Source organism: Pantoea sp. S-LA4, assembly GCF_054482835.1.
In genome coordinates this window covers 115343-171493 of record NZ_JBTLRC010000004.1, presented here as the reverse complement: position 1 = coordinate 171493, position 56151 = coordinate 115343, and the positions used below count along the sequence as shown (strand labels likewise).

General features: G+C 54.4%; 56 protein-coding genes and 2 pseudogenes. 36 read left to right on the top strand and 22 right to left on the bottom strand.

Annotated elements, in window-relative coordinates:
• The first annotated feature begins 28 nt into the window (after positions 1–28).
• Positions 29–403, top strand: a complete 375-nt coding sequence (locus ACX3P5_RS21395; protein WP_336756342.1) for a hypothetical protein — start codon at positions 29–31, stop codon at positions 401–403.
• A gap of 14 nt (positions 404–417) precedes the next feature.
• Here ACX3P5_RS21395 and ACX3P5_RS21390 read toward each other — a convergent pair whose 3' ends face one another.
• On the bottom strand, positions 418–1344 hold the full coding sequence (locus ACX3P5_RS21390) for an AraC family transcriptional regulator (protein WP_458969338.1): 927 nt from the start codon (positions 1342–1344) through the stop codon (positions 418–420).
• 369 nt (positions 1345–1713) lie between these two features.
• Between ACX3P5_RS21390 and ACX3P5_RS21385 the strand changes: the two genes are divergently transcribed.
• The 3 genes from ACX3P5_RS21385 to ACX3P5_RS21375 all read left to right on the top strand — a co-directional run bounded on the left by ACX3P5_RS21385 (position 1714) and on the right by ACX3P5_RS21375 (position 4246).
• A complete protein-coding gene (locus ACX3P5_RS21385) occupies positions 1714–2748 on the top strand; it encodes an alpha/beta hydrolase (protein ID WP_458969337.1) in 1035 nt (344 codons plus the stop codon).
• Between the two features lie 193 nt (positions 2749–2941).
• A complete protein-coding gene (locus ACX3P5_RS21380) occupies positions 2942–3685 on the top strand; it encodes an SDR family oxidoreductase (RefSeq protein ID WP_233988369.1) in 744 nt (247 codons plus the stop codon).
• 108 nt (positions 3686–3793) lie between these two features.
• Positions 3794–4246 carry a cyclophilin-like fold protein gene (locus ACX3P5_RS21375; protein ID WP_458969336.1) on the top strand — a complete coding sequence of 151 codons (453 nt, stop codon included), beginning with the start codon at positions 3794–3796 and terminating at the stop codon, positions 4244–4246.
• Positions 4247–4301: 55 nt separating this feature from the next.
• On the opposite strand, the gene ACX3P5_RS21370 is transcribed toward ACX3P5_RS21375, so the two are convergent.
• From ACX3P5_RS21370 to ACX3P5_RS21360, 3 genes are all read right to left on the bottom strand, one after another.
• Positions 4302–5054 (bottom strand): carboxymuconolactone decarboxylase family protein, encoded by a 753-nt coding sequence (locus ACX3P5_RS21370; RefSeq protein WP_262287713.1) that lies wholly within the window; start codon positions 5052–5054, stop codon positions 4302–4304.
• A gap of 8 nt (positions 5055–5062) precedes the next feature.
• Positions 5063–5548, bottom strand: a complete 486-nt coding sequence (locus tag ACX3P5_RS21365) for a (R)-mandelonitrile lyase (RefSeq protein ID WP_458969335.1) — start codon at positions 5546–5548, stop codon at positions 5063–5065.
• A gap of 153 nt (positions 5549–5701) precedes the next feature.
• Positions 5702–6916 carry an MFS transporter gene (locus ACX3P5_RS21360; protein WP_458969334.1) on the bottom strand — a complete coding sequence of 405 codons (1215 nt, stop codon included), beginning with the start codon at positions 6914–6916 and terminating at the stop codon, positions 5702–5704.
• A 515-nt stretch (positions 6917–7431) separates the two neighbouring features.
• On the opposite strand from ACX3P5_RS21360, the gene ACX3P5_RS21355 reads away from it, so the two are divergent.
• Positions 7432–8316 carry a LysR family transcriptional regulator gene (locus ACX3P5_RS21355; protein WP_233988373.1) on the top strand — a complete coding sequence of 295 codons (885 nt, stop codon included), beginning with the start codon at positions 7432–7434 and terminating at the stop codon, positions 8314–8316.
• A 242-nt stretch (positions 8317–8558) separates the two neighbouring features.
• Here ACX3P5_RS21355 and ACX3P5_RS21350 read toward each other — a convergent pair whose 3' ends face one another.
• From ACX3P5_RS21350 to ACX3P5_RS21340, 3 genes are all read right to left on the bottom strand, one after another.
• Positions 8559–8753 carry a biofilm development regulator YmgB/AriR family protein gene (locus ACX3P5_RS21350; protein WP_458969475.1) on the bottom strand — a complete coding sequence of 65 codons (195 nt, stop codon included), beginning with the start codon at positions 8751–8753 and terminating at the stop codon, positions 8559–8561.
• A 195-nt stretch (positions 8754–8948) separates the two neighbouring features.
• Positions 8949–9137 (bottom strand): con-10 family general stress protein, encoded by a 189-nt coding sequence (locus ACX3P5_RS21345; protein ID WP_233988374.1) that lies wholly within the window; start codon positions 9135–9137, stop codon positions 8949–8951.
• Positions 9138–9992: 855 nt separating this feature from the next.
• The gene (locus ACX3P5_RS21340) at positions 9993–10568 is read right to left on the bottom strand and encodes a TetR/AcrR family transcriptional regulator (protein WP_233988375.1); all 576 of its coding nucleotides are present in this window, start codon (positions 10566–10568) and stop codon (positions 9993–9995) included.
• A gap of 115 nt (positions 10569–10683) precedes the next feature.
• Here ACX3P5_RS21340 and ACX3P5_RS21335 point away from each other — a divergent pair, with 115 nt between their 5' ends.
• On the top strand, positions 10684–12114 hold the full coding sequence (locus tag ACX3P5_RS21335; RefSeq protein WP_458969333.1) for an amidase: 1431 nt from the start codon (positions 10684–10686) through the stop codon (positions 12112–12114).
• A gap of 114 nt (positions 12115–12228) precedes the next feature.
• On the opposite strand, the gene ACX3P5_RS21330 is transcribed toward ACX3P5_RS21335, so the two are convergent.
• From ACX3P5_RS21330 to ACX3P5_RS21320, 3 genes are all read right to left on the bottom strand, one after another.
• Positions 12229–12984 (bottom strand): alpha/beta hydrolase, encoded by a 756-nt coding sequence (locus ACX3P5_RS21330; protein ID WP_336756045.1) that lies wholly within the window; start codon positions 12982–12984, stop codon positions 12229–12231.
• Positions 12985–13160: 176 nt separating this feature from the next.
• Positions 13161–14576 (bottom strand): NAD-dependent succinate-semialdehyde dehydrogenase, encoded by a 1416-nt coding sequence (locus ACX3P5_RS21325; protein WP_458969332.1) that lies wholly within the window; start codon positions 14574–14576, stop codon positions 13161–13163.
• Positions 14577–14675: 99 nt separating this feature from the next.
• Positions 14676–15485 carry a helix-turn-helix transcriptional regulator gene (locus tag ACX3P5_RS21320; protein WP_233988379.1) on the bottom strand — a complete coding sequence of 270 codons (810 nt, stop codon included), beginning with the start codon at positions 15483–15485 and terminating at the stop codon, positions 14676–14678.
• A 226-nt stretch (positions 15486–15711) separates the two neighbouring features.
• On the opposite strand from ACX3P5_RS21320, the gene ACX3P5_RS21315 reads away from it, so the two are divergent.
• Genes ACX3P5_RS21315 through ACX3P5_RS21300 form a run of 4 tightly spaced genes read left to right on the top strand, consistent with a single transcriptional unit; the run spans position 15712 to position 17147 of the window.
• Positions 15712–16335, top strand: a complete 624-nt coding sequence (locus tag ACX3P5_RS21315) for a pyridoxamine 5'-phosphate oxidase family protein (protein WP_458969331.1) — start codon at positions 15712–15714, stop codon at positions 16333–16335.
• 58 nt (positions 16336–16393) lie between these two features.
• Positions 16394–16624 (top strand): IS110 family transposase, encoded by a 231-nt coding sequence (locus ACX3P5_RS21310; protein ID WP_458969330.1) that lies wholly within the window; start codon positions 16394–16396, stop codon positions 16622–16624.
• Positions 16625–16633: 9 nt separating this feature from the next.
• Positions 16634–16939 carry a hypothetical protein gene (locus tag ACX3P5_RS21305; RefSeq protein WP_458969329.1) on the top strand — a complete coding sequence of 102 codons (306 nt, stop codon included), beginning with the start codon at positions 16634–16636 and terminating at the stop codon, positions 16937–16939.
• On the top strand, positions 16920–17147 hold the full coding sequence (locus ACX3P5_RS21300; protein WP_458969474.1) for a transposase: 228 nt from the start codon (positions 16920–16922) through the stop codon (positions 17145–17147). The genes ACX3P5_RS21305 and ACX3P5_RS21300 overlap by 20 nt, the downstream gene beginning before the upstream one ends.
• 367 nt (positions 17148–17514) lie before the next feature.
• Here the strand turns inward: ACX3P5_RS21300 and ACX3P5_RS21295 are convergent, their stop codons facing one another.
• On the bottom strand, positions 17515–18150 hold the full coding sequence (locus ACX3P5_RS21295) for a glutathione S-transferase family protein (protein WP_458969328.1): 636 nt from the start codon (positions 18148–18150) through the stop codon (positions 17515–17517).
• A 353-nt stretch (positions 18151–18503) separates the two neighbouring features.
• Between ACX3P5_RS21295 and ACX3P5_RS21290 the strand changes: the two genes are divergently transcribed.
• Positions 18504–18845 carry an ArsR/SmtB family transcription factor gene (locus tag ACX3P5_RS21290; protein ID WP_458969327.1) on the top strand — a complete coding sequence of 114 codons (342 nt, stop codon included), beginning with the start codon at positions 18504–18506 and terminating at the stop codon, positions 18843–18845.
• Positions 18833–19555 (top strand): arsenical resistance protein ArsH, encoded by a 723-nt coding sequence (arsH, locus tag ACX3P5_RS21285; protein ID WP_458969326.1) that lies wholly within the window; start codon positions 18833–18835, stop codon positions 19553–19555. Before ACX3P5_RS21290 ends, arsH begins: the two co-directional genes overlap by 13 nt.
• A 56-nt stretch (positions 19556–19611) precedes the next feature.
• On the opposite strand, the gene arsC is transcribed toward arsH, so the two are convergent.
• From arsC to ACX3P5_RS21270, 3 genes are all read right to left on the bottom strand, one after another.
• Positions 19612–20040, bottom strand: coding sequence for a glutaredoxin-dependent arsenate reductase (gene arsC / locus ACX3P5_RS21280; RefSeq protein ID WP_458969325.1), 429 nt, complete (start codon positions 20038–20040; stop codon positions 19612–19614).
• A 49-nt stretch (positions 20041–20089) separates the two neighbouring features.
• The gene (locus ACX3P5_RS21275) at positions 20090–21373 is read right to left on the bottom strand and encodes an arsenic transporter (RefSeq protein ID WP_458969324.1); all 1284 of its coding nucleotides are present in this window, start codon (positions 21371–21373) and stop codon (positions 20090–20092) included.
• Between the two features lie 88 nt (positions 21374–21461).
• Positions 21462–21815 carry a metalloregulator ArsR/SmtB family transcription factor gene (locus ACX3P5_RS21270; protein ID WP_458969323.1) on the bottom strand — a complete coding sequence of 118 codons (354 nt, stop codon included), beginning with the start codon at positions 21813–21815 and terminating at the stop codon, positions 21462–21464.
• 309 nt (positions 21816–22124) lie between these two features.
• On the opposite strand from ACX3P5_RS21270, the pseudogene ACX3P5_RS21265 reads away from it, so the two are divergent.
• Positions 22125–22601: pseudogene (locus tag ACX3P5_RS21265) on the top strand (GNAT family N-acetyltransferase).
• Positions 22602–22821: 220 nt separating this feature from the next.
• Here ACX3P5_RS21265 and ACX3P5_RS21260 read toward each other — a convergent pair.
• Both ACX3P5_RS21260 and ACX3P5_RS21255 read right to left on the bottom strand, forming a co-directional pair.
• Complete coding sequence (locus tag ACX3P5_RS21260) at positions 22822–24165, bottom strand: MFS transporter (protein ID WP_458969322.1); 1344 nt, start codon at positions 24163–24165, stop codon at positions 22822–22824.
• A gap of 403 nt (positions 24166–24568) precedes the next feature.
• Positions 24569–25732 (bottom strand): mandelate racemase/muconate lactonizing enzyme family protein, encoded by a 1164-nt coding sequence (locus tag ACX3P5_RS21255; RefSeq protein WP_233988387.1) that lies wholly within the window; start codon positions 25730–25732, stop codon positions 24569–24571.
• A 181-nt stretch (positions 25733–25913) separates the two neighbouring features.
• Here ACX3P5_RS21255 and ACX3P5_RS21250 point away from each other — a divergent pair, with 181 nt between their 5' ends.
• Complete coding sequence (locus ACX3P5_RS21250; RefSeq protein ID WP_233988389.1) at positions 25914–26840, top strand: LysR family transcriptional regulator; 927 nt, start codon at positions 25914–25916, stop codon at positions 26838–26840.
• Positions 26841–27236: 396 nt separating this feature from the next.
• Here the strand turns inward: ACX3P5_RS21250 and yajD are convergent, their stop codons facing one another.
• Positions 27237–27584 carry an HNH nuclease YajD gene (gene yajD, locus ACX3P5_RS21245; RefSeq protein ID WP_233988390.1) on the bottom strand — a complete coding sequence of 116 codons (348 nt, stop codon included), beginning with the start codon at positions 27582–27584 and terminating at the stop codon, positions 27237–27239.
• A 195-nt stretch (positions 27585–27779) separates the two neighbouring features.
• Here yajD and ACX3P5_RS21240 point away from each other — a divergent pair, with 195 nt between their 5' ends.
• Positions 27780–28319: a GNAT family N-acetyltransferase gene (locus tag ACX3P5_RS21240; RefSeq protein WP_458969321.1), complete on the top strand. Its 540-nt coding sequence runs from the start codon at positions 27780–27782 to the stop codon at positions 28317–28319.
• A gap of 183 nt (positions 28320–28502) precedes the next feature.
• On the opposite strand, the gene ACX3P5_RS21235 is transcribed toward ACX3P5_RS21240, so the two are convergent.
• A complete protein-coding gene (locus ACX3P5_RS21235; protein WP_262287715.1) occupies positions 28503–29474 on the bottom strand; it encodes an NAD(P)H-dependent flavin oxidoreductase in 972 nt (323 codons plus the stop codon).
• A 102-nt stretch (positions 29475–29576) separates the two neighbouring features.
• On the opposite strand from ACX3P5_RS21235, the gene ACX3P5_RS21230 reads away from it, so the two are divergent.
• The 14 genes and pseudogenes from ACX3P5_RS21230 (at position 29577) to ACX3P5_RS21165 (ending at position 44944) form a co-directional block, all read left to right on the top strand.
• Positions 29577–30446, top strand: coding sequence for a LysR family transcriptional regulator (locus ACX3P5_RS21230; protein ID WP_233988393.1), 870 nt, complete (start codon positions 29577–29579; stop codon positions 30444–30446).
• A gap of 1159 nt (positions 30447–31605) precedes the next feature.
• Positions 31606–32787, top strand: a pseudogene (locus tag ACX3P5_RS21225) (OmpP1/FadL family transporter).
• A 107-nt stretch (positions 32788–32894) separates the two neighbouring features.
• Positions 32895–34478: an arylsulfatase gene (locus tag ACX3P5_RS21220; protein WP_233988397.1), complete on the top strand. Its 1584-nt coding sequence runs from the start codon at positions 32895–32897 to the stop codon at positions 34476–34478.
• A gap of 54 nt (positions 34479–34532) precedes the next feature.
• Entirely contained in the window at positions 34533–35825 is a 1293-nt protein-coding gene (locus tag ACX3P5_RS21215) for an anaerobic sulfatase maturase (RefSeq protein WP_336756035.1), read from the top strand.
• A complete protein-coding gene (locus tag ACX3P5_RS21210) occupies positions 35825–36823 on the top strand; it encodes an AAA family ATPase (RefSeq protein ID WP_233988399.1) in 999 nt (332 codons plus the stop codon). Before ACX3P5_RS21215 ends, ACX3P5_RS21210 begins: the two co-directional genes overlap by 1 nt.
• Positions 36823–37749 carry a DUF58 domain-containing protein gene (locus ACX3P5_RS21205; protein WP_458969320.1) on the top strand — a complete coding sequence of 309 codons (927 nt, stop codon included), beginning with the start codon at positions 36823–36825 and terminating at the stop codon, positions 37747–37749. Before ACX3P5_RS21210 ends, ACX3P5_RS21205 begins: the two co-directional genes overlap by 1 nt.
• A complete protein-coding gene (locus tag ACX3P5_RS21200; protein ID WP_458969319.1) occupies positions 37730–38167 on the top strand; it encodes a DUF4381 family protein in 438 nt (145 codons plus the stop codon). Before ACX3P5_RS21205 ends, ACX3P5_RS21200 begins: the two co-directional genes overlap by 20 nt.
• Positions 38160–39140, top strand: a complete 981-nt coding sequence (locus ACX3P5_RS21195) for a VWA domain-containing protein (protein ID WP_458969318.1) — start codon at positions 38160–38162, stop codon at positions 39138–39140. The genes ACX3P5_RS21200 and ACX3P5_RS21195 overlap by 8 nt, the downstream gene beginning before the upstream one ends.
• Positions 39137–40663 carry a vWA domain-containing protein gene (locus ACX3P5_RS21190; protein WP_458969317.1) on the top strand — a complete coding sequence of 509 codons (1527 nt, stop codon included), beginning with the start codon at positions 39137–39139 and terminating at the stop codon, positions 40661–40663. The genes ACX3P5_RS21195 and ACX3P5_RS21190 overlap by 4 nt, the downstream gene beginning before the upstream one ends.
• Positions 40660–41676 carry an oxygen tolerance domain protein gene (locus ACX3P5_RS21185; protein WP_458969316.1) on the top strand — a complete coding sequence of 339 codons (1017 nt, stop codon included), beginning with the start codon at positions 40660–40662 and terminating at the stop codon, positions 41674–41676. The genes ACX3P5_RS21190 and ACX3P5_RS21185 overlap by 4 nt, the downstream gene beginning before the upstream one ends.
• Positions 41676–42689, top strand: coding sequence for an HAD family hydrolase (locus ACX3P5_RS21180; protein WP_233988405.1), 1014 nt, complete (start codon positions 41676–41678; stop codon positions 42687–42689). The genes ACX3P5_RS21185 and ACX3P5_RS21180 overlap by 1 nt, the downstream gene beginning before the upstream one ends.
• Positions 42690–42734: 45 nt before the next feature.
• The gene (locus ACX3P5_RS21175; protein ID WP_336756027.1) at positions 42735–43007 is read left to right on the top strand and encodes a YicS family protein; all 273 of its coding nucleotides are present in this window, start codon (positions 42735–42737) and stop codon (positions 43005–43007) included.
• A 57-nt stretch (positions 43008–43064) separates the two neighbouring features.
• Entirely contained in the window at positions 43065–43274 is a 210-nt protein-coding gene (locus ACX3P5_RS21170) for a hypothetical protein (protein ID WP_233988407.1), read from the top strand.
• 65 nt (positions 43275–43339) lie between these two features.
• Positions 43340–44944, top strand: a complete 1605-nt coding sequence (locus ACX3P5_RS21165) for a mechanosensitive ion channel family protein (RefSeq protein ID WP_458969315.1) — start codon at positions 43340–43342, stop codon at positions 44942–44944.
• Between the two features lie 222 nt (positions 44945–45166).
• On the opposite strand, the gene ACX3P5_RS21160 is transcribed toward ACX3P5_RS21165, so the two are convergent.
• The 4 genes from ACX3P5_RS21160 to ACX3P5_RS21145 form a co-directional block, all read right to left on the bottom strand.
• Positions 45167–46198, bottom strand: a complete 1032-nt coding sequence (locus tag ACX3P5_RS21160) for a methionine synthase (RefSeq protein WP_233988408.1) — start codon at positions 46196–46198, stop codon at positions 45167–45169.
• Between the two features lie 26 nt (positions 46199–46224).
• Entirely contained in the window at positions 46225–47208 is a 984-nt protein-coding gene (locus ACX3P5_RS21155) for a DUF1852 domain-containing protein (RefSeq protein ID WP_458969314.1), read from the bottom strand.
• 364 nt (positions 47209–47572) lie between these two features.
• Positions 47573–48325, bottom strand: coding sequence for an NAD-dependent epimerase/dehydratase family protein (locus ACX3P5_RS21150; RefSeq protein WP_458969313.1), 753 nt, complete (start codon positions 48323–48325; stop codon positions 47573–47575).
• A 250-nt stretch (positions 48326–48575) separates the two neighbouring features.
• A complete protein-coding gene (locus tag ACX3P5_RS21145; RefSeq protein WP_233988410.1) occupies positions 48576–49337 on the bottom strand; it encodes a FadR/GntR family transcriptional regulator in 762 nt (253 codons plus the stop codon).
• 221 nt (positions 49338–49558) lie between these two features.
• Here ACX3P5_RS21145 and ACX3P5_RS21140 point away from each other — a divergent pair, with 221 nt between their 5' ends.
• From ACX3P5_RS21140 to fucP, 7 genes are all read left to right on the top strand, one after another.
• On the top strand, positions 49559–50299 hold the full coding sequence (locus tag ACX3P5_RS21140) for an SDR family oxidoreductase (protein ID WP_262287718.1): 741 nt from the start codon (positions 49559–49561) through the stop codon (positions 50297–50299).
• A 50-nt stretch (positions 50300–50349) separates the two neighbouring features.
• Positions 50350–51192, top strand: a complete 843-nt coding sequence (locus ACX3P5_RS21135) for a fumarylacetoacetate hydrolase family protein (RefSeq protein ID WP_458969312.1) — start codon at positions 50350–50352, stop codon at positions 51190–51192.
• Positions 51193–51218: 26 nt separating this feature from the next.
• Positions 51219–52496: an L-fuconate dehydratase gene (locus ACX3P5_RS21130; protein ID WP_458969311.1), complete on the top strand. Its 1278-nt coding sequence runs from the start codon at positions 51219–51221 to the stop codon at positions 52494–52496.
• 19 nt (positions 52497–52515) lie between these two features.
• Entirely contained in the window at positions 52516–53376 is an 861-nt protein-coding gene (locus tag ACX3P5_RS21125) for an amidohydrolase family protein (RefSeq protein WP_458969310.1), read from the top strand.
• A complete protein-coding gene (locus tag ACX3P5_RS21120) occupies positions 53354–54130 on the top strand; it encodes an L-fucose dehydrogenase (protein WP_233988415.1) in 777 nt (258 codons plus the stop codon). Before ACX3P5_RS21125 ends, ACX3P5_RS21120 begins: the two co-directional genes overlap by 23 nt.
• On the top strand, positions 54127–54471 hold the full coding sequence (locus ACX3P5_RS21115) for an L-rhamnose mutarotase (RefSeq protein ID WP_458969309.1): 345 nt from the start codon (positions 54127–54129) through the stop codon (positions 54469–54471). Before ACX3P5_RS21120 ends, ACX3P5_RS21115 begins: the two co-directional genes overlap by 4 nt.
• 115 nt (positions 54472–54586) lie before the next feature.
• Entirely contained in the window at positions 54587–55825 is a 1239-nt protein-coding gene (fucP, locus tag ACX3P5_RS21110; RefSeq protein ID WP_336756020.1) for an L-fucose:H+ symporter permease, read from the top strand.
• Positions 55826–56151: the final 326 nt, after the last annotated feature.

Sequence of the window (56151 nt, the reverse complement as noted above, 5' to 3'; positions counted from 1 at the left end):
CACTGCGCGTTTTCGTCTGCTGGCGTGGATGATGGTGATCAGCGCGCTGACCTGTAGCGTAACGCCTGCTCACGCCATCAGCCGCGCTTATCGCGCTCAGCTGGAGCGTAGCGGATGTACCCAGATGAGCGACGCCGCCGGTACCTGCGACATCAGAAAAACCAAAGCGCAGAATCAGGCAAACAGCGTCAATGCCCCGGCCTCCCGCCTGAAGATAGAGCAGCTGATCGGCAAATCGATTGATGTCGCCTCCGGTCAGCTGATTGCTGACGGCTGGAAAGCGAATGGAGGACGCTGGTATCACGATAATCGTGTTCTGACGCTGACCGTCGCCGATAACCTTATCACCGCGGTATCCCTGAAGAATGTCGGTCACGCCTCACTCACCCTGAGCAAAGAGTAAAGCAGAGAAGCGGATTACCCTGCCTGCACCCGATGGCTGGCGATATCCCGTCTGGGCGGATTGCCAAACAAGCGACTGTATTCGCGACTGAACTGAGAAGGACTCTCATAGCCGACGCGAAATGCAGCGCTGGCGACATCCAGATACTCACTTAACATCAGTCGCCTGGCTTCATTTAAGCGAAGCCATTTCTGATATTGCAGCGGGCTCATGCCGGAGAGCTGACGAAAATGCTGATGAAAGGTCGGTACGCTCATCTGCACCCGGCTTGCCAGCTCTTCAACGCGCAACGGTGATGGATAGTTCTGTTTCAGCCAGTCGATAGCTTTTGAAATCCGATATCCATGCCCATCCACCGCGGCAATCTGCCGCAAAATTGCGGCCTGATCGCTGAGCAACAAACGATAATGGATCTCACGCTGAATCAGCGGTGCCAGCACCGGAATGGCCTCTGGCTCGGTCAGTAACTCTGCCAGCCGACAAAATGGGGCCAGAATGGCCGCCGTCGCGCTGCCCAGCCCAACGCCCGTTCTGGCCCGCTGTGCCGGTGGCGGCGGTAAATTCCCCTGGGATATCAGTTCCGCTAACAGCCGCTGGTCGAGACGGAGCGTCATGCCAAGGCAGGGCTGGCTGCGGCTAGCCTCAGTCACTTCAGAATTAGCCGGGATATTCAGCGAGGTCACCAGAAAGGAAGCGGTGTCATAGGGATACGCACTCCCGCCGACCCACATCCTTTTCGCGCCGCTGGCAACCAGCACCAGGCTGGGCGGGACCATACAGATCACCGGCGGTGCCGGCTCATCACGACGAAAAAGGCCGACGCCTTCAATCGCGGTCGGGTAATCCCCGGTACAGGCGGTTGATGCGCCAATGATATGCCGTAATCGGGCCAGATAATCCTGCCTGCGTGCCTGCGGATCGGTGAGCGAGGTGATTGACATTATGATGCTCCACTGCATTTTTCTTCCGCGTTATAAGACACCATCCTTGCCGCAAAAGTAAACACGCTTCATAGGATCAGGCAAAAAATAGAGACAAATGGGTTACCCCTTCACGCCACACCCGCCGCATACTGATTGCACAGAATAAAGGGCGATCGGCGTTGCCTGTGTCAGGTTAACAGGCAACGGATGCGTTACCCGGTGTGAGGTGATTTCTGCACTGCACATCACCCCTATTTATTTTAATGACAAGCAACAGGCAATTTTGTCTGCGCATCCGTTCCGGCGTCATTTTTTAATGCTGGCGCGTCACGTTATTTAACTTTGCGATCAACCTGAGTTCCAGGTTGGCCCGATCAGGATTACACCATGAAAAAAATCAGTTTAGCTTTAGCGCTCGCCATCAGTACAGTTTCATTTTCATCGCTCGCCCAGGATATGTCGCACGGCGCGGATAACTTTTATAAAAGCCGTGACGTCGCTCAGCAAAAAGTTTCATTCAATAATCAGTATCGAATGAAAATTGTCGGCAACCTGTTTACCCCGAAAAACTTTGACCCGAAGCGTCACTATGCCGCGATCGTGGTTGGTCATCCTATGGGGGCGGTGAAAGAACAAAGCTCCAGCCTCTATGCACAGAAACTGGCTGAACAGGGTTTTGTCACGCTGGCTATCGATCAGTCATTCTGGGGCGAGAGTGAAGGTGAACCGCGTAATGCGGTCGCGCCGGATATTTATGCCGAAGCATTCAGCGCAGCCGTCGACTTCCTCGGTACCCGACCCTTTGTCGATCGTGAACGCATCGGTGCGTTAGGTATCTGTGGCAGCGGCAGCTTCGTTATCAGCGCAGCGAAAATCGATCCGCGCATGAAAGCGATCGCCACGGTCAGCATGTATGACATGGGTGCCGCCAACCGCGACGCGCTGAATCATTCGCTTTCCGTCGCTCAGCGTAAACAGATAATTGCCCAGGCGGCACAGCAGCGCTACGCCGAGTTCAACGGTGCCGAGCCCGCCGTGGCAGGCGGCACCGATCTGAAACTGACCGCCGATACGCATCCGATTCAGCGTGAATTTTATGATTTTTATCGCACACCACGCGGTGAGTTTACGCCGGCAGGCGCCTCCGACCAGCGCACCACTAAGCCAACCGTTACCAGCAACGTGAAATTCATGAACTTCTATCCGTTCAACGATATAGAAACCATCTCTCCGCGTCCGATGCTGTTTATCTCCGGCGATCAGGCGCATTCAAAAGAGTTTAGCGAGGCGGCCTATAAACAAGCGGGTCAGCCGAAAGAGCTTTACTGGGTTAAAAATGCCGGACATGTCGACCTCTATGACCGCACCGATCTGATTCCTTTTACCAAACTGGGCAGTTTCTTCCAGTCCAGCCTGAAATAAAGATGGCGATACGCCGCAGCGATAATGGCTGCGGCGTTTCACTCTGATGCATTTTACTGATCCCGGAATTATTTGGCTTTTTATTTCGAAGAAACCACGCATCAAAGGCGCTCATTCAAAGGTGAACGCTTTTTATTAATAAGCGATGGCAGTCACGCTTACATTCAGAATAAGGTCAACAAGGAGAAGGCTAATGATTAAAGAGAAAGTGATTATTATTACCGGTGCGTCATCCGGTATTGGTGAGGCGACAGCGAAATTGCTTGCCCGCCAAGGCGCCAGAGTGGTGCTGGGCGCCCGCCGTGAAGAGAATCTGAAGCGTATTACTGACGAAATCGTTGAGCAAGGTGGACAGGCCGTTTATCAGGTGCTGGACGTCACCCGCCAGGAAGAAAACGATCGCATCGTTAAACTGGCGCTGGAGACCTTTGGGCAAGTCGACGTGATCTTCCTTAACGCCGGGTTGATGCCCCTCTCTCCGCTCTCGGCGATGAAAACTGACGACTGGCATCAGATGATCGATGTGAATGTTAAAGGGGTGCTGAACGGCGTGGCGGCGGTGCTGCCACACTTTACGGCGCAGAAATCGGGACAGGTCATCGCGACCTCTTCCGTGGCCGGCCTGAAAGCCTATCCCGGCGGGGCGGTCTATGGTGGCACCAAATGGTTCGTGCGCGATTTTATGGAAGTGCTTAGGATGGAATCTGCGCTGGAAAAAACCCACATCCGCACCACGACGCTCTATCCTGCTGCGATCAACACTGAGTTGCTGTCGACCATCAGTGAAAAAGAGACGCGCGATCAGATGCAGGGACTGTATGACACCTATGGCATCCCACCGGAAAGAATTGCCAGCGTGGTCGCGTTTGCCATCGATCAGCCGGAAGACACCACCGTTAACGAGTTCACCATTGGCCCGGCAAACCAGCCCTGGTAACCGGCTCATGCGTAGCGTCACCTGCCGTCTCGCGGCAGCGGCCTCTGTCGCTGAACAGCGGTTAAGCCAGGTTCAGCGGCGGATTTCGGTTCCTAAAGGGAGTCAGAGATGCGATTACCCCTCAGATTAGTGACGCTCGGTTTGCTGAGTTTCGCGACATCCGGATTCGTCCAGCCTAAGGCGGTAGCCGCGACAGCGGCACCGGAAGAGAAAATGATAACAATGCGTATTGATCAACAACCTTTCACGCTTGTTCCGGCCGATAATGCGGCATCACGCGCGTTGATGAAACAGCTGCCGCTTAGCGTGGAAATGCATGAGCTGAACGGGAATGAAAAGTTCACCGATCTCACCTTCTCGTTACCGGTCGGCCCGGTTGTTACGGGCGAGATCAACGCCGGGGATGTCATGCTGTATGGCACCCATACCCTGGTGTTATTTTATCGATCTTTTCAGACCTCTTATCGCTACACGCGGATTGGCCGGATAGCCCATCCCGAAACGCTGGAGCAGCATGCGGGGATGAAAGCGGCGAAAATTAGCGTGACGTTGTCACCCTAAACCACAGCGCGTTTCCCCTGACATAAGCGCCGGAGCCCGCTCCGGCGCTTATCCGTTATTTCTGTTCCACAGAATCGAGCGCCGCCTCAAGACGATCGGCCCAGCCGCGCGCGCCCTGCTGCCTGAAAACCGGCACCAGCTCTCGCAGCTGATCCCTGCTCAGTCCGACATTCAGGCTGATGCCGAGGTGCGCTTTTAGCTGTGGTTCCACCCCTTCCAGGGCGGCCAGCGTGCCGACCGTTGCCAGTTCGCGATTTTTCCAGCTCAGGTTATCGCGCTCAAAAATATCCCCGAACAGGTGTGACTGTAGGTAATCGTTCATCACCGGCGCGAAGTCAAACAGGGGTCCGGCTACCGGGCTGCCAACCAGCGCTGTCTGGTTGCGTTTACCGGCGGCAGGCATCGCCTCCGGCGTCGGAATCGGTCCTGGCTCACGACCTGGCGCATCCTGTTTGCCCTGTTGTCGCCGGGCTTCTGTGACTTTCATCAGTTCACCCAGCGCATTAAGACTGCGCGGAAAACCGGCATAGGCATAAAGCTGCACCAGCACCTCACGGCAGTCACTCAGGGTCAGACCCTCATCCAGAGCGCGATTCAGCGCCGCGTTCAGTCCGGTCAGATCGCCTGTGGCAGCCCAGGCGGCGAGGGTCGCGATATTCTTCTGTTGCAGGGAGAGTGGCTCGGTCTGTTTCTGCATCTGTACCTCGATTTTTTTCCGTTCAGCCTCCGGGCTGGCTTCCGCCGCACCCAGCGACGGGGCCAGAGCCATGCAGAGTATCAGTGCGGTATTCATCTGTTTAATCATCATGTTGTCTCTTACGATTTGCCTGCTGCGCCATACTGCTCATCGCTGACCTTCTCCAGCCAGTTCACTACCCTGCCATCCAGCGCTTCCGCGATGGCGATATGAGACAGGCCTTGATGCGGAGTGGCTCCGTGCCAGTGTTTGACGCCAGCCGGAATCCAGACGATATCGCCCGGCCGGATTTCGCGCACCGGCTCTCCCCATGCCTGCACCCGACCCGCGCCAGCGGTCACAATCAGCGTCTGACCCAGAGGATGGGTATGCCATGCGGTGCGGGCTGCTGGCTCAAAGATCACGGTAGCTCCACTGACCCGCGCAGGTGCGCTTGCCTGGAAAGGCGCATCAATTCGCACTGCGCCGGTGAAGGTATTAGCGGGTCCCTTAACCGAGGGTTTATCGCCGCTGTGGGACAGCGTCAACGATGCTTCCTTTTCCTGAGCGGAAACGGCTGAGATGGAGAGCGCAAGTGCAAGCGCCATGACGGTGAGTTTCTTCATACGGCTCCTTACTGACCGGGGTTAAACCATTCAGAACGGTTGTCGCGTGCTCAGACGTTCTCTTGCGATGAGGTGACGCAACGGCACGGTTTGGGTTAGCGCGCTGAGATCACGGCCCGGCGGCGGACCCACTGCCGGACCGGTTCGTCAGCGCTACGCAGGCTGCTGCTGGCCCTGCACAGCCAGGCCACGGCGAGCGGCCAGCACGGCAAACAGCGCAGAGAACAGCAGGATCACCACGCCAAAGGCAAACGGGCTCCACCAGCCAGCCGCGTCGAAGAGCTGACCACCGAGGCTGGCACCCAGCGTGATCGCCAGCTGGATCACTGCCACCATTAATCCGCCGCCCGCTTCAGCCTCTCCCGGCAGCGCGCGGCTGAGCCACAATCCCCAGGCGACGGGCGCTGGCGTGGCAATTAATCCCCACAGCGTTAACAGCAGGCCCGTTCCCCACAGGGAGTGCCCCTCCACGATCAGCAGACCGCCAATCAGCGCCATCGCCAGCGGGATCACCACCAGCCAGATAAACAGGCGGTGCGCCAGCAGGCGCCCGATAAACCAGGTTCCCACCAGACCGGCGGCACCCAGCAGCAGCAATATCAATGAGAGCGCATCCACGCTGGCACCGGTTACCGACTCCATAAAGGGGCGCAGATAGGTAAAGATGCTGAACTGCCCCATGAACAGAAACATAATGCCGGTCATTCCCAATGCGACATGCGGATGTCGCAGTAACCGCAGTGGGGATGCCGTAACCTTTGTCGTGGCACCTGATAGAGAAGGAATGCTGCGCCATTGCCAGATAAAAGCGACCAGCGCCAGCGGCACCACCATAAAAAAGACACCACGCCAGCCAATATACTGCCCGAGAAAACTGCCGAGCGGTGCCGCAACCGTGGCCGCCAGCGCGTTACCGCCATTGATCAGCGCCAGCCCTTTAGCCACCGAGTGGCGTGGAACCAGCCGCATCACCGTAGCGGTGGACATCGACCAGAATCCTCCAATAGCAACGCCCAGCAGCGCACGCCCCAGCATAAACATGACGCCATTTACGGCGAAGGTCACCACCAGACCAGAAAGCGCCAGTAACAGCGTAAAGGTTACCAGCACCTTTTTACGGTCGCGCTGACCGGTTAACGGGGTATTAAGCAGGCTGGTGAGCACGGCAAAAAAGCCGCTGATCGAGATTGCCTGGCCTGCCTGTCCCTGACTGATGCTGAGATCGCTGGCAATGGGCGTCAGCAAGCTGACCGGCATAAATTCTGAGGCGATGAGTACCACCACGCCCAGCGCCATCGAAAAAATGGCACCCCAGGCAGCACGGTGAGGTTGCGCGGCAGCAGCCGCGTGAAGGTTAACTGAAGACATGTTCATTCCTGCTATGCAAAGACGTCAGCGATTTTATCCCGGAAGGAATGTTTTGATTAATAGCGGTAAACGGGATGCAATTGTGAGATAAATTCATCAATAGGTAGCCGACCGGGCTACGGCACGCAGAACGGCAGCCCATTAATCGCTGAAAAGAGTGCCATCTGCCTTGATCACGCGTCCGCCTGATACCCGCTGGCCTTCAGCGCTTTTGGTTAAATACCGTAACGGCGACAGGGAATGCGCTAAATAAGGTAAAACGGCGGGTTTGTTATGCTGGCAAAAATGAGCGGAATCATTAATCGTATAAGGCGCAATGCCCTGATGAAAGGATTTCTCAAATCATTCTGACCGCCGCCGAACAGCTGCGACTGACCGGAATCAACACGCTCAGTGCGGCCGGTTTAACGGAGCGATCCAGCCCCGTTTAAATAGCAGGGTGATGGCAGCTGGCACTCAGATCCGATAATCTGCAACGACTTGTGAATAGTCGTCACAAATAAAGACAGGATCTTATGAACGATATTCAGGCGTTTATCGCGGTAGCGCGCGAAAAAAGTTTTACTAAAGCCGCCGCAGGGCTCGGCGTCAGCCCTTCTGCGTTAAGTCACACCATCCGTAATCTTGAACAACGGATCGGGGTCCGGCTACTGGCGCGGACTACCCGCAATGTCGCCCCCACCGAAGCCGGTGAAAGATTGCTGAACGCGGTCGCGCCGTTATTTGAACAAATCAATGATGAAATTGAGCGCATCGGCGAATTACGCGATACCCCGGTGGGGAATATTCGTATTACCTGTTCAGATGATGCCGCCGAAGGTTTATTACGGCCAATGCTCCCGGCATTCCTGGAGAAGTATCCGGATATCAACGTTGAAATCTGTATTGACTACGGTTTTACCAACATCGTGTCTGAGCGATTTGATGCGGGCATCAGGCTGGGCGAATCGATCAGTAAGGATATGATCGCGGTGCGCATGGGCCCGGACTGGCGTCTGTCGGTAGTCGGTACGCCCGATTACTTTAACACCCATCCCGTACCGGTTATCCCGCAGGATCTGGCTCATCACCGTTGCATCAATATTCGTCACTCCCCGGTCGGCAGTATTTATGCCTGGGAGTTTGAGAAAGCGGGAAGGAAACTGAATATTCGGGTAAACGGACCGCTGATCTCCAACAGCATTGTCCATGTTCTGAATGGCGCACTGGACGGCATCGGCCTGGCTTATGTACCGGAATCCATGGCTAAGCCGCATATTGAACAAGGAAATCTGGTGGAGGTGCTGGCTGACTGGAGCCCGACATTTGAAGGGTTCCACCTCTATTATCCCAACCGCCGTCATACCTCTTCTGCTTTTGTTGCCTTTGTTGACGCTGTCCGATACCGCGGCAAAGCGTGACGGGATAAGGATGGCAGCATCAGACGAGCGCGGCAGGGAGATCATGACCCACGCCGCCCTCTCAATTACGAAATCCCTCATCAGTGATAAATAAAAAAAAGCCCGTCTTGACGGGCTGAACGCGAAGCGTTGCGTAAAAATCACACCACGATATCCTTCCACCACAGAAGACGTGAGTTTTACTGGATCGCTCTCCGTTAGATAACGGCATAACCTGTAACTCACGAGATCAATGGGTTAAATTACTGCCGGCCAAATAGCATACGAATAGCACGGTAATAGATCCTTTCCTCTTCCATGCTTTCACAAAGCTCAAGACGTTTGACTAATTTACAGCAAATAGCTTTACGATTAATGACCTTATCCGAGCGCATTAATTCACAGACAATAGAGCCGATAATCAGTGACCGTACGACGTTTTCGTCACTGAGATTCATTTTCTCTAAAAATTGAGATAGCAGCTCACTATTATTATCTCGCATAGTTACCTCAACACGATTAAATAATCGCCACTGCTTTCCAGCCATGCAAAAAAGCAAAACACAACCCCGTTTTTTGCATGCGCTATTACTCAGCTAATCAGGCAGAAAATTGAATTAAGCGACCAGCGGTTACTCATCCGACCTTTACTCTCAGCCGGCCGCTTTTTCTGAAGGTGGCCTGCGGCTTATTTTTCCACCCAGCCGTCCCGCTTCAACAGCCCGCTCTGGATTATTTTTGAAGTTTCCCCCACTGATCTGTCCGCCTTTACGTCCCGCTTCACGCGCCCGCTCTGGATTTTCCGCAAAGTTGCCCGAACCACCACGCCGCCGTTGTTGCATAGCCTCACCTCATCTCTATTTACCAATAAAAAGAATTAATAAACCAATCACCCACTGGAATTAAATACTAATTCTCAATCGGATATTATCAAGATAAATATTTAATGCCAAAACAAAGCCCAGCGGCATATTTTAATAGTTTTTAATATTACAGAAAAATAAACCCATCATCAAAATCAATGGGTTGAAAAATTTATTTATACAAGAAGTCGACTGGCTGTATAAATTTGCAAAATGTGCGATATGTGATCTTCATCACATTTATCAATAAAGTCATTCTGTGGCTTCGCTTATAAAAAACCCATTCTCAACTGGTGGAATTTTATTCCATCAACCCGATCGTTAGTAAATTGTTAATCAGGATTAATTGCTATAGACGCTATTTCGAAAATATCCACCGCTGCGGGTGCCTTTGATTTAAATCGTTATTAACGGACCGGCACAATCCGTCCAGTGTAAATCAGGGAAACGAGAGCCAGGGCATGAAGGCTCAGGGAGATAGCCTGGTGACTTTAATTATCTCTGGCACTGATTGCTTTCAACAAGCGGTAGTCACTCTTTTATCGATTCTCGCCCGTTAAGCGAACAAATCAGCGTGCGGCCAGGTTCATGGTGCAGGGTTCAGCAGAGCGACGGGAAAAAAGATGGCTGATTTCCCGGTCACAGCCCGATTCTAAACTTTTTTTCAGGCAGTCAGGTTTAACGCCGCCGTTGTTGGTCTGGAGAAGATGTTTTGCGGTTAATCAGAGGCGATGTCTGCCTGGCCTGAGGATCGCAGGATGCAAAAAGTCAGCACGGTAAGCCGCCGCTACGCCATGCCGGGGTTTGCAGGGTGATGATGACGCGCACCGTCAGTCAGAGCTGCCTGAGCATCGCAGCTAGCTTTTCGAGTACGTAATCCGCCGCGCCTTCAAATCCACTGTTCTGGGCGACCACCTGTAAACCTTCCAGCATCAGGGTGATCTCTTTTGCCTGCGCCTCCGGCTGGCTGGCACCTGCACGGGCACACAGCGCCACCAGCCGATGAAATTGCCGCTGCTTATGCGCAAAAATAGCCTCTCTGACCTCGGGATACTGGCCGGTGGTTTCAGCCAGCGTATTGGTAAACGGGCAGCCTCGCTTTAGCGATCCGCTGAGATTGCCGACAATAAACTGACCAAATCCCAGAATCTGCGCTGCCGGATCGCCAGGAGTCTGCGCTTCAAGCCGATCAAAAACCTGACTGTAGTCCTCTATCAATAATTCGATCCACGCCAGCACCAGGGATTCTTTGGAGGAAAAATGACGATACAGCGTCATCTTGGTGGATTCGGCTCTCTCTGCAATGGCATCTACCGTCACACGGTTAATACCGTCCTGATAAAAAAGCGTTTCAGCCGCCTGAAGAATGCGTTCTCGCGGCGGCAGTCGCGGCTGAGTCTCTCTCGGCATAAATCCCCCTTGCAGCGATACTGGTTAGTATAATACGATACCAATCGGTATCATTTGATACTAACCAGTATACACGCGTGCCTGCTGCTGGTCTTGCCTGACTAACCGGAATCCTATGAAAATTTCAGACTATATCGCCTGTGATGCCACTGATCTCGCCCGATTGATTGCCCAGGGCGAGATAACTGCCGCAGAAGTTAAAGAGGTCGCAGTGAACGCGATCAACAAGGTTAACGGCAGGATCAATGCCGTCATTGAAGTCTGGCAGCAGGAAGAGAGCCAGCCGCAAGGGCCGTTTCAGGGTGTCCCGATGCTGGTAAAAGATCTGGGCATTGCTGTCAAAGGACAACGCAACGAACTGGGTAGCCGGCTGGCGGCAGGCTACCTCTCCCCTCACGATTCCCATCTCGCACAGCGAATGCGGCGCGCCGGTCTGATGTTACTCGGCCGCACCACGACGCCTGAACTCGCTACCAGCACTACGACCGAATCGCAATTTCACGGCGCCACCGCGAATCCGTGGAATCCCGCCTTCAGTGCTGGCGGCTCAAGCGGCGGTTCGGCGGCAGCCGTTGCTGCCGGTATGGTGCCGGCCGCGCACGCAACGGACGGCGGAGGATCGATTCGCGTACCGGCGTCAGCGAATGGACTGTTCGGCTTAAAGCCCAGCCGCGGGCGCATCAGCATGGGACCGGACGTGGATGAAGTCTGGTCCGGGCTGGCGGTGCAGGGTTTTATCAGCCGGACGGTGCGCGATAATGCAGCGCTGCTGGATGCGGTACAGGGCAACCAGGCGGGCGATCCCTTTATTATCGCCTCTGCTGCGCCGAGTCTGCGCGCCTGTGTCGGGCAGGACCCCAACCCGCTAAGAATCGGGGTGATGGCACATCCGCTTAATGGCGCACGCAGTGAGCCGCAGGTGGTTGAGGCGCTGCAACAGACTGTCGGGCAGCTGATTTCGCTGGGCCATCAGGTTGAAGAGGTGTCGCTGGAGATCGGCAGCTGGGACGCATTCGTTGAGATGAACGCGCGATTCTGGGCAGCCAATACCGCGGCATGGATCGATGCGCTGGCCTCAGCGATGAACAGACCGGTAAATGACGATACGCTGGAGCCGACAAATCTGGCGTTGTGGCGACTGGGTCATGCACTTACCGCCACCGATATGATCACCGCAATGCAGATGCGTAACAGCGTCACGCAGAAAATGGCGCAGTTTTATCAGCAATACGATCTGTTACTGACGCCGGTTTTGCCAGCCTCTCCCGCTCTGCTGGGGGAATATCATCGTCACCAGCAACAGCTGGATGGACGCGGCTGGATGCATCACGTCTTCGATCAGTCGCCCTTTACCGCGCTGGCTAATGTCTGCGGCACGCCAGCCATGTCGGTGCCATTGGGTTTCAATCCGGTGAATAACCTGCCGATGGGGATGCAATTTTTGGCCGGTTTCAATCAGGAAGGGCTGTTGTTCAGTCTTGCTGGTCAGCTGGAGCGTGCATTTCCGTGGCATCAGCGAAAGCCGGCAATCCGGGCCGGTGATTGATGCCCGCTGCGCTCAACAGAGGATCGCTTTGGCGGTAAAGCAGAGGCGTATCGGCACACTAAAATGCCCCAGCAGAAGCAGAGTGATCCCTGCTTCTGCTGGTTATAACGGCAATTAGTGAGATAACGTTTTTGCGGCGTCTTCGATAATGGCGGCAATCTTTTTCGGTTGTGAAGCATAAATAGCGTGGTTACCTTTCAATTCGGTCACCTTGCTGTTGGCACGCTTCGCCATAAAGCGTTCCAGTTCAGGATTGATTGCCCGATCCTCAGTGGCAACGACCGCCCAGCTTGGTTTGGTTTTCCATGCCGGTGCGCCAGCCGCCGCACTGAATGCCGCTACCGCAGGCATCACCTGAGAGCGCGCCAGCAGGTCCGTTTCTTTTACCGGTAAATCGGCGGCAAAATCAGCGTGGAAAGAGGCGGGTTGCAGATAGAGGAAATGATCGTCCGTTTCGGCGATAGAGTGCGCAGCGGGCGGATATTTTTTTGCCAGGCTCAGTAATGAATCGCCTGCATCGGGCTCCATCGCCGCAATGTAGACCAGTCCCGCGACAGAAGGATCGTTACCCGCATCGCTGATGATCATCCCACCGTAGCTGTGTCCCACCAGCAGCGTTTTACCGGTCTGCATTTTCAGTACGCGTCGGGTCGCGGCGACGTCATCCGCCAGTGAGGTCTGCGGCTCCTGCACGATAGAGACGTTATAGCCCGCTTTACCCAGCATTCTGGCAATCGGATTCCAGCCAGATCCATCAACAAACGCACCGTGTACCAGCACAATATTTTTTACCGGTTCCGCTACTGAGGTAGCAGCATAGAGAGACATAACCAGACCTAACGCGATAGAGACCATTGATTTATTAAACATTTTATTCACCTTATCCGTTTCAGATTTGTTTTCAGGGCGTGACCTCTCCAGGCCGTGACGGTTTCGTCTTATCGGCCTTATGATCATCAACCCGTTTTTAACGTTGTGTGTTCGCACGGCGCGCCTGACCCGATACGGCGTTGGTTGGCGTCAGCGTGCCTTTCAGGAAAGCCCGATCAGAGCGGATCTTTCGCCCAGACCGCCTGAGCATTGGTAAATTCGCGCAGACCGAAATGGGAGAGTTCCCGACCGTAGCCGCTCTTTTTCACGCCACCAACAGGAATGCGGGCGTTGGTTGCGGAGAAGCCATTAATAAACACCCCGCCGGTTTCCATACGGCGAGCCAGCCGTTGTCCTCGCGTGATGTCGCCGGTCCAGAGATTGCCACCCAGCCCATAATCACTGTTGTTCGCCAGTTCAATGGCATGTTCAGCATTTTTCGCCACCGAGATGGCCGCAACAGGCCCAAAGGTTTCCTCATCAAAGGCCGCCATACCCGGCACCACATCAGCCAGCACCGTCGGAGCATAAAAGTTGCCGCTCCCTTCCAGTTTTCTGCCACCCAGCAGCAGCGTGGCGCCAGCGGCCAGGGTGCGTTCGACCTGATCATGCAGTTCATCACGCAGATCTTTTCTGGCCATCGGTCCTACCTGGGTCTGCGGGTCCCGCGGATCGCCCACTTTCAGCTCACTGACCGCCCTGACGAACTTGCGGGTAAACTCATCAGCAATCGGTGCTTCCAGAATGAACCGCTTCGCAGCCAGACAGACCTGCCCGGCATTCTGGAAACGTGCCTCAACCGCCGCCTTCACCGCCCGATCGATATTGGCATCGGCCAGTACGATAAACGCATCCGAACCGCCCAGCTCAAGCAGGCTTTTTTTCAGCGCCCGGCCCGCAATAGCCGCAACCGCAGAACCGGCCCGCAGACTGCCGGTTAAGGTCACCGCTGCAACACGATCATCTTCAATGACCCGTGCAACCGTTTCGTTGTCGGCAACCAGATTGGTGAACAGCCCTGCCGGGAAGCCTGCGCTTTCATAAACCTCCTGCAGTGCATAAGCCGATCCCATGACGTTGGGCGCGTGTTTCAGGATGAAGCCATTACCGGAGAGCATAATCGGACCCGATGCGCGGATAACCTGCCACAGCGGAAAGTTCCACGGCATCACCGCCAGCACGGAACCGATTGGCAGCCAGGAAACATAGACCCGATCATCGTTTTCGACGGCAACCGGTTCGTCAGCCAGCAGCGCCGGGCCATTTTCCGCAATCCACTCAATGGTGACGGCGCATTTCTCTACTTCTGCACGGGCCGCGGTCAGGGTTTTACCCATCTCTGCGGTGATGATTGCCGCCAGCGTGTCTGAACGTTCACGTAACAGCGCGGCGAGACGACGGTAAGCAGCGACACGCTCACGCATCGGTGTGGCACGCCAGATGCGGAAAGCCGCAGAGTTTTGTTCCAGCAGGCTTTCAATCTGCGCTGCCGTCTGTCCGGCGTAGCGGGCAATCAACTCGTCGGTCGCGGGATTACGGGATACTGCCAATGTGGCTGAAGATGTATCGGGTGTGGCTGATTGAGATGTCATGTTCACTGCCTCCTGAGAGATTTAATGCAGCGCGATTGTGCTGCCTTGAATCCATCTTAGGCATCTCAAATCAGCCCAGGAAGGCGTCTTGTTATCCTATTACTGCGAGTCACTGGCAACGTGTCGGGGGATATAGGTCACCAGTGAGAGGTCGGGTCTGCCTTCCGGTGTTAAGGCGACGTAGGTAAATTCGATGTGTCCGGAGGTCGGATGCATCAGCCGCTTACTGCCTTCGCTCATGCCCATCACTTCGGTGTCCTGCCACCATTCGTGAAACTCCGCTGAGTTTTCGGAGAGCTCTTTGATCAGCGCATCAAAAGGGGCTTTATTTTGTGCGTGGGCCCTTGAGGCGCGAAAAACGGAAATCATGCCGCGCGACATCTGTTCCCAGTCAAGGATCAGCGTCCGGTAGGGCTGATAGAGAAAAAGCAGCCGCAGCGTATTACGTTCGTGCGGCTTCAGCGAACCATAATCGATAAACAGATCGGCAATCGCATCATTCCAGGCGAGGATATCGAGTCGGGTATTGCGAACGTAGGCCGGTATCGGATCGATGGCTCTGACCAGCCTTTCAAGCCCTTCACTGACGCCGGTATCAGCCTGTCGCGCCACCGGTTCTTCGCGGGGCGAAAGCGCAAAAAGATGGGATGATTCGATGCGGTTGAGTTTTAAGACTTTGGCAATCCGCTGCAGCGCATCGGCAGATGGCTTGATTTCTCTCCCCTGTTCGAGCCAGGTATACCAGCTGACGCTGACCCCGGCCAGAATAGCGACCTCTTCCCGGCGCAGGCCTGGCGTGCGTCGGGTCCCTTTCGGCAGACCAAATGCCTGTGGGTCTAGCCTTGCCCGCCGGCTGATTAAAAATGCCCCTAATTCACGCCGCTGCTCTGGTGTGGTTTTTTTTACCATTTAGCATCCCCTCTGATTTTGTTTTTTATTCTGGTTCTGCGAACAACTGACACGCTTTGCTGTTTTTATATCAAGACGGTATTTTTATAAAAGGCTTCGCTCACGGTTACTTACACTCTTTCGCAATCGGCCGGTTAATCCCTGTTGTTTATAGCGCAGAGACGTGGCGCGCCGTAATCTGTAGCCTGGGCCGCGCGAACATAAGAGTGCAACGGAGGTGGAAAAGATGGCTGATGCGACCACAGTAATTACCGAAGTAGCCGAACTTGAACGGATTTATGGTGCGGTTGCCAGACCTTCCCTGATGAAAGTCACCGATCATATTCATCCGGCCTACCGACCCTTTATCGCGGCGGCGTCGTTTGTGGCGCTGGCGACGTCCGGTCCGGACGGGCTGGACGTGTCGCCCAGAGGCGATCCGGCGGGTTTCATCGCGATTGAAGATGACCGCTCGCTGCTGCTGCCTGACCGTCGTGGCAATAACCGCATCGATAGCCTGCGCAACATTCTGCATGACAACCGGGTTGCACTGCTGTTTCTGATTCCCGGTATTGGCGAGACCTTGCGGGTCAACGGCAGTGCGCAAATCAGCACCGATCCCGCGCTGATTGAACGGTTTTCCATCAATCAGCCATCGCCAAAAACCGTGCTGCGCATTACCGTTGAAAGCGTCTTTTTCCAGTGCAGTCGCGCCATTATCCGCTCAAAATTGTGGGACCCTGCGGTGCAGATTTCGCGTCAGAGCCTGCCGAGCACCGGCACGATCCTGAGCCAGCTATCCGCCGCTGAAATTGATGGCAAAGCCTATGATCAAGCCCTGCCGGAACGATTGAAAAACACCTTGTACTAGAGGTGGCTGCGGGTCAATCGGGGCTGATGCTTAGGGTGAAGCACGGCAGATCGCCTCGGTGACTGGCGCGGCTCCGGCTCGGCAGCTGCTGACGGAGTTGGAAGGCCTTCATATATCAGGCGTTATCATGGAGGAGACAAGCCGGTATCACTCTCTGGCTGAATCAGGGCTGATTTCAGCTGGTATGTCTGTTGCTGTCATTAACCCGCGACAGATAAAGAATTTTGCCCGGGCAATGGGAACGGTGGCAAAAAGTGATTCTATCGATGCCAGGATAATCTGCGAATAGGGTCGTCGTATGAAACCGGAATTCAGACCTGCCTGGGACAAAGAGCTTCAGGATCTGGCACTGCTTCTTACCCGGCGGCGTCAGCTGGTACAGAATCGTGTCATGGAAGCTAACAGGCTGCAGGAAAGAAATGGGGTCTGCATTGAGATGGGTATTGCAGAGCACATCGGCTGGCTTAACTCACAGATTGATACTCTGGACCGGGAAATAAAATACCAGCTTAATCAGAATACTGCGCTATCTCCAAAACGAGAAATGCTTGAAAAAGTTAAGGGCATTGGGCCAGTAACTCAGGATCCTGAGCCAGCTTCCTGAGCCAGGAGCGCTAACGCGCAGGCAGATTTCAGCGGGGGTTGGTGTATACCCGTATGACAGAGACAGCGGGCAGCTTCGCGATAAAAGGACTATCTGGGGAGGCAGGGCTGCTCTGCGGGCAACACTATATATGGCGATGCTTTCAGCGGTTCGATATAACCCTCAGATTAGAGAGTTCTGTACATCCTCATTGCACATGGAAAAGTAAAAAAGTCGCGATTACAGCCTGTATCAGAAAATTCATAAGAATATTCAATGCTATGTTCAGGGACCAAAAGGATTGGATATACAGCTAAAAAGATAATTTACGACTCTGGATGAATCAGACGATACGTTACACTGTTCAGTCTGAACGAATACATGGTCCGCTTCGTGCCAGAAGCGGATAGTTGAAATATGATAGTCTCTGATGCTGATCGCAGTAGTTATTCGTCACTCCTGCTTTTTCAGAAGATTATTTATATCAGGCCTTTGTTAGTGCAGGCATTACCTGCCTGACGTACAGTTTTATTGCCAAACATTTCATAAATGTCTTGATTCGGGGCCAATGCGAATTATGGTTTATGGATAAACGCTCATTTAGCTTCCTCTTTAATAGCGCGAGGCATAAGATCATAAGGATGAGCCCATCCCGGTAAGGCTGACAGCCGACGTGTCCAGGCGTGGGTCTGAGGATAGCTTTCCAGATGTATTCCTGTTTCTTCTGTGAAATAAACGTAACCCGCCATGGAAATATCTGCGATCGTAGGTCTGTTGCTGGCAATGAATTGTCGACCTTTCAAATGGTGCTCTACGATCGCAAAGGCATTTTCCGCCTGCATTCGCAGAAATTTTGTGACTTCTGACTCGCCGCTTTTGCGGAGACCGACCATCATGCGCAGCGTCGCGTAATAACTGGAGAATTTGTGGTTATCAAACAACATCCAGCGAAGGATCTCAAGGCGTTCAATATCATTCTCAGCACCAAATCTTCCTGTAAAGTCAGATAAAAATTGCAGAATTACGCCAGACTGGCTTAAACGTCGTCCATCGAACTCAAGTACCGGTATCTCGCCCATCTCGTTGACCAGGGAGGAAAATTCAGCCTTCGAAGCATGATCAAAGAAATTGACGAAATGTGGAGTCCATGGGAGGCCACACAGGTTAAGCATCAAGGCCGCCTTATAAGTGTTTCCCGATTCACCCCGGCCATAAAGTGTAAAACTGGTCATATTGATTTTCTCCAGCCTGAAAAATGTGTGAATACCAACAGATACGCACAGGTCTGTATACTCTGTCGATGAATTTCAGCGACCAATTCGCAAAGTGTAAGTAATAAAAACAACATTAAGTTACCTGTGTGTGCGGACAGGTATGCGTCACGCAGCTGGACTGAAAGACATAAGCAATAACGATACAGGCTGGTGCATTGAGGGCGTTTAAAAGTCTTATCGCATGAGTTATACGGCAGCTTAGTGCCAGCAGCGGACGTTCAGCTTTAACGATCGCTCAAATACAACGATTTCGCGCCTGTTTGACTTCATCATTATTTCCATTATTCTGGAAATATAGTTATGGAGGATGTATGGATTTAAACACAGCAGCAAACGCACTGCGAGAATTAGGACACCCGACGCGCCTGGGCATTTATCGGGAGCTGGTTAAGGCGGGCCATGATGGCCTGCCAGTCGGCGAACTGCAGAAGCGCCTCGGCATTCCGGCGTCCACGCTCAGTCATCACCTTTCTGCGCTTATGTCCGCCGGCCTGATTAGCCAGGAACGGCAGAGCCGCACCCTGTTTTGCAGACCGTGCTATGCGCAGCTTGAACAGCTGATGGCCTTTCTGACAGAAGAATGCTGCGCAGGCGGCAGTGGCAGCCTGTCATCCGCGACGACTCATGAAGAGGCCTCATTATGGAAAACATGAACGATACCCTGAAAAACATTGACCCCACACTTCTGGACGCGCCGATGACGGAAGAGAAACTGCGTCCCAGAGAAGTAGCACATCCGCCCCGTATTCTGATGCTTTACGGCTCGTTGCGGGAACGTTCTTACAGCCGGCTGACGACGGAAGAAGCCGCCCGGGTACTGATGGGAATGGGCGCAGAGGTGAAAATTTTTAATCCGTCCGGTTTGCCGCTGCCTGATGATGCCCCGGAAACACATCCGAAAGTTGTGGAACTGCGCGAGCTGGTTCTCTGGTCGGAAGGTATGGTCTGGTGCTCGCCGGAACGTCACGGCGCCATGACCGGTATCATGAAGGCCCAGATCGACTGGATACCCCTGACGTCCGGAGCCGTCCGGCCTTCTCAGGGAAAAACTCTCGCCGTCATGCAGGTCAGTGGCGGCTCGCAGTCATTTAATGTCGTCAACCAGATGCGAATCCTCGGCCGCTGGATGCGTATGATCACTATCCCGAATCAGTCATCTGTGGCAAAAGCCTGGGCTGAGTTTGAGGAAGACGGTCGCATGAAGCCTTCTCCCTATTATGATCGCATTGTTGATGTAATGGAGGAGCTGATGAAATTCACCCTACTGACGCGCGGACGCAGTAATTACCTGACCGATCGCTACAGCGAAAGGAAAGAAAGCGCTGCGCAGCTCTCAGAGCGGGTCAACCAGCGCAGCATATAAAAAAGCCGGCATCTGCCGGCTTTTGCACATTTTCCCTGTCACAGCCAAGGGAAACATCAGTGGGTGACGCGATTCCCTTGCTCATCAATGACTGCTTCGCCGTCCTCTTTGGTAAACGCTCCCTTCTGCGGGTCCGGCAGTATGTCCAGAACCACTTCGGAGGGGCGGCAGAGCTTCGTTCCCAGCGGCGTCACCACCACCGGACGATTAATGAGGATCGGATGAGCCAGCATAGCATCGAGCAGTTCTTCATCGCTGAACCGGTCTTCAGCCAGGCCGAGCTGCTCGTAGGGATCGGTATTTTTACGCAGCAGGGCACGCACGCTAATGCCCATGTCCGCAATCAGCTTTTTCAGCTCGTCGCGCGACGGCGGAGTTTCCAGATACAGAATCACCGTGGGCTCGGTGCCGCTGTTGCGGATAAGCGTCAGGGTATTGCGGGACGTCCCGCAGGCCGGATTGTGGTAAATGGTAATGTCAGTCATGAGCGTTACTCCATAAAGGCGCTGCACAGGCACAGCACCGGGATTAAGGTTAAACAGACAGGCGCAGGGCCAGAGCAGCCAGCGTCACAAACAGTACCGGCAGGGTCATCACGATGCCCACGCGGAAGTAGTAGCCCCAGCTGACGGTAATATTTTTCTGTGCCAGGACGTGCAGCCACAGCAGGGTAGCGAGGCTGCCGATAGGAGTGATTTTCGGACCGAGGTCGCAGCCGATGATGTTGGCGTAAATCATCGCCTCCTTCACCACGCCCTGAGCGGTGCTGCCGTCAATGGAGAGCGCGCCAACCAGCACGGTAGGCATGTTGTTCATGACTGATGAAAGCGCCGCCGTCAGAAAGCCGGTGCCGAGCGTTGCGCCCCAGACGCCATGCTCTGCAAACCGGTTCAGGGCGGCAGAAAGGTAATCAGTCAGCCCAGCATTGCGTAGTCCGTATACCACCAGGTACATGCCCAGCGAGAAGATAACGATCTGCCAGGGCGCACCTTTTAGTACCTTTCCGGTATCAATCACATTGCCTTTCCGGGCTACCAGCCAGAGAATAAGCGCCGCCACCGCGGCCACAAGGCTGACCGGCACGCCGAGTGGTTCGAGGGCAAAGAAGCCGATCAGCAGCAGGATGAGAACAATCCAGCCGGTTTTAAAGGTACGCGCATCGCGAATGGCCTCACGCGGCGCCTTCAGCTTCGCTAGGTCGTAAGTGGCCGGGATGTCCCTGCGGAAAAACAGGTGCAGCATCACCAGCGTGGCGGCCACGGACGCGATATTCACCGGCACCATCACCGAGGCATACTCGCTGAAACCCAGTTTAAAGAAGTCTGCCGTGACGATGTTGACCAGGTTTGACACGATGAGCGGCAGGCTGGAGGTATCGGCGATAAAGCCGGCCGCCATCACAAACGCCAGCGTGGCCCCGGGGCTGAAGCCCAGCGCCAGCAGCATGGCGATAACGATCGGAGTCAGAATTAGCGCAGCTCCGTCATTGGCAAACAGCGCCGCCACTGCCGCACCCAGCAGAACGATATACGTGAACAGCAGCCGGCCCCTGCCGCCTCCCCAGCGGGAAACGTGCAGCGCGGCCCATTCAAAAAAGCCGGACTCATCCAACAGCAGGCTGATGATGATCACAGCAATAAACGTGGCCGTGGCGTTCCAGACAATCTGCCAGACAACCGGAATATCACCGATATGCACCACGCCGGTCAGCAAAGCCAGCGCGGCCCCGATAACGGCACTCCAGCCAATACTGAGTCCTTTCGGCTGCCAGATAACCAGTACCAGCGTCAGAATAAAAATCGCACCCGCCAGAAACATACTATCTCCTCTGATACTGCACCTGTCAGAATGGGCACAGCGAACTCAAGAATATATATGCGAAAATTCATATATGTATGGTCAAATTTTAAATGCAAACAGGCTTGCCGTTAGTCGTTGCGTTGTCCCGTTCAGCCTGCTGGCTGAGATGCAGAATGTCATCCCGCTTACACAGATAAGCCTGTTCAATTACAACTGCAGCCCAGGCGGGCATGTGTGGTGATAGCCGGTAATGAATCCATTTGCCGTCACGCCTGTCGATAAGCAGGCCGCTGTCTCGGAGTAATGCAAGATGGCGGGAAATTTTTGGCTGAGCTTCCCTGAGAATGGATGTGAGTTCACAGACGCAAAGCTCTCCCTTTTCCCGCAGTAACAGCACAAGACTGAGTCGTGTTTCGTCAGACAACGCTTTGAAAAGCTGAAGAGGATTAAGCTGAACCATGACAACTCCTAGGTATGAAGCAACAAGCAGTATCGCTGTGTAAAGATTGACGATCAACTATATATTCGAAAAAGTGCATATATTAGGCCAATTTCATTTTCTGTTCCTGCAATATGACCGAACGTTTATGACGGGACGGTGTAATCGCTCAATGTCCGCTTTTCGCTCACAGCGGACCTCCAACTCAATTAGTTCGTCCGCTATGTGCCAGAAGCGGACGTTGTCGCCTTACTCAAATTCGATGGATATGCTTTAGAACTTTTATGGTAGATGTAAGGGGTTCGCAGAATAAAAGTACAAGGAAAAGCTATGAAGATCAGACTTGCTGTGCCTGTGGAGGCAGAGGAATGCTGGAACATTCGAAATCAGGCTATACGTTACGGATGTAAGAACAGTTATGATGATGCGGTTATTGCAGCCTGGACACCGGAAATATGCCTGAAAGCTACAGAAACGTCATTGTAGCGAATCCTTTTTTCGTTGTTGATGTCACTGATGGCAGGCTGGGAGCTACAGGCTTTCTTGATCTGTCTTCAGGCAGTGTTGAGGCTGTATTTACGTTACCTCAATATACAGGTAAAGGGTTAGGTAGCCAGATTATTGAAGCCATCAAAAGTGAAGCTCGTGAACGTGGATTCGAGCAATTGACTTTGTCCTCAACCCCTAATGCCCAGCCTTTTTATGAGAAGCATGGTTTCAAACCTTTTGCAGGAAAGTATGTATTCATCTGCCCTGGCGCAGGCTGAACTGCGCTGCATGGAAATGTCTATAAAACTCCAGAGGTAGTGGTTCGCTGTCTTATCGCAATGATCAATATGCCCAGTTAACACGGCGGGTAGATCTTAAAAGTTTTAAAATTAACGTCCGCTCATCGCTCATAGCGGACGTTCAACACCCCAACCACTTCACGTCTTTGAAACACCCTCTCTGGTTGACATCAAACACAACTGCTCACTCGTTTTTTCGCAGCCTTCGACAGCTCCGCCCTGTTTGCTGCCGTTATGCGTTAATCCCTGGCTGAAAGCGCACGGCGTGGTGTCAGGCGAAACGCCTGTCTGACATCCCGTACCTTTTCGCCACGGCCTACCGCCAGCGCAAACAGTACCCCGCCGACGATGGAGAACAGCCCCATCACGCCCCAGGCCAGCGTCATGTCGCTTCCGCCGCCCAGATGTTTAAGATATCCGGCGACCAGCGGCCCGCCAAACTGGCCGATAAAATTACTGCATCCTCCGACAAACGCCACCGCAGGCACCGCTTTGCGGGTAGGCAGGATTTCCGTCAGCCGCACGTAAACCAGCGGCACCAGCATCTTCATGGTCAGTCCGACAAACAGGAACAGCGCAATCTGCAACCAGTAGTAAGAGAGCGGAACAAACGCCGCGGCTGATAAGGCGATACCACACAATACGGTTGGGATGGCGGCGTGCAGTCGCCGTTCCTGGTTATAGCGGTCTGAACGGCGGGTGATATACCAGATGCCAACCATGGTCATCAGGAACGGCAGGCCACTGATTAAGCCGACCATAAATTCACTCAGCGTGCCGTAACCTTTCAGGGCCGTGGGCAGCCAGAGCGTAAAGCCGTACGCCAGCATACTGTGCAGCGAATAGCCAATCAGCATCAGCCAGAGCGCCGGTATTTTCAGGATGGTCCACCAGGGATCAGATTTCTCCTGCACATAATCTGACTGCTCCGCCGCCAGCGTTTTCTGCAATTGATCCCGATCTTCACTGCTGAGCCAGCGTGCGGCCTGGATACTTTTAGGCACCAGATAAAACCAGATGAGGCAGAACAGCCAGGCGGGCACGCCTTCAATAATCATCATTACGCGCCAGTTATGGTGTGCCAGGATCCAGCCGGAAATCGGACCGGCCAGAAAGGCGCCCGCGCCCAGACTAAGGTTCCAGATACCAAAAGCACGTCCACGTTCCCGCTTGATAAACCACTGAGCCAGGAACATCGCCGTTGCTGCCTGAATGGGGCCTTCCGTCACGCCCAGCAAAAAGCGAATCGCCACAAGTTCACTGAAGTTACGCGTCAGCCCGGTCAGCATGGCACAGGCACCAAAAAGGAACAGGCTGATACCGATGACGCGTCGCGAGCCAAAGCGCAGCGCCAGCCAGCCCGCAGTAAACTGCGTCGCCACATAGCCCCACGCAAAAGCACCGCCCAGCCAGCCCGCTTCAACGGCGCTCAGCCCCATTTCAGCGGTAATATGCGGCAGCGCCATGCCGATATTGACACGGTCAAAAAACGATATGGTGTACATGATAAATACGGCGGGTAATATTATTGTCCAGCGTTTCTTTCCGATAAGTGCATTATCCTTAAAAGCATTATCACTCATGTTAATGTCCTCGTCTGGAGCAGATGTAGGGGAGAGGAAAAGGTGATTAGTTATCCTTTTTAAATAACAGCAAGTTTATTTTTTGTATGATTATTTTATGGCGGGTTATGCAACCCAGGCCGGTCGATGTCGCCTGAATCGCCCGCCAGATAGTAATAAAAGCGATTTATATTCAGTTAATTATAAATAGAACGTAATTTATTCTTTTCCGTGTCGATAATTCCCCGCCGAGAATAAACAGCGCACAGCAAATACTCGTCACGATCGCAGCAAGATAATATTTGTTCTGGTAAAGAAAGCGATTCAGGAGAATGTCATACCCGCCGGGATATATCGCTTATTTACGCAACGCCCCTTTCAGAATAAAGGGGCGTATCCGGCATCACCACAGCGATATCGGGACTTATTCAGCCAGCGCCCGCATCTCTTTAATCAGATCCGATTTACCTTCAAACCCGATACCCGGCAGTTCAGGCATAATAATGTGCCCCTCTTCCACCTTCACCGAGTCCGGGAAGCCGCCGTAGGGCTGGAACAGATCCGGATAGCTTTCATTACCGCCCAGGCCAAGACCCGCAGCGATGTTCAGCGACATCTGATGACCGCCGTGTGGGATACAGCGTGAGGGTGACCAGCCAAACTGTTGCAGCACGTCCAGAGTGCGCAGATATTCGACCAGGCCATAAGAGAGCGCACAGTCAAACTGCAGATAATCGCGATCCGGCCGCATACCGCCGTAGCGCAGCAGGTTACGCGCATCCTGATGGGAGAACAGGTTTTCACCGGTCGCCATCGGGCCTGGATAAAATTCTGACAGCGACGCCTGCAGAGCATAATCCAGCGGATCGCCCGCTTCTTCATACCAGAAGAGCGGATATTCCCGCAGCATTCTGGCGTAGGCGATAGCGGTTTCCAGATCGAAACGACCATTGGCATCCACCGCGAGACGCGCTTCGCTGCCGATTTCGTCCAGCACCGCTTCAATACGACGGCGATCTTCGTCCAGCGAGGCACCGCCGATCTTCATTTTTACCACGTTATAGCCGCGATTCAGGTAGCCGCGCATCTCCTGCCGCAGGGCGCTCATATCCTTGCCGGGATAATAGTAACCGCCAGCCGCATAGACAAATACGCGCGGGTTGGCTTCCACCCCTTTCATTTCTGCCAGCAGGCGAAACAACGGCTTGTTGGCGATTTTTGCCGTGGCATCCCAGATCGCCATGTCCAGTGTGCCCACGGCGACGGAACGCTCGCCATGACCGCCCGGCTTCTCGTTGCTCATCATGACGTCCCAGATTTTATGCGGGTCCAGGTTGTCGCCTTTGGCATTCAGCAGGCTTTCCTGCTCCGCTTCCAGAATACGATTGCGGAAGCGCTCACGGATCAGGCCACCCTGACCGTAACGGCCATTAGAGTTAAAGCCATATCCCACTATGCGACGGCCGTCGACTTCGACATCAGTCACCACGGCAACCAGGCTGGCCGTCATTTTGCTGAAGTCGATATAGGCATTACGAATCGGTGAGGCAATGGGTTGGGTGATTTCTACTACATCCAGAATACGCATATTTTCTCCGGCAATTTTCGTCAACGATCATTACGCACGACGACCTGCAGTCAATGCTGGCTCATGCCGGTTGTTTATTGGCATAATGCATCAGCGTCACGTTCAGGGACGTCAGTGTCTTGTCTGAACTCATCCTAAGCAGTAACGGGCTTTCGTTCTAATGCCAAAGAGGCAGGCTGTAATGCAAAATCGGCATCATCTTGAGTTAACCTGGCTTGAAGACTGCGTTGCACTGGCGCAGACGCTGAATTTCTCCCGCGCGGCCGCTTCACGATATGTGACGCAGCCAGCATTCAGCCGCAGGATTGCTTCGCTGGAAGAGTGGCTTGGCACGCCGATTTTTGAGAGAAACCGGCGTGGCGTCAGCCTGACGCGTGCTGGCGAGATTTTCGTCACGCAGATCCCGGAACTGATTCGCGCGCTTTATACCCTGAGAAGCGAAACCATTGAGGCGGCAGGTGAAACCCGACCGGACGTGGTTTTTTCCGCGACGCACTCCCTGTCATTTTCATTTTTTCCGGCGCTGATGCGTAACAATGAGAAGATTGCCCGCTTCGGCTCCTTTCGCCTGTTATCTGACACGCTGAGCGCCTGTGAGCGGATGATAGAAAAAGGAGACGCGCAGTTTCTGCTCTGCTATTACCATCCTCATATGCACATCAACCTCGATCAGTCGAAATACCTGAGCGTCCGGCTGGGACGGGAAACCCTGCTCCCCTATTCAAAATGCGATCCCCTCACCCGGCAGCCGCTCTGGCAGGCTTCGGGCGGGAAAAAGTATCCGTTCCTGACCTACTCGGCGGAGTCCGGCCTTGGCCGGATCCTGTCCAATACCTCACAGGTAAACCGGGCCAGACGAGGCATGGATATCGCGTTTACCGCCGATCTTGCCGCGACATTACTGGCGATGGTCCGGGCGGGAGATGGCATCGCCTGGCTGCCGGAAACGCTGGCAGCACCGGATGTGGATGCCGGCAATCTCGCCGTTGCGGCGGAGAAAGAGAGCGCTCTCTGGTTGCCGATTGATATCCGGCTGTTCCGGCCAGCGGCCAGGATGTCGCGGGCGGTAGAGGAGTTATGGGCGATATTTGTCGATGAGCAGATTTAGGCCAGCCGATGATTTGATCGCTGCCGGCGCAGACCTTCATGCCAGGCCGATGCGGCATCTTTTTCATTGCGGCCGGAGCGCTACCGTCCTGTTAGCGTCGGAGTGGATCATCCGCGCGTGGAGGCAAAACGGCTCAGGGAGGGGTGACAGGCCGACTTGCCTTCGCTGATTGAGAAAAACGGCTGTGAGCCGGAAATAACCCGCCGCTCAGACCCGCTTATGCTTATCTCCGGGGAATATGCCGCATCCGCTCACTCAAACCAGGCAGCTATCGGCGGCGCTATTTTTACTGAGCAGGCCGAACGTGTTCTGCTTATAACGCACAGCGATCTGTCTCGTTTATTACCTCTTCGCAGCGCTGACACCCGTTATCCGCCAGCGATGCCCTTACGGCTGTTATTTCTTTTTCGTCAGCATCGACTTTAAATCGGCGAACGGGTTGTAAGTGGCTGCGCCGACGTCATCCTGTGCATCTTCACCTGCCACCACCCGGGTACCGTAAAGATCGGCTTCGGTGTATTTAGAGTGCTCATGGTCGTGACAATAAAGGCACAATAACTCCCAGTTGCTGCCATCTTCCGGGTTATTGGTGTGGTCGTGGTCGATATGGTGAACCGTTAATTCGCGCAGGTTCGAATAGACAAATTCCCGTGAGCAGCGTCCACACACCCACGGATAGATTTTCAATGCTTTTTCACGGTAGCCGCTTTCCAGCCGCGAATAGTTTTTTGGGATCAGTGCCATTGCCGATGTTACCTGTGATGTAGTGATAATCCTGCCTTTGATATCAGCAGGCCAGTCTGCTAAACAGGGTACATCAAGTCAGAAATTATGTCCGCATTTCGCAGCAGCAGAGCGGAGATGAGATGGCTCCGCCTGACTCTGCGTCGTCTGAGCACTGCCCTCTCAGCATCTTTTTTAATAACAGAAGGAGGAAGCATGACGCCATTGATTGAAACGACCCGGCTGATCCTGAAACCTCTTGAGCGTAGTGACGCCGGGGCTATTCAGGCAGTTTTCCCGCAGTGGGAAATTGTGCGCTATCTGACCGCGGCGGTGCCCTGGCCCTATCCTGAAGGTGCCGCACAGCATTACGTCGACAATGTGGCCTTACCGGCCATCGCGCAGGGACAGGGATGGAGCTGGACCCTCCGGCGTCGGGAAAATCCTGATGAACTGATCGGCCTGATCGAGTTGCGTGATGTCGAAAATGATAACCGCGGTTTCTGGCTGGTGCCGGAATGGCAGAGGAATGGCTTTATGACGGAAGCCTGTCAGGCCGTCAACGATTTCTGGTTCAAGACACTGGGCCGGGAGGTGATGAGTGTGCCGAAAGCAGCGATAAACGAAGGTTCCGTCATGATCTCACGTCATTCCGGGATGCGGCTCATTAAGACCGGCAAAAAAGAGTATGTTGCAGGTCTGCTTGATTATCAGCTGTGGGAAATAACCCGTGAAGAGTGGTGCCAAAGGCAATAGTTCTGCCTTTTATCCTCTCGGTCCTGACGGGTGGCAGGCACAGCAGAGTTAGCGACGCAGGATGGCGCTGAATGCATTAATCGTGGTTTATCAGCCCGCCTCAACGCTGACCGCGGACCTCATCCGCTTCCCCCTCCGCCGCCTCATCCTCCCAGACTTCACCTGCTCGCGTTAACGGCAGCCTTAATGCTGTGACTGTTTAAAATCCTGCATAAGGTCAGAAACAATCTCTGCCGCCGGACGAATGGATTTGATCACGGAAATACCGGTACCGGTGGAGACGATGCCCTGGTCAAAATTGCCAAGCCTCATGGCCTGCCACAGTGAGTGGTAACCGTTCATCGCCTTAAACATGGCTTCACGATCGGTGCCCTGCGCGTCCAGTTCCGCCAGCGCAGGACTCAGATCGGTCGGTAAGGTACGGTAATAAGCTGGCAGCGTGCGGAACAGCAGCAAATCCTCCGCCGTGGAGTCGACAATCAGGCGTTTGACCTTGTCAGCGGCGGGATTCTCTTCCGCCGTCAAAAACAGGCTACCCGCATAAACACCCTCCGCGCCAAGAGCCAGTGCAGCACGCACGCCGCGGACATCGCCAATACCGCCCGCCGCGATGACCGGAACGTTGACGCTATCCGCGATCATCGGAACGATGCTGAAGGTCCCGATTACCCGGCTCGGCACGGTGCCCCCTTCGTCAAAGCCGGTGGCGATGATGATGTCCGCTCCTAATCGCTCGGCCTCTTTTGAATTTGCAACCGTGGGCGTCAGCGCGCGATAAAGAATTTTAATGCCGTGGCTTTTTAAGAAATCAAAAATTTCAGCTTCCAGCAGCTCATTGATCAGCACCACTTCCACGCCTTCTTCAACCAGCATTTCCGCGGTGGGCCGCCAGAACCCCATATCCGGGCCGTTGAGCACGGTAGTGGCAAAGGGTTTGCTGGTCAGCTTTTTAACTTTTCTGATCTCTTCCCGCATGCGATCCAGTGCCACATAACGCGAGCCCGGCAGGGTTTCCTGTCCGGCGTGTGGCCCGAGCGTACCCAGCCCGCCAGCATTGGAAACCGCAGCAACCAGTTCCGCATTGGTCAGGAAATACAACGGTGCCTGAATAAGGGGAAAGCGAATATTCAGGATTTGAGTGACACGGTTATTCATTTTTGCTCCTGCAGAAAAATTACACAGGCAAAATGTTACGCTTTACATAATGGAATGGAATCGCCAAAAATAGAAACCTGATGCCCATATATGGAAAGAACAATGGATTTCAACGCAACGAAATTGTTCATTGCCGTGGTAAATGCCGGCAGCTTTTCTGCCGCCAGCGACAGGATGGGGATACCGATCTCCACGTTAAGCCGGAAAATTAATGAGCTTGAGCAGGCCCTGAATGTCCAGTTGCTGGAACGCTCACGACAAGGGGTTAAACCCACCCATCGGGGACAGCAATTTTTCGAGCAGGCCCGTCTGGGCGTCGAACTGCTGGAGGATGCGCAAAAGTCTGTCACCTCTGCCCACACGCTACAGGGCAAATTGCGCCTCTCTGTTCCGCCTGAGTTCTCGCTTTGGTGGGATTTACTGATCGCATTTCAGCAACGTTATCCTGATATCACCCTGTTCTGTCACTCCAGCGAAAGGGTGGTTGATTTGTTCGAGGATGGCATCGATGTGGCGCTGAGAATGGGCGATTTAAAAACTGATGAGGTGATCGCTAAACCCGTCATGAATATGGAAACGGTGTTTGTCGCCAGCCCAGCGTTGCTGGCGCGTCACGGTACGCCTGAGACGCTGGAAGAAATGGTCCGGCTTCCGATTGCCGCGTGGGAAACGCTGAATCGTGGTTTTTTTGAATGGAACGCGGGATCGGAAAAAGTAAAATACGCGCCCTTCTTTACCACCAATAATGTACAGGGATTACTGCATTATGCGCTGCAGGGAATGGGTGTCGCAAAGCTGCTGAACATTTCCGTGCGGCCCTGGCTGGAAAGCGGTGAACTGATAGAGCTGTTACCGGGGATAGCCACGCAAAGCCTCCCGCTGCATCTGGTCTATGCCCGCCATAAACATCCGTCAACCCTGGTGCGAGCCTATCTGGATTTTTGTACAGAATGGACGGAAAAGCTGAAGTAAGTGATAGCAAAATGCGGTGTTCCGATCTCTGCATGCTGAGTGATTACGATAACGACGATGGTGAGCAGGGATTGAAGCGGCGGCTGGTGAAAGCAATCCGTTTTGCAGAAGACCCGTTTAACCGCCGCTGAAAATGGCGCAGCTTCGCTTGAGCTCAGGCCGGAAGATCGCCGAAAACCGGCCGGATTAAACGGTCCGGACTGAGCCTGTTCAGATGGGGATGACTTGCCGAGGATTTCCCGACGCACGATGTCCGCGCCCGCACTTAACGCGGTCAGTTTACCGCGGCGACATGACGGGCCACCGGCACCATCCCGGAATCTCATCACCTTTCAAGCATGATTGCGGGCGCTGGCAAAAGGAAGCTGACGTACAGAGGTGAGAGAAATAACCAGAGTTGCAATTTTGCGTGCAAATGCTGAGAAGCAGGTCTGGCCCATGCTCCTGTCATGCTCATTAAGCGGTCAGAAGTTAACTACTGTCTTTCATGGCGTCGGCAGTGATACAGGCTTCGGGCGGAGGGAATATCGCGACGCTCTTTATTAGTCGGCATAGTGTGAAAAAGCAAATTAATTATTTTCAATGCTGGCACTGCCTTATTTATTTTGCTTTACATCCCTCAGATGTAGGTCATTAAACGGCTCAAGCCTGCTTAAAGCGTCTCACTAATGGAGAATCCATCGCAATGATGGCGAAAATCCTAAAATCCAACGCGCGGCAAAATACCTTAACGTATTGATATGAAAGTTTTTTTAGGAAATTTCCAGCTTCAGCGATTTCACACTCTAACAAAAAGTCAAGTAGATACAGATAGATAGAGATATTCAGTTAAATGAAAACAACCAGATGGAGATAATTTGCATCGGATCAAAAAAATGGTTACCGGCTGCACTGGTCCGTTAGTTTTAGGTTGATAACTCAAAAAAAATAGTTACTTTATTCATCAAAGTGTTAATAAAAATCGTTATGCCATTGGGCTATGTTGGAATCTGAAACGTTCCAGGCCCTTCCCCTTCCGGGTCTTTTTGTTTTGCTGCCAGAGATTAATTGAATTTTTTACAGGACCACTTGCCGTTTAAATGTCAGCGATCAATAGATCACTGAAATATTTTATGACGCCTGTGTTCACCTGTCCTTAACCCTGTTTAAGAGAAAACTCATGCGCAAAATAATAGCCCTGGCCGTTTTATTTAATGTTTCGTCAGCATGCGCAAGCGGACTCTATCTTTATGAAATTGGTACTGATGATATAGGCCTGGCCGGTGCAGGTCAGGCGGCACGCGCCCAGGATGCCTCCACCCTGTTTACCAATCCTGCGGGCATGACAATGCTGCCTGATAAAATGCTGACGATGGGTGCACAGGCCCTGTATGGCGATGCCCCTTATCATCTGGACGATGATGCTCTTCTCAATGGTAAAAGCCCCGGCAATGTCATTGGCTGGTTTCCCGGTGGTAGCGCTTTCTACACCCAGCGGCTATCGCCGACCCTCAGTGCCGGCGTAGGTTTTTACGGCAACTACGGGCTGGGTCTGCATTTTGGTGACTGGGCCGGGGAAAATTTGATCAAAGACAGTACGCTACTGGCGGTAACCCTGATGCCTGCGCTGGCCTGGCAACTCAACGATGCCTTTTCACTCGGGGCCGGTGTCGGAATCAATTATGGCCTGCTAAAAATCAAGCGCGCCCGTGGCGACGAACTCTCCGATCACGACTGGGCTCTCAACGGGAAGATCGGTGCGCTGTGGCAGTTTACGCCGCAAACGCGGGCCGGATTAACCTATACCAGCCGGACAAATTATCATTTCAACGTTAACACCACCGTCCGGTTAGACCAGCTTAATAACGCCCCATCCTGGACACTACCGATCGCGGCCACCGTCAATACGCCTCAGCAGATGATGCTGAGCCTGTTTCATCAGCTGAACGATCGCTGGGCAGTAATGGGTGATGCAGGATGGTAGGACTGGAGCGATTACAGCAACAGTGAAATCAGCGTGGCGGGTAACCAGGTGGGCGACAATGGACGCCTGCGTGATACCTGGCACCTCGCACTCGGCACTCAATTCAGACTCACTTCTGACTGGACGCTGAATACCGGCGTTGCCTTCGACAGCAGCTTCTACCGCAATCAGCAGGATACCTCCCTGACCATGCCTTCCGGCGATACCTGGCGCTGGGGCCTGGGCGCACGTTACCAGCTCGATCCTGCCAGCAGTATCGGCGCCGCCTTTGAATACGCCCATATTGACTCGTCACAGGTTTCATCGCCGCTAATTAAAGGGGGATATGACAATCCAGCACTCTATTTCTTTGGCATCAATTACAGCCGGACATTCTGACCCGGCATAACAAGGAGGCATCCGGACAATACATCATTTTTACGATCTGTACGGACGGGCGAAATCTATGCCTTTCCAATGAGAGCCCACTTATCTGGAGCACAGAAATGTCAAAAGTGCCATTTTGCAAATCGCTGCTCGCCTCAATGTTGTCTGTTGCTTGTTGTGCAACCAGCGCTTATGCAGCCCCGGCAAGTAATAGCCCGACGGCGCCGGAGCAAAACAATCAGAAACCCAATATCGTGGTTATCTTCGGTGATGATATTGGTTACTGGAATCTCAGTACCTACAACCAGGGCATGCTGGGATATCAAACGCCCAATATCGACAGCATTGCGGCTGAAGGTGCCAAATTTACCTCTTATTATGCTGAACAGAGTTCCACGGCTGGCCGCTCATCGTTTATCACTGGCCAGATGCCCTTCCGCACCGGGATGAGTAAAGTCGGTATGCCTGGCGCGCCACAAGGGTTGCAGAAAGAAGATCCCACCATTGCCAGTATTCTCAAGCAGCTGGGTTATGCGACCGGCCAGTTCGGGAAGAACCACCTTGGCGATCGCAACGAGTTTCTTCCTACCGCGCATGGGTTCGATGAATTTATGGGGAATCTTTACCATCTGAACGCGGAAGAAGAACCAGAGAACCCGGATTATCCGAAAGATCCGGAATATAAAAAACAGTTTGGCCCGCGTGGCGTCATCAAGTCTTCTGCCGACGGGAAAATTGAGGATACCGGCCCGCTGAATGTCAAACGTATGGAAACGGTGGATGAGGAAACACTGGCGGCAAACAATGACTTTATGGAAAGACAGGTTAAGGCGAATAAGCCGTTTTTCACCTGGTACAACACCACGCGTATGCATAACAAGACTCACATCAAACCGGCTGATAAAGGCGTAACCGGATTGGGTGACTATGCAGACGGCATGGTGGAACATGACAAAATAATCGGTGAAGTGCTGAAGAAAATTAAAGATCTCGGCATAGAAGACAACACCATTGTGGTTTACACCACGGATAACGGCCCGATGACGGCGACCTGGCCCGATGCCGGCATCACCCCGTTCCGCGGTGAGAAAAATACCGGCTGGGAAGGCGGTTTCCGCGTACCGGCGATGGTGAAATGGCCAGGACATATCAAGCCCGGAACCCTGATCAACGACATCTTCGGCAGTAATGACTGGTTCCCGACCCTGGTGGCCGCAGCGGGCGTGCCGGACATCAAGCAGCAGTTACTGAAAGGCTATAAAACCAGTGCCATGACCTACAAAGTGCATCTTGATGGCTATAACCAGCTTGATTTCATTACCGGTAAAACTCAGGAAGATCCGCGCAAAGAGTTCTTCTACTGGAGTGATGACGGCGATCTGCTGGCGATGCGTTACGGGCGCTGGAAAGCACACTTTATGATTCAGGAACGTTCAGGCATGGATGTGTGGAAATATCCATTCGTGAAACTGCGTGTACCGTTGATCTTTGACCTGAAAATTGATCCGCTGGAAAAAGGTACCGATGGCATGGATTACAACCACTGGTTCTACGATCGTCTGTTCCTGCTGGGCGGTGCGCAAAAATACGCTGCTGAAATGCTGCAGAGCTTCAAAGAGTTTCCGCCACGTCAGAAACCGGGTTCATTCACCGTGTCTGATGTGTCGAAACTGATTGAGGAAGGCAGTCCGGCTACCAACTGATGCTCTGACCCCATTACCGGGTGAAATCCTTCACCCGGTTATCAGGAGGCGTTCATGAAGTACAGCACTACTCTGCCGGTTAAGCCGCTTCCGACAGCGGAAAAGTTCAGTGGCAAAGGGCCGGCTTACACCCGCCGTTTTCACGTGATGGCAAAACCCACCGGATCGCGTTGCAACATTGACTGTAACTACTGTTTTTACCTGCACAAAGAGCAGCTTCTGGAGCAGGACAGACAGAGCGGGATGAGCGATGAGGTGCTGGAAACCTTCATCCGGCAGTATATTGACAGCCAGGATGGCGAACAGGTGGTGTTCTCCTGGCAGGGCGGTGAACCGACCCTGATGGGACTGGAATATTTTGAAAAGATTGTCGTCCTGCAAAAGAAATATCAGAAGCCAGGTCAGCGCATTGAAAACGATCTGCAGACCAACGGTATTCTGATTAATGACCACTGGGCGCGCTTTCTGCGTCAGCATAATTTCCTGGTCGGCATTTCAATTGATGGCCCGGCTGAATTGCATGACCGCTACCGCGTTACCCGCAGCGGAAAACCGACGTTTGAAAAGGTGATGGAAGGTGTCGCTGCCCTGAAGCGGCATCAGGTCCCATTTAATGCGCTGGTGACGGTCAACCGCACCAATGCCCGCTTCCCGCTGGAGGTTTATCGCTTTCTGACCCGTGAGCTGGGCGCGACATACATCCAGTTCAATCCCTGCGTTGAGCCGGTCGATTTTAAACAAACGGCACCGCAGTTCTGGCGGGATGACACTATACCGGTTATCGGGACCCGCCGCGCCAGACCCGGCGATCTCGACTCGATTGTCACCGACTGGTCAGTTGATCCGGATGACTGGGGCCGATTTCTGATTGCGGTGTTCGAGGAGTGGGTGAACAACGATTTAGGCCGCGTTCAGGTCAACCTGTTTGAAACCGCAGTGGCGCAGACCATGGGCATGCCAGCGCAGATTTGTATCACGTCAGAGTTCTGCGGCAAAGGGCTGGCGATTGAAAAAAACGGCGACATCTTTTCCTGCGATCACTACGTCTATCCCGAATATAAATTAGGCAATGTACAGAATACGAAGCTGGCGCACATGGCCTTTTCCGAGCGACAAAAAGCTTTTGGTCTGGGTAAACGCGATACGCTGCCCGCTGCCTGCAAACGCTGCCCCTACCTGAAACTCTGCTACGGCGAATGCCCGAAAAACCGCATCGTCAGGAGCGAGGAAGGTGAACTGGGGATGAATTATCTCTGTCCCGGCATCAAAGCCTTTTTTAGCTATGCGCAGCCGATGCTGGTTGGCATCGCGACGCTGCTGAAACGTCAGACGGTGGAACCTGCATAATGACAAATCGTGAAAAGCTGCTGGCGCTGGAAGCCAGTATGAATAAACAGGTCATCGGACAGCAGGAGCTGGTACGAATGCTGATCGTCGCCTTGTTGTGTGACGGTCATGTGCTGCTGGAAGGGTTGCCAGGCCTGGCGAAAACCCGTGCGGTGCGTGAGCTGGCACGCCATATCGAAGGCGAATTTCGCCGCATTCAGTTCACCCCTGATCTGCTGCCGTCAGACATTACCGGCAGCGAAATCTATCAGCAAAATGCCACGCGCGAAGAAGATCAATTTCGGTTTCGTCCTGGTCCGGTGTTCGGCAATATTATCCTCGCCGATGAGATCAACCGCGCCTCAGCCCGCGTGCAGTCAGCGCTGCTGGAGGCGATGGAAGAGCGTCACGTGACCGTCGCGGGCAACACCTGGCCGCTGCCCGGCGTATTTATGGTGCTGGCGACACAAAACCCGGTCGATCAGGAAGGCACCTGGCCCTTACCTGAAGCCCAGCTTGATCGCTTTCTGATGAAGGTGATTGTCGATTATCCCTCGAAAGAAAATGAGCAGTTAGTGATGCAGCTGGTGCGCGCTGAGCAACAGGCAAAATACCAGCAAAGTCAGCCTGACAATCCCACACCCGAAACCGAGCTGTTACTGATCAGCCAGCTGGATATCGCTGACTGCTGGCGTGAAATTGCCACGGTATACGTAGCGCCAACCGTAGAACAGTACATCGTCAATCTGGTGGAAATGACCCGTCATCCCGACCAGGTCAGTGACATTTTTGCCAGTTATATCAGCCTCGGCATCAGCCCGCGCGGTACGCTGGCACTGGATCGCTGTGGCCGCGCCTGCGCATGGCTGGATGGACGTGATGCGGTGTTACCCGAAGATATTCAACGCATCGCACCGGCCGTGCTGCGCCATCGACTGCTGCTGAGCTATCAGGCAAATGCTGATAACTGCACGGCCGATCAGGCGATCGCGATGCTCCTTGACGCAGTGGTGGCGTGATGTCCCAACCGCTGACGCTTGAACTGGCTGATCTGATGGCGCTGGCGGGTGACGCACAGCGACTGAATAATCCGCCGGGACAAATTCCCCCTGGCGCGTTAACCGGGGAGCGCGTCACCCACCAGCAAGGCCGTGGCCTCAACTTCGACAGTCTGCGCCGCTACCAGCCGGGTGACGACGTCAGGCTGATTGACTGGAAAGCCACCGCACGCCTGCGCTCACCCTGGATTCGCCTCTACAATGAGGAGCGCGAACGACCGGTCTTCATCCTGGTGGATCAGCGTCTGGAGATGTACTTCGGTACCCGCTTTCAGATGAAATCGGTGGCTGCGGGAAACATTGCCGGGTTGTTGGCATGGCGAAGCTGGCATGATGGTGACCGGCTGGGCTGCGCGATACTGGGTGATGATGAGCTGGTCCTGCATCCCTGTCGCTCGCCAAAACGCAGCCTGATGCCGATTCTTACCGACATCCAGCGGCTGAATGCGCAGCTTCCTGCCCATTATGCGCAACACCCTCAACAAACCGTTTCGCTGTCGGAGGCGCTGCAACGTATTGTCCGCCTGCTGCCGTCGGGAAGCTGGCTCGGGATCATCAGTGACTTTCACGATCTGGATGCGCGCTGCGATGCGGTGCTGGCTCACCTGCGCCGCCGCTGTGACATTACCGCCTTTGTCACCCTGGACGATCTTCATCGCCGTTTGCCGCCGCGCGGTCAGCTGGCGGCTTATTACCATGACGTAAGCACCGCGCTGACGCTGACGCCCCACCTCAGCCGTCGCATTCAGCAAAGCGTCACCGGGCGTCTGTCGCAGCAGCAGCGCCGGTTACAGCGCGTGGGGATCACGGTGAAAACTATCGTGACGGGTGAAGCCGTGCTGCCACAGCTACAGCAGGAGGATGCGCATGCTGGCAAAAGGATTTAGCACACCGGAACTGGCGCATCCTGCTCTGCCAGCCGCCGCCTCATGGTTCCCGCTACCCGCTGGCTGGACGGTGCTCGGCGTAATAGTGTTGCTGATCATTTTCATTGTCCTGTTGAACATGCTGGCGCGTTTTCGTCGCAACCGCTGGCGGCGCGAAGCACGTAAGCAACTGACCCAGCAACAGGTGGATGGCTGGATAATATGGGTTAAACGGGTGCTTCTGGTGCAACATCCGCGCGCCCGGGTCAGCCAGTGGCAGTCGCCGGAACAGATCCTGGCGCAGACACCGCTGGACGAGGAGCTGCGCACGCTGCTGTGTCGCCGTTATTGTCAGCCTGACAATGAACTGGAGAGCCCTATCAATCAGCGTATCGCAACGCAGTTACGTCACTGGCTGGAGACGCTGCCTCATGTCTGACTTTTTCTCACGGATCGATTTTGCCTGGCCGTGGGCGGGTGTGCTGCTGTTTTTACCGCTGCTTACCCACTATCTGCTGCCAGCAAAGCAACCGGTGACTGAACAGGTCCGGGTGCCCTTTTTACCCGAACTGGCTGAAGCCCTGCAGCTTTCCGCCCCGGCACCGCAGGCCAGCTGGCGTCACCGGCTGCTGTTCTGGGCAGTCTGGTGCTTAATGATTGTCGCACTGGCCCGGCCCGAATATCTGTTGCCGCCAACAACAATAATAAAACCGATGCGCAATATCGTACTGATTCTGGATGTCTCCGGATCGATGGAGAAAAACGATGGTCAGAACGGACAGACGCGTTTACAGGCAGTACAGCAAACGGTGCGCACCTTTATCAGCCAGCGCAAAAGCGATCGCATCGGTCTGGTGATTTTTGCCAGCCAGGCGTGGCCTTTTGCGCCGATCAGCGAAGACAAGCAGGCGCTGCAGGCACGCATCAGCCAGCTCGCGCCGGGCATGATTGGGCAGCAGACTGCAGTGGGTGATGCGCTGGGCGTGGCGGTCAAACTACTGGATCAGAGCCTTGACGCTGACGCGTCCAAAATGGCGATTCTGCTGACCGATGGCAATGACACTGCATCTCAACTGGAGCCCAGGCTCGCGGCTCAGCTGGCCGCTACGCATCACGTTAGGGTGCACACCATCGCCTTTGGTGACGTCAATAGTCACGGCGAAGATAAAGTCGATACGGCGCTGCTGGACAACATCGCCAGTATCACCGGCGGTAACGCCTGGCGTGCAGCGACGAACCGCGATGCGCTGGCGCAGGTCTGGCAGCAAATTGATGCTCAGACGCCGGAACAGGTCAAAACGCTGGGCTTATCCTGGCATCGGCCGCTGTTCGTCTGGCCGTTGACCGCTGCGCTGCTGCTGTTACTGCTGTTTGCCATCGGCAGCACGATGATGAAGAGGCGACGCGCATGAGTGATCTTCACTTCCTCTATCCCTGGCGATTACTGGGTTTGTTGCTCTGTCCGCTACTCTATTTTTTAGCGCAACGCTCAGCCAGTGCCTGGCATCGTGTCATGGAAAAACCTTTTGCCGCGGCGCTGATTAAAGGTCAACGCGTGCGTGCGCGTCAGGTGTTGCCGTGGTTTTTTGGTTTGGGAATCCTGGCGTTAGCCGGTCCGAGCTGGCAACGCGACCTGCCCGCCGCATTCACGCCCGAAAATAATGTGATGGTGATCATGCAGCAGGATCTCAGCATGCTGGCGCAGGATGTGCCGCCTGACCGCCATCAGCGCATGCAGCAGAAGATCGCCGCATTGATGGCACACATGCCCGGCAGCCACTTTGGTTTAGTGGTTTACAGCGCGAATGCCTGGCTGACCACGCCGCTGACCAGTGATGCCGATTTTTATAATCTGTTCCTGACGGCTCAGCAGCCGACGCTGGTGCCACAAGGTGAAGGATCGGGACTGAGACAGGCTGTAGGGCTGGCGCTGAAAAACCTGCCGGCTTCGCCCGAAGCCCCGCGCGCGCTGATACTGGTGGCTGACAATATTACAGCGCAGGACGCTGACTGGCTGCGGCAGCAAAAGTTGCCGCTACAGATCTGGGTCGCGGGCACGGCAAACGGTGGACGGCTGCCGGAAGCGCAGGCGGCGCAAGGGATTGATACGCGTCTCAATGTCGCGCGATTCGAACAAATCCGTGATGGCGGTATTCCGGTAACGCTGGTCGCTGCCGATGACGGTGACCTTCGCGCGGTCAGCGATCATATCCAGCAGAGTGTGACGGCGCAGCAGAATAGCCGACAGGACTTGCAGTGGAAAAACAGCGGCTATCTGTTGATCATCCCGATGCTGCTGCTTCTGCTGCTCTGGCGACAGCAGCTATTCTGCCTGACGGTGATGGTGCTGCCGCTGCTCGCCTGGTCACCTGGCAGTTCAGCGGCACTGCTGGATGCCTGGATACGCCCCGATGTGCAGGGTCAGTTCGCGTTTGACCGCGGGGATTATCAGGCCGCTGCCCAGCGCTTTCAGGACCCGTTACGGCGGGGTATCGCCTTTTATTACGCAGAAGATTATGTCCAGGCTCTGGGTGCTTTCCGACAGGTTCCGGCCAGTGCGGACAGCCTGTTGTGGATGGGTAACTGTTATGCACAACAGAAATCCTGGCAGCAGGCACTCAACAGTTATGATCAGGCGCTGAGTTTACGACCTGAATGGGAGATGGCTCAGCAAAACCGGGCAAAAATCGCGCGTATCCTCATGCAACTGCGGCAAAAAGAACGCGATCGTCAGGCCGATCAGCATGAGCAAAAGGATGAAGATCCTGACGCTATTAAGCACGATCTTAAACCCGATCAGGGGGTAAACCAGCTGGATATGAAGCCCATCACCGGGGCGGCACCCTCGGCGGAACAGTGGTACAGCAACCTCACGCTGTCACCCGGCGGATTACTGGAAAATCTCTACCGTTCAGCCCCGGCGGAGGCACCATGAAGAGACTTGTCGTTTGTCTGTTGTTGCTGCTCAGTCTGCCGGTTCGGGCCGAAATGGCCATGACGCGTGAGCTGGTGGCGCCCGGGCAACTGGTGCCGGGCCAGCCGGTAACCCTTGCCGTGACCTTCTGGACCGATAGCTGGTTTAATCCGCCGCCGCAATGGCCGGAGATGGTAATTGAAAACGGCAATCTGCTTAACACGCCGCTGCCCAATCAGCTGGTGACGCGTAATAGTGAAGGTATCAGCTGGAGCGGCATCCGCATGGAACGCCAGGTAATGGCATGGGATCAGGGCACACTGCGTTTCCCTGCCACCGATGTGGTAATGAACTCCGCGAATCAGCCACCAAAAACGGTGTCGTTGCCGGTGCTGGAGAAATCGGTCAACTGGCCCGCTGATGTGCGTCAGCCGGACCGATTTTTACCCGCCAGCACGCTTGAACTTTCGCAGCAATGGCACATCTACCGCGCAAAGGAGGATAAGCAGTTACACGTCGGTGACGTGATAGAACGGGTCGTGACATTGCGCGCGACCGATGTGATTGCGGTGCAAATTCCGCAACTGCTGTATGCCATTCCCGGCTCCGGTGCGCAGCGTCTGCCTCCGGTAAACAGCAACCTGACGCAGGGGCGGGATGAGATTGTCGGCGCACAGCGTGAGGAACGCTTGCGTTATCTGCCATCTCAGGCCGGTGAACTGGTGATCCCGCCGCTGCGTTTGCGCTGGTGGGATACGCGCCAGCACCAGTGGCGGCTGGCTGAATTGCCCGGTGCCCATTATACCTTTGCCGCTGCGCGTCCGGCGGGCAGTGAACAGGCGTTGAAAGCCCGCGCCCCGATCAACTGGATGCCCTGGCTGACCGGCGCGGCGATGGTAATGGTGCTTCTGCTCGCAGGCTTCTTTTTCCGACACAGGATTATCCAGAGCCTGCAAAGGCTGGTTCAGCGTACACAAGAATACTGGCGGATCGTCCCGCTGCCCGACCTCATTCCCACCAAAAGGCAAAAATGATGAAATTGAAACCCTTGCTGGCATTACTGATGATGGCTCATCTCGGTTCGGCTTTCGCGGCAGAGGACCCGCTTAGCGCATGGAATGAGGGTCACTCAAAGCAGGCTATTGAAACGTGGGTAAAGGAAACCACCTCGTCGGATAGCAAAGATTTCATTCCAGTCAGTCAGCGTTATGTGGTGTTTGATAATGACGGCACATTGTGGCCAGAAGCGCCGCTGACCTTTCAGCTGCAGTTTGTGATGGATGAAATCAAACGCCTCGCCCCGCAACACCCGGAATGGAATAACGATGCCCTGGTGCAGGCGGTCATTAACAACGACCTGAACGCGGTGAAGCAGTCGGGCAAAAAGGGGCTGATACAGTTGATGACCCTTACGCACAGCGGTATGACAACCGAAGAATTCCGTCAGCGGGTCAGCAACTGGGTCGGGAGTCATCAGCATGTGCGTTTCGGTTGCCGATATGACCAGCTTGGCTATCAGCCGATGCGCCAGCTGCTGGATTATCTGCGCAGTAACGGCTTCAAAACCTGGATTGTGTCAGGCGGTGGCATCGATTTTATGCGCGTGCTGGCAGAAAAAATGTATGGCATTCCACCCGAACAGGTTATCGGCTCCTTTTCACTAAGTGAGTTTTCCCTGACCGATAATGGCACGCAACTGCGGAAAACCATGAACGGTGCTTTCTACGATGACGAAGCGATGAAGCCGGTCGCCATTCATCTGTTTATGGGGCGGCGTCCGGTTGGCGCGTTTGGTAACAGTGACGGCGATGTGCCGATGCTGCAGTACACCTCGGCTAATCCGGCCTATAAAACCTTTGGTTTACTGGTTCATCACACCGATGCCGCGCGCGAATATGCCTATGATGCGCATCCGCCCGCCAGCGGAAAGTTGATCAGCGGACTCAGACTGGCACCCCAGAAGGGTTGGGTGATTGTTGATATGAAAAAAGAGTGGAAAACGGTGTTTGACCCGGCCCAATGTGCTGCGGATCAAAACCATAAGTAAGGGGTTTCGCCGGGTTTAAACGCCAAAACGGGCCGGGAGGTAACAATGAAAGACCTGATACCGATTCTGGTAGTGCTGCTGTCGCAAACGGCAGCACTGGCTAACTCCGCTTATGAAAATCTGACGTTTGCGCTGAGGCAGCAGAAGATCACCGATGAACTGCGACAAAAGTGTCAGCTACCTGTGTCTCTATCTGATGAACAGCTAAGGACCCGCTTCCTGAACAGCACTCATGATCATTCCGCCGTACTGTCAGCTGTAAAAGCGCTCAGGGAAAATAATCAGCCGCGTTACCAGATTTTCCTGAACCAGCTTTAGTGTCCAGAATGAGGGAAACAGACCGGGGCAGTCACGCTTCCGGGATAACCAGTAAGCGTGAGCCGGATTGGATTTGCCGCCGGCTTTTACGGCTCCAGAAATGAGGAAGGTACCCATTACCAGGGCTATTTTGGCGGATTCGGCGCAGGTTACCATTTTGATCAACAGAGTTCAGTGAACCTTCTGACCTTGATTATGGATAACAATATCTATCTGGACGATCCCGACACACGCTTTCTGATTTCCTATACCTGGCAATTTCAGTAATCCCCATTGGTGGCTGCCTTACGGACTGTTTTACCGCCAGGCAAAGAAGGGTTTTCGGAGGCAAAATGATCAATACGGTAAAATGGCTGTGCTGTTGCCTGATGCTTTTTACTCTACAAAATGCGATCGGTGCGGAACCACGCCAGTCGCCCTCCCCACAGGAACACGCGCGTACGTTGTCGCTGCTTAACCAGCCGGTTGTCATGTTACAGGCAAAATTTGGGCTTACCACGCCCGAAGAGCGCGTTAAGCGTATCGTGACAGCCCTGCGCAAACTGAATGATAACGATCTGGCCCAACCGGTCGAAACGCACGATATAACTCGATACGGTCAGCCTGCCGTGCTTTTTTCTGTCAATGGAAAACCCTTTATGCTGCTGGCGCAGGGCGATCTGGATGAAGGGGATGACCTGACGCTTGCGCAGGCGGCGGAACGTGTCAGATTGCGACTCGACACACTTCGGCAATCATTGTCTGAGCAGTATTCATCGCGTTATTTGCTGATCTCAGCGGGTAAAAGTCTGTTGGGCGTGCTTATGATGTGCGCATTCGTCCTGTTTGCCCTGCGCTCCCATAGCTGGCTGAAGCAGCGCTATGCCGTCCGACGCACAAAACAGAAAAGCATCATCCCTGGCGCACTGCGCGCCTTTCTTGGTCCGATTGAGCTACGGCTCTATGTCATAGTCCTTACCGCGGCCTTCCTCATGGCATTTTACCTCTGGGTGAGCTGGGTATTACGGCTGTTTCCCTGGACGCGGATCTGGGGCATGGAGCTGGGAGGTTATGCGGCAGGTCTGCTACAGCGTCTGGGGCTGGCCATATTTTCCGCATTGCCAGGCTTACTGATTGTCGTTGTGATCTTCCTTATTACGGCGCTGGTGACTCGCTTACTCAGACTGGTGCTGAGGCGGGTTGAGACCGGACACTTAAACCTGCCGGGCCTGCATCCGGATACGGTGGGTGTGACGCGTAAATTGATCAGCGTCGTCATCTGGTTATTCGCGCTATCAGCGGCGTATCCCTTCCTGCCGGGTGCCAATTCGCTCGCCTTCAAAGGGATCAGCGTATTCTTCGGCCTGATGCTGACATTGGGCTCGGCTGGGGTGATGAACCATGCCATGAGCGGGCTGGTGCTCACCTACTCGCGGGCATTGCGCAAAGGGGAAGTGATCAGGATTGCCGATCATGAGGGCGTGGTCAGTGAAGTGGGCATGCTGGCCACCAAAATTCTCACCCGGGAGAATTATGAAGTGACGGTTCCCAATGCCGTGGTGGTTAGCGGCAGGATAGTCAATCTCAGCGCGACGCTAAAAGGTGAAGGCGTCAATATGACGACCAGCGTCACCATTGGTTATGACACGCCGTGGCGGCAGGTTGAGGCGATGCTGGAGCTTGCTGCCAGCCGCACCACCGGTATTAATCACGATATCACGCCGCTGGTGCGGCAACTGGCACTTCAGGACTGGTATGTGATGTATGAGCTACAGGTCCGGCTCCGGCCGGGAGAGTCACTCGCTGGGGTAAGAAGTCTTCTCCATGGGCATATACAGGATGTGTTTAACGAATTTGGTGTTCAGATTATGTCACCGAATTTTATCAGCCAGCCCGAACAGCCGGTTATCGTGACAAAACCAAATTGGTTTACTCCCCCTGCTCAAGAGAAAGAATAAACAAGGTGTGATCCTGAGCTGCAGGGCTAAAGCGGGCCTTTACTTTAATCCCGAAAAAGGACAACGCAGGTTTGCCCAGTAGAGCGCTTATAGTCCTGTCATTAAACTGACGACAATGTCATTCAGGATGGAAAGAGTGGTAGCCATTCTGATTATAAAAATAATACAGAAACAAAAAGGCTCACGCGGATTGCCGCATGAGCCTGCTTTGGCTTAGGGGAATTACTTGCCGAGGATTTCCCGACGCACGATATCCGCGCCGGCACTTAACGCGGCCAGTTTGCCGCTGGCAACCTGACGGGATAACGGCACCATGCCGCAGTTGGTCGACGGATAAAGTTTATCGGCATCAACGAATTGCAGCGCCTTACGTAGGGTGTCGGCGACCTGTTCGGCGGTTTCAACGGCGTGGGTTGCCACGTCAATCGCCCCCACCATCACCTTTTTGCCGCGGATCAGCTCAATCAGATCCATCGGCACGCGTGAGTTCTGACACTCCAGCGAGATAATGTCGATGGCCGATTTCTGCAGCTTAGGGAACACCTCTTCATACTGCCGCCACTCGGTGCCGAGCGTCTTCTTCCAGTCGGTGTTGGCTTTAATCCCGTAGCCATAACAAATGTGGACAGCCGTTTCACATTTAAGCCCTTCAACGGCTCTTTCTAACGCGGCAATGCCCCAGTCGTTGACTTCATCAAAGAAGACGTTAAAAGCGGGCTCATCAAACTGGATGATATCGACGCCGGCCGCCTCTAACTCTCTGGCTTCCTGGTTGAGAATTTTGGCAAATTCCCAGGCGAGTTTTTCGCGACTTTTGTAGTGACCGTCATAAAGCGTATCAATCATTGTCATCGGACCGGGCAGCGCCCATTTGATCGGCTGGCTGGTCAGCTGGCGTAAAAACCGGGCGTCATCAACAAATACCGGTTTCAGGCGGGCAACCTCACCGACTACGGAAGGCACGCTCGCATCATAACGATCGCGGATTTTTACGATCTGACGTTTTTCAAAGTCGACACCGCTGAGATGTTCAATAAAAGTGGTGACAAAATGCTGACGTGTCTGCTCACCATCACTGACAATATCGATACCGGAGTGCAGCTGATCGGCCAGGCTGATACGCAGCGCATCAAGTTTGCCCTCAGCTAATTCGTCACCCTGCAATTTCCACGGCGACCACAGCGTCTCGGGTTGGGCCAGCCATGAAGGTTTAGGTAAACTGCCAGCAGTCGATGTCGGTAATAATGTGTTCATAATAAATAACCTTATATTTGGTTGGTTCAAACAACGGGCTGGGCAAACCATTGCTCAAGAAGCGTCTGCCAGGGCTTAATGAAAAGTTCTTCAGTAAACTTACCCTGCTCAACGGCCAGCTGACTGCGCTCTTCTCGATCGTAGACAATTCGTGTTAATGAATAATCCTGATGCGTCAGGCTGGGTTGATAGACATTTCCCGCCGCCGAATTGGCATTGTAGATTTCAGGCCGGTATATTTTCTGAAACGTTTCCATGGTGCTGATGGTGCTAATCAGTTCGAGGTTGCTGTAATCGTGCAGCAGGTCACCCTGGAAATAAAAAGCCAGCGGTGCAACGCTGTTACGCGGCATGAAATAACGCGCCCTTAGCCCCATCTTCGCGAAATAATCATCGGTCAGCGAGGTTTCATTCTGGGCATATTCATCGCCCAGCACCGGATGATGGTTACCGGTCCGGTGATAGGTATTTTTACTGGAGACGCTCAGGCATATCACCGGCGACTTACTGAATTTCTCTTTATACGCCGCAGAGTTAACAAAACTTTTGAAGATGTTGCCATGCAGAACACCATAATTTTCCGGCGTACTAAATTCGCTTCTGTTTTTATTGTGTGCCGGCAACACCACGCTGAAATCATAATCGCGCACATACGAAGAGAAGTTATTGCCGACAATACCTTCAATGCGCTGCTGGGTCTGATGATCAATGATATGCGTTTTTAAAACTTCAATTACCGGAAAGGCATCATTGCGGCCTTGTGCATTGATCGATAACTCTGCCGATATAATTTCCAGTTCAACAGAATAACGGTCACCTTTCGGGTTATCCCAGTTCGCCAGCGAATTGAAACGATTATTAATCATGACCAGGGCATTGCGTAAATTATCCTGACGCTTTTCACCCCGCGCTAAATTGGCAAAGTTAGTGGTGATGCGCGTATTTTCAGACGGATTATAATTCTCGTCGAAACGCAGACTTTTAAGAGTAAAGGTAAAGGCATTATTCATCGCAATCTGACACCCTGATCGTCTGATACAAAATATGAGATTCGCGGTTGCGAGCGAACAGAAACTCAGCAGCGCTGGCGAATCTTCATATTATCAATTGATATTAGCAATGCATCCTTTATGCCTCAGACGGTGATTGAGGAAAAGTGATTTAATTTCACCGAACATGAAGGATGTTCATGATCAGTTAAAATAATGAAGATGAGGTGTTACAACCGTAGTGGGCCTCAGGTAGCCGTTTTGGGGTCCTGCAGCCTGAAGTGCATGAGCCTTGCCTGCATGAATATCGTCTCTGCCTGTTCATCCTTCTCTGAGACAAGGGCCGGCGATTTCATCACAGTTTGACGTTATGAGAAATATTCTGTCAAAAGTTAAGCGATGCCGTGCCGAATTCCCGGAAGGCGTCATCCATCGGTTGATAACCGAGTACCTCGCGGGTCGCGGTGAGGTCAAAACGCTTAAACCGATTATCTGAAATTCCATAGCCGATAAAGAAGCCGATATTTTCCGCTTCAATCGCGCAGGTTATCAGCCTGACCGCATCCTGCGGGCTCAGCCACGCGCTGTAGTCGCGGGCATTTTTCAGCACGCCGGCCTGTTTAGGTTCAAAGGCCCCGATTCTGAGCGCAACACAGGAAAGGCGGTGCTGGCTGGCATAAAAAGAACAGAGCGCCTCGCCGTAGCACTTGGTGACGCCATACAGATTAGCCGGTGCCACTGCCATTCCCGGCTGGATCTGCACATCAATCGGATAACCCTCAATGGTCTGGGCGCTGCTGGCAAAAACAAAACGACCACAGGTGGAGGCGGCTGCCGCTTCAAGCAGCCAGGTTACGGCAACAATATTTGCAGGCAGCAGCTGTTCAAAGGGGGCATCGGCATGCGGGATACCGGCCAGATGTACGATTACATCAGGCTGCGCGGTGGCCAGCAGCGTTGCCGCCGCGCCTGGTTGTGAAAGATCGGCGGTGATAAACCGATGTGGCGAGGGGATTTCATCCTCCGGCAGCCTCAGATCGGTCAGGATGAAATCATAGGCTTCACTCAGGGCGCTGAAGCAGGTGCGGCCAATGCGGCCACTGGCACCGGTAAGCAGGATCTTTTTGCGGTCTGGCATTCTCTCCGTTCCTTGATTAATCGTATCGGATGGTGATCAAACGCAGATAAAAAGTCATGACGCTGAAGTGCTGCGACAGCCCAACGTCAATCGTGAGCCGCCGACAGATCGGCGCAAAGCCTGAATGCGCAAGCTGGCCCGCAAGCGCTCATGCAGCGGGATGGCAGGCTTGATTATCCCGCTTCAAAAACCGCTCTGCCGCAGACCGCGGATAACACTCACGCGCTGTCACACCTGCAAGACCGCTGTTTTACCCCTGACCGAAAATCTTAATCACCGCATCCAGATGCTCTTTCATCGCCTTCTTCGCGGCACGGCTGTCGCGCGCTTCCAGCGCATTCAGAATCCTGAGATGTTCGATCTCAGAACGGTGCGGCATGTCCTGGGGAGTGTAGTGGAGTTGCAGGCTGCGGAACATGGTGCCGTAACGGTGTCCCAGCAGGTGCCCAATGATAAACGCATAGGCTGGATTGCCGCTGGCCTGGGCAATGCGGATATGGAACAGACGATCGCCTGGATGGGTCGCCGAGCCATTGCGATTATCGTAGCAGTTTTGCTCATATGCCTGCCTGATCGCAGCAAGTTCTTCATCAGTGGCGTTTCTTGCCGCCAGGGCTGCGGTTTCAGGTTCGATCAACCGGCGGGTCTGTAACAGCGAAAAGGGCGGCAGCTCAGCGGTAAAATCCAGTTCGATGTTCAGCTCATCATCAACGTCGGCCCACTGATTGCGCCCCGCCTGCGACATCACCGGTTCCTGCGAAGGCGAAGCCGGTAAGGCTGGCGGCTGACGCACTATCACGCCGTTACCGACCCGCACATCCACCAGCCCAATCACTTCAAGCGCAATCAGCGCTTCCCGCACCGACGCGCGGCTGACCTGCAACAGACTGGCTAATTCACGTTCGGCTGGCAGCCGGCTGCCGGGTGGAAACTCGTTATTATCAATTAATGTTTTTAGCTGGTCAGCTATCTGCCTGTAAATCCTTGGGTTTTCTAATCTTTTTATCGGCATCGGACACCTGAGGTCAATTCTCATTAAGTGATTCAGCTAGCATTTTCCAGACAAAAATCTTGCTGCTTTGTTTTATGCATGTAAAAAATTGGTTAACCGAAATGGCGTTTTAAGCAGAAGCTTGCGCGACATCTTAGCAAAAAGCACTGGTTTTAACGCATTTTTTTCGCCTCTAATGGCCTGACCATTAGACCTATAAAACCCTTTTAGTGGGAGTTGCCATGAACCTGGCAGGGAAAAAAGTACTGATTACCGCCGCAGGACAGGGCATCGGTTTTACCACCGCCGCCCTGTTTGCCCGCGAAGGTGCAGAGGTGATTGCCACAGATATCAATATCAGCGCGTTACAGCAGATACCGGGTATCACAGCGCAACACCTCGACGTCACCGATCCCCAGGCGATCGCTGCGCTGGCAGAAACCACCGGTCCGCTCGATGTGCTGTTTAACTGCGCCGGTGTGGTTCACAGCGGCGACATACTCAGCTGCCGCGAAAGCGAATGGCAGTTCGCGCTGGATCTCAATGTCACCGCGATGTTCCGCATGATCCGCGCTTTCCTGCCAGCGATGCTGGAGCGCAACCACGGCTCGGTGATCAACATGTCGTCAGTCGCTTCAAGCATCAAAGGGGTGCCAAACCGCTTTGCCTACAGCGCGTCCAAAGCGGCAGTGATTGGCCTGACCCGTTCGGTGGCGGCAGATTACGTCACCCGCGGCATTCGCTGTAATGCGATCTGCCCCGGCACGGTGGAGTCACCTTCCCTGCGCCAGCGCATTGCCGCTCAGGCCCTGGCTGAAGGACGCAGCGAAGCGGAAGTTTATGCGGCGTTTGTTTCCCGCCAGCCGATTGGCCGTATTGGTAAAACTGAGGAGATCGCCCAGCTGGCGCTCTATCTCGCCTCTGATGCCAGTTCCTACACCACCGGTACGGTGCAGATTATTGACGGCGGCTGGAGTAACTGATCCCGCAGCCACTCTGCTTCCCTGACTTTTTCACAGAAGGATAGTGATCGATGAAACTACTACGATACGGCAATGCAGGTTCTGAACGCCCCGGCCTGCTGGACAGCAACGGAAAACTGCGCGATCTCAGCGCTCACGTCACCGACATCGACGGCGATGCCCTGCAACCGGCCACGCTCAACGCACTGCGCCAGCTCGATCCGCACAGCCTGCCGCTGGTGAGCGGTGAACCCCGTCTGGGCGCATGCGTGGCCAGAAGCGGGAAATTTATCTGTATCGGCCTGAACTACGCCGATCACGCGGCGGAAACCGGGGCTGAAATCCCAAAAGAACCGGTGGTCTTCAGCAAGTGGACCAGCGCCATTATCGGCCCGAACGATGATGTCGAAATCCCGCGTGATTCAGTGAAAACCGACTGGGAAGTTGAGCTGGGCGTGGTGATTGGCACCGGCGGCCGCTATATCAGCGAAGCCGACGCCATGGCACACGTCGCCGGTTACTGCGTGATCAACGACGTCTCTGAACGGGAGTTCCAGATTGAACGCGGCGGCACCTGGGACAAGGGCAAAGGCTGCGACACCTTTGGTCCGATTGGCCCGTGGCTGGTGACCGCCGATGAAATCCCCGATCCGCATCAGCTGAACCTGTGGCTGGAAGTGGATGGCACGCGCTATCAGAACGGCAATACCCGCACCATGATTTTCCGCATTCCTGAAATTATCAGTTATCTCAGCCGCTTTATGAGCCTGCAACCCGGCGACATCATCTCGACCGGCACACCGCCGGGCGTCGGTCTGGGACAAAAACCGCCGCTCTATCTGAAAGCCGGTCAGGTTATGCACCTCGGGATTGAAGGTCTGGGTGAGCAGCGTCAGAAGACGGTACAGGCATAGCCCCATTACAGCGGAAGGAATTTTTGATGACGACGATTACGGCTTTACGTGTAGAGGATGTGCGCTTCCCGACGTCGCTGACGATGGATGGCTCGGATGCGATGAATCCCGATCCCGACTACTCCGCGGCGTATGTGATTCTGGACACCGACAATCCGGCCCTGCAAGGGCATGGCCTGACCTTCACCATCGGGCGCGGTAATGAGATCTGTTGTGCCGCGATCGGCGCACTGCAGCATCTGATCGTCGGTCGCCAACTGGCGGATATGACGGCCGATATGGGGAAATTCTGGCGGGATTTCACCAGCGACAGCCAGCTGCGCTGGATTGGGCCGGATAAAGGCGCTATCCATCTGGCGACCGGTGCCGTGGTCAATGCGGTATGGGATTTATGGAGTAAGGCGGTCGGCAAACCAGTGTGGCAGCTGGTGGCGGATATGACGCCGGAAGAGCTGGTGCGCTGCATCGATTTTCGCTACATCACCGACTGCATTACCCCGCAGGAGGCGCTGACGCTGCTGCAACAGCGTGGTGACAACAAAGCACAGCGTCTTGAAAAACTGCTGGCGGAAGGTTACCCGTGCTACACCACCTCGGCCGGCTGGCTGGGCTATCCCGACGACAAGCTGCGCCGTTTGTGTCAGCAGGCGGTCGATGCCGGCTTCGATTATCTCAAGCTGAAAGTCGGACGTGACCTGGAAGATGACATTCGCCGGGTGCGTATTGCCCGTGAAGTGATCGGTCCGGACCGCAAGCTGATGATCGACGCTAACCAGGTGTGGGAAACCCGCGACGCCATTCCGTGGGTGAACGCCCTGGCGTTTGCCAACCCCTGGTTTATCGAAGAGCCGACCAGCCCGGATGATATCGAAGGCCATCGCACCATTCGTCAGGGTGTTGCGCCGGTCAAAATCGCCACCGGCGAGATGTGCCAGAACCGCATCATGTTTAAGCAGTTCATCATGCGTGAAGCGATTGATGTGGTGCAGATAGATGCCTGCCGCATGGGCGGCATTAACGAAGTGCTGGCGGTGATGCTGATGGCGGCCAAATACAACCTGCCGGTCTGCCCGCACGCGGGCGGCGTCGGGTTGTGCGAGTACGTGCAGCATCTTTCGATGATCGATTATCTCTGTATCGCCGGGACGCATGAAGGCCGGGTTATCGAATACGTTGACCACCTTCACGAGCATTTTGTCGACCCCTGTGAGATCCGCGGCGCAGCCTACATGCCGCCCAAATCGCCCGGCTTCTCTATCGAAATGCATCAGGCGTCCATCGAAAAATATCGCTACCACGCCTGAGCCGCAAAGGAGAATGCCGATGATGCGAGTCGACAGCCACCAGCATTTCTGGCGCTACACGCCGCAGGATTACCGCTGGATCAACGATGAGATGGGTGTGCTGAAACAGGATTTCCTGCCGCAGAGGTTGCGGCCGATCCTGCGCCGCCACGATGTGCAGAAAACCATCCTGGTCCAGGCGCGATGCAGCCTGGAGGAGACCCGCTGGCTGCTGGATTTGGCCGATCAGACCGATTTTGTCGCGGCGGTGACTGGCTGGATCGATCTGCGTGACGCCGATCTGCCGCGCCAGCTGGACGCATTAGCCCATCCGCTGCTGCGTGGTTTTCGCCACCCGGTTCAGGACGAGCCTTATCCGGCGCAGTGGCTGGCCGATCCGGCCGTTAATGCCGGGATTCGCCAGCTTCAGCAGCGGGAATTTCTCTACGAACTGCTGGTGACGCATCACCATCTGGCCGAAGCCGTTGAGTTTGCGCAGCGCCATGACCAGCATTTTCTGGTGCTCGATCACTTCGGCAAGCCCGATCTGACACGGGGAGCCCGCCACTGGAAGCAGCAGGTTGCGCCGCTGAAGGCGCTGAAACACGTCAGTTGCAAGCTCTCCGGTCTGCTGACTGAGCCACGCCCGGCGGGCCTCTCCGCCGACGACCTGCTGCCTTATTTCGATGTGGCACTGGAGATTTTCGGCAGCGAACGGCTGATGTTCGGTTCCGACTGGCCGGTTTCGCTGCTGGCCGGTGCCGATGACGATCCCTGGCAGCTCTGGCAAACAGCCATAGCAAAACTCAGTGGTGCCGAACAGGCAGCCATTTATGGCGGCAATGCCTGCTCTCTTTACCGATTACAGGAAACACACGATGAATCTCTATCTGCAAAATAAAGTGGTAATCGTCACCGGCGGCGGTTCCGGCATCGGCGAGGCGATCTCGCTGACGCTGGCCGAAGAAGGCGCCATCCCGGTGATCGTCAGCAATACCGAACCGGCGAATGAGCTGATGCATAAGCTGCAACAATGCTCGCCGCAGGCCAGCTTCGTGCTCGCCGAGCTGCGTGACGAAGCGAGCTGCAAGGCCGCGCTGGATACGATCCTGACCCGTTATTCCGCCATTGACGGCCTGGTGAACAACGCCGGTGCCAATGACAACGTCGGTCTGGATGCCGGACGCGCCGCCTTTGTGCAGTCACTCGAACAGAATCTGATTCACTACTACCTGATGGCGCACCTGTGCCTGAATGCGCTGCGTGCCAGCCGGGGCGCAATCGTCAATATCAGTTCGAAAACCGCGTTAACCGGTCAGGGCAATACCAGCGGCTATGCCTCGGCCAAGGGCGGCATTCTGGCGCTGACCCGTGAATGGGCGGCGGCCCTGCTGAACGAGGGTATCCGGGTGAATGCGGTTATCCCGGCTGAAGTGATGACGCCGCTCTACGCGCGCTGGATTCAGAGTTTCGATCACCACGAAGAGAAACTGCAACAAATCACCTCGCATATTCCGCTTGGGCAGCGCATGACCACGCCGCAGGAGATCGCCAATACGGTGGTCTTTCTGCTCTCTTCGCGGGCGTCGCACACCACAGGTCAGTGGCTGACCGTCGATGGCGGTTACACCCATCTTGATCGGGCGCTGACATGACGCGGCGCTATTGCCAGGCGCTGGATCTCAGCGACGATCCGCGTCTTATCGAAGAGTATCAACGCTATCACCAGCAAATCTGGCCGGAAATTACCACGCACCTGCGTCATTACGGCATTGCAGAGATGGAGATTTACCGGCTGGGTAACCGGCTGATGATGGTGATAGAAACCACGGACGACTTTGACCGCGCGCAATTCGAACGCCGCAGCCTTGAGGACCCGAAAATCTGCGAGTGGGAAACCCTGATGTGGAAATATCAGCGCCCCACACCCTGGACACCCGCGGGTCAAAAGTGGGTAGAAATGACACGCATTTTTTCACTGACAGAACAGCCGTAGTGCCTCTCGTTGTTCCAGAGAGCAGCCGTTTTTCACGTTATCTGACATAAAAAAAACCCAGCCATCCGAGCTGACCCTACTCCTGCAGGCACCACCAGATACTGAGGAATACACCATGTTCGCCAATAAAACTGCGGCTCCCGCCTATGCGGAGCGCAAAACCACATCCGGGTTCCGTCTGGCGTTTATTCTGGTCACCACGCTGTTTTTCCTGTGGGGATTATCCTACGGGCTGCTGGATGTGCTGAATAAGCATTTCCAGGAGGTATTACACGTTAATAAGGCGCAGTCCGGGCTGTTACAGGCCGCCTATTTTGGTGCCTATTTCATCATTGCCCTGCCGGCCGGTTTTTTTATGGATCGCTTTGGCTATAAGGCGGGCATCCTGGTCGGTTTATGTTTGTATGCGGTGGGCGCACTGCTGTTTGTCCCGGCCGCCTCGGCAGGCAGTTTTAGCCTGTTTTTGTTCGCGCTGTTTGTGATTGCCCTCGGGCTGGGGTGTCTCGAAACCGCCGCTAACCCCTTTGCCACGGTACTGGGCGATCCGGCTGGCGCAGAACGCCGTCTGAATCTCTCGCAATCGTTTAACGGCTTAGGGCAGTTTATTGGTCCGGTGATTGGCGGCTCGCTGTTCTTTTCCGCTACTCAGAGCACCACCGCTGACGGGCTCGCTTCGGTGAAAACCACCTACGTCGCGATCGCCTTTTTAGTGCTGCTGATAGCCTTCCTGTTCGGACGGACGAAACTGCCGGATATCCGTGAGCAGAGCAGCGATGCAGACCAGGGTATCGCCAAAGGATTGTGGCAGCATGGCCATTTTACCGGCGGCGTGATTGCCCAGTTCTTTTATGTCGCCGCCCAGGTTGGCGTTGGCGCTTTCTTTATCAATTACACCACCGAACACTGGCATACGCTGTCGAACCAGAACGCCTCCTATCTGCTGTCGGTGGGCATGATCAGCTTTATGGTCGGCCGCTTCTTCAGTACCTGGCTGATGGGTTTTATCCGCCCGGCTACGCTACTGGTGGCCTATGCCATCATCAATATTGTGTTATGCGGCGTGGTGGTTGCCGGTATCGACAATGTCTCGGTGATTGCCCTGGTGGCGATATTCTTCTTTATGTCGATCATGTTCCCGACCCTTTTTGCCATGGGCGTGAAGAACATGGGCAAGCAAACTAAACGGGCCAGTTCGGTGATGATCATGGCGATTGTCGGGGGCGCGGTGATGCCCTATATGATGGGTGCCATCGCCGATCGTTACACCACGGCCGTCTCCTACTCGCTGCCGATGATCTGTTTCGCGGTGGTACTGGTTTATGCGCTAAAGCAAAGAGCAAACGCCGATCGCTGAGTCATTCCCCGCTGGTTAAAACCACGGAGTGAACAGGCGGTTTGTCTGTTCACTCCGGCTCATTACTGAACCGGGAGCGCTGCCACGGCCTGCTGATTCTCGCCTCTGCGGAATGAATCGCCTGACCGGATACGCCCTGCCACGCCCGATCGGCTGCCGCGAATGGATGATTGATTTGCAGCGCCAGAAGAGGCTGAACCTGATGCGTGACATATTTTATTCGTCGCCAGCGGTTTATTGCATCAGTCTGGGGCATAGGTCACATTAATTTTAACTGCCCGCTTTTTTATTCACCTCTTTTAATCATTACGCATACGCTGAAGCTC

Bases quoted from the DNA above. Each gene is read 5' to 3' on its own strand.
- ACX3P5_RS21205 (WP_458969320.1), top strand. From the start codon at position 36,823: ATGTCCCAACCGCTGACGCTTGAACTGGCTGATCTGATGGCGCTGGCG.
- ACX3P5_RS21355 (WP_233988373.1), top strand. From the start codon at position 7,432: ATGAACGATATTCAGGCGTTTATCGCGGTAGCGCGCGAAAAAAGTTTT.
- ACX3P5_RS21350 (WP_458969475.1), bottom strand. From the start codon at position 8,753: ATGAATCTCAGTGACGAAAACGTCGTACGGTCACTGATTATCGGCTCT.
- ACX3P5_RS21370 (WP_262287713.1), bottom strand. From the start codon at position 5,054: ATGATGATTAAACAGATGAATACCGCACTGATACTCTGCATGGCTCTG.
- ACX3P5_RS21325 (WP_458969332.1), bottom strand. From the start codon at position 14,576: ATGACATCTCAATCAGCCACACCCGATACATCTTCAGCCACATTGGCA.
- ACX3P5_RS21380 (WP_233988369.1), top strand. From the start codon at position 2,942: ATGATTAAAGAGAAAGTGATTATTATTACCGGTGCGTCATCCGGTATT.
- ACX3P5_RS21220 (WP_233988397.1), top strand. From the start codon at position 32,895: ATGTCAAAAGTGCCATTTTGCAAATCGCTGCTCGCCTCAATGTTGTCT.
- ACX3P5_RS21320 (WP_233988379.1), bottom strand. From the start codon at position 15,485: ATGGTAAAAAAAACCACACCAGAGCAGCGGCGTGAATTAGGGGCATTT.
- ACX3P5_RS21120 (WP_233988415.1), top strand. From the start codon at position 53,354: ATGAATCTCTATCTGCAAAATAAAGTGGTAATCGTCACCGGCGGCGGT.
- ACX3P5_RS21165 (WP_458969315.1), top strand. From the start codon at position 43,340: ATGATCAATACGGTAAAATGGCTGTGCTGTTGCCTGATGCTTTTTACT.
- ACX3P5_RS21115 (WP_458969309.1), top strand. From the start codon at position 54,127: ATGACGCGGCGCTATTGCCAGGCGCTGGATCTCAGCGACGATCCGCGT.
- ACX3P5_RS21340 (WP_233988375.1), bottom strand. From the start codon at position 10,568: ATGCCGAGAGAGACTCAGCCGCGACTGCCGCCGCGAGAACGCATTCTT.
- fucP (WP_336756020.1), top strand. From the start codon at position 54,587: ATGTTCGCCAATAAAACTGCGGCTCCCGCCTATGCGGAGCGCAAAACC.
- ACX3P5_RS21150 (WP_458969313.1), bottom strand. From the start codon at position 48,325: ATGCCAGACCGCAAAAAGATCCTGCTTACCGGTGCCAGTGGCCGCATT.
- ACX3P5_RS21330 (WP_336756045.1), bottom strand. From the start codon at position 12,984: ATGTTTAATAAATCAATGGTCTCTATCGCGTTAGGTCTGGTTATGTCT.
- ACX3P5_RS21345 (WP_233988374.1), bottom strand. From the start codon at position 9,137: ATGCAACAACGGCGGCGTGGTGGTTCGGGCAACTTTGCGGAAAATCCA.
- ACX3P5_RS21240 (WP_458969321.1), top strand. From the start codon at position 27,780: ATGACGCCATTGATTGAAACGACCCGGCTGATCCTGAAACCTCTTGAG.
- ACX3P5_RS21175 (WP_336756027.1), top strand. From the start codon at position 42,735: ATGAAAGACCTGATACCGATTCTGGTAGTGCTGCTGTCGCAAACGGCA.
- ACX3P5_RS21365 (WP_458969335.1), bottom strand. From the start codon at position 5,548: ATGAAGAAACTCACCGTCATGGCGCTTGCACTTGCGCTCTCCATCTCA.
- ACX3P5_RS21375 (WP_458969336.1), top strand. From the start codon at position 3,794: ATGCGATTACCCCTCAGATTAGTGACGCTCGGTTTGCTGAGTTTCGCG.
- ACX3P5_RS21235 (WP_262287715.1), bottom strand. From the start codon at position 29,474: ATGAATAACCGTGTCACTCAAATCCTGAATATTCGCTTTCCCCTTATT.
- ACX3P5_RS21200 (WP_458969319.1), top strand. From the start codon at position 37,730: ATGCTGGCAAAAGGATTTAGCACACCGGAACTGGCGCATCCTGCTCTG.
- ACX3P5_RS21250 (WP_233988389.1), top strand. From the start codon at position 25,914: ATGCAAAATCGGCATCATCTTGAGTTAACCTGGCTTGAAGACTGCGTT.
- ACX3P5_RS21255 (WP_233988387.1), bottom strand. From the start codon at position 25,732: ATGCGTATTCTGGATGTAGTAGAAATCACCCAACCCATTGCCTCACCG.
- arsC (WP_458969325.1), bottom strand. From the start codon at position 20,040: ATGACTGACATTACCATTTACCACAATCCGGCCTGCGGGACGTCCCGC.
- ACX3P5_RS21260 (WP_458969322.1), bottom strand. From the start codon at position 24,165: ATGAGTGATAATGCTTTTAAGGATAATGCACTTATCGGAAAGAAACGC.
- ACX3P5_RS21270 (WP_458969323.1), bottom strand. From the start codon at position 21,815: ATGGTTCAGCTTAATCCTCTTCAGCTTTTCAAAGCGTTGTCTGACGAA.
- ACX3P5_RS21180 (WP_233988405.1), top strand. From the start codon at position 41,676: ATGAAATTGAAACCCTTGCTGGCATTACTGATGATGGCTCATCTCGGT.
- yajD (WP_233988390.1), bottom strand. From the start codon at position 27,584: ATGGCACTGATCCCAAAAAACTATTCGCGGCTGGAAAGCGGCTACCGT.
- ACX3P5_RS21160 (WP_233988408.1), bottom strand. From the start codon at position 46,198: ATGAACACATTATTACCGACATCGACTGCTGGCAGTTTACCTAAACCT.
- ACX3P5_RS21315 (WP_458969331.1), top strand. From the start codon at position 15,712: ATGGCTGATGCGACCACAGTAATTACCGAAGTAGCCGAACTTGAACGG.
- ACX3P5_RS21190 (WP_458969317.1), top strand. From the start codon at position 39,137: ATGAGTGATCTTCACTTCCTCTATCCCTGGCGATTACTGGGTTTGTTG.
- ACX3P5_RS21215 (WP_336756035.1), top strand. From the start codon at position 34,533: ATGAAGTACAGCACTACTCTGCCGGTTAAGCCGCTTCCGACAGCGGAA.
- ACX3P5_RS21195 (WP_458969318.1), top strand. From the start codon at position 38,160: ATGTCTGACTTTTTCTCACGGATCGATTTTGCCTGGCCGTGGGCGGGT.
- ACX3P5_RS21155 (WP_458969314.1), bottom strand. From the start codon at position 47,208: ATGAATAATGCCTTTACCTTTACTCTTAAAAGTCTGCGTTTCGACGAG.
- ACX3P5_RS21275 (WP_458969324.1), bottom strand. From the start codon at position 21,373: ATGTTTCTGGCGGGTGCGATTTTTATTCTGACGCTGGTACTGGTTATC.
- ACX3P5_RS21210 (WP_233988399.1), top strand. From the start codon at position 35,825: ATGACAAATCGTGAAAAGCTGCTGGCGCTGGAAGCCAGTATGAATAAA.
- ACX3P5_RS21230 (WP_233988393.1), top strand. From the start codon at position 29,577: ATGGATTTCAACGCAACGAAATTGTTCATTGCCGTGGTAAATGCCGGC.
- ACX3P5_RS21305 (WP_458969329.1), top strand. From the start codon at position 16,634: ATGAAACCGGAATTCAGACCTGCCTGGGACAAAGAGCTTCAGGATCTG.
- ACX3P5_RS21295 (WP_458969328.1), bottom strand. From the start codon at position 18,150: ATGACCAGTTTTACACTTTATGGCCGGGGTGAATCGGGAAACACTTAT.
- ACX3P5_RS21395 (WP_336756342.1), top strand. From the start codon at position 29: ATGATGGTGATCAGCGCGCTGACCTGTAGCGTAACGCCTGCTCACGCC.
- ACX3P5_RS21185 (WP_458969316.1), top strand. From the start codon at position 40,660: ATGAAGAGACTTGTCGTTTGTCTGTTGTTGCTGCTCAGTCTGCCGGTT.
- arsH (WP_458969326.1), top strand. From the start codon at position 18,833: ATGGAAAACATGAACGATACCCTGAAAAACATTGACCCCACACTTCTG.
- ACX3P5_RS21125 (WP_458969310.1), top strand. From the start codon at position 52,516: ATGATGCGAGTCGACAGCCACCAGCATTTCTGGCGCTACACGCCGCAG.
- ACX3P5_RS21390 (WP_458969338.1), bottom strand. From the start codon at position 1,344: ATGTCAATCACCTCGCTCACCGATCCGCAGGCACGCAGGCAGGATTAT.
- ACX3P5_RS21335 (WP_458969333.1), top strand. From the start codon at position 10,684: ATGAAAATTTCAGACTATATCGCCTGTGATGCCACTGATCTCGCCCGA.
- ACX3P5_RS21290 (WP_458969327.1), top strand. From the start codon at position 18,504: ATGGATTTAAACACAGCAGCAAACGCACTGCGAGAATTAGGACACCCG.
- ACX3P5_RS21360 (WP_458969334.1), bottom strand. From the start codon at position 6,916: ATGTCTTCAGTTAACCTTCACGCGGCTGCTGCCGCGCAACCTCACCGT.
- ACX3P5_RS21385 (WP_458969337.1), top strand. From the start codon at position 1,714: ATGAAAAAAATCAGTTTAGCTTTAGCGCTCGCCATCAGTACAGTTTCA.
- ACX3P5_RS21140 (WP_262287718.1), top strand. From the start codon at position 49,559: ATGAACCTGGCAGGGAAAAAAGTACTGATTACCGCCGCAGGACAGGGC.
- ACX3P5_RS21145 (WP_233988410.1), bottom strand. From the start codon at position 49,337: ATGCCGATAAAAAGATTAGAAAACCCAAGGATTTACAGGCAGATAGCT.
- ACX3P5_RS21135 (WP_458969312.1), top strand. From the start codon at position 50,350: ATGAAACTACTACGATACGGCAATGCAGGTTCTGAACGCCCCGGCCTG.
- ACX3P5_RS21130 (WP_458969311.1), top strand. From the start codon at position 51,219: ATGACGACGATTACGGCTTTACGTGTAGAGGATGTGCGCTTCCCGACG.